The organism is Helicobacter suis, assembly GCF_902196125.1.
GTDB lineage: Bacteria > Campylobacterota > Campylobacteria > Campylobacterales > Helicobacteraceae > Helicobacter > Helicobacter suis_B.
The window spans coordinates 57,672-100,298 of the sequence record NZ_CABIKG010000006.1; the positions used below are offsets into that span (position 1 = coordinate 57,672).

Sequence of the window (42,627 nt, forward strand, 5' to 3'; positions counted from 1 at the left end):
TTAATCCTACCTTTATTACAGAATACCCGATTGAAATTAGCCCTCTAGCGCGCCGTAATGATATTAATCCAGCCATTGCCGATCGTTTTGAGCTTTTCATTGCGGGTAAAGAAATTGCCAATGGTTTTAGCGAACTTAATGATCCGCTAGATCAATACCAGCGTTTTGAAGAACAGGTAAAGGCTAAAGAAAGTGGAGATGAAGAGGCGCAGTTAATGGATACAGATTATGTTTGGGCACTTGGATTAGGCATGCCCCCTACAGCAGGTGAGGGCATTGGTATTGATCGTCTAGTGATGTTATTAACCAATTCTAAAACGATTAAAGATGTGATCTTATTTCCGGCTATGAAACCTGAAAAGGATGGACATGCCTAAAACATTTTATTTAGAACAAAGCGATCCAGAAATCTTTGATTTGTTGCAAGCAGAATTGACGCGTCAAAGTGCGCATTTAGAGATGATTGCTAGTGAAAATTACACCTTTGAGAGTGTGATGGAGGCTATGGGGAGTGTGCTAACTAATAAATACGCTGAGGGGTATCCTTTTAAGCGCTACTATGGAGGCTGTGAAGTCGTTGATGCCATTGAGACTTTAGCGATAAATCGGGCTAAGAAGCTCTTTAATTGTGCCTTTGCTAATGTGCAAGCCCATTCAGGTAGCCAAGCTAACATGGCAATTTATCACGCCCTATTAAAACCCTATGATAAAATTTTAAGCATGGAACTAAATAGCGGGGGGCATTTAAGCCATGCCTCTAAAGTCAATATCACCGGACAGCATTTTCAAGGTTTTCATTATGGGGTGAATACAGAAGGGTGGATTGATTATGAGGAGGTTTTGCGCATTGCTAAAATTGTGCGCCCTAAACTCATTGTATGCGGGTATTCTGCCTACCCTAGGGAGATTGATTTTAAACGCTTTAGAGAAATCGCTGATGAGGTGGGTGCGCTTTTAATGGGCGATATAGCCCACATTGCCGGGCTAGTGGTGGCTTCTGAACACCCTAACCCGTTTCCTTATTGCCATGTAGTCAGTAGCACCACACATAAAACGCTTAGAGGCCCTAGGGGTGGACTTATTTTAAGCAATGATGAGCAAATTGCAACTAAAATTGATCGCGCGCTTTTCCCGGGTTTACAAGGGGGGCCTTTAATGCATGTGATTGCAGCTAAGGCGGTGGGCTTTTTAGAAAATCTTAAACCAGAGTGGAAAACTTATGCAATTCAGATTAAGCGCAATTTAGCGGTGCTTGTTAAGGTGTTTTTAGAAAGAGGTTTTAATCTAGTTAGTGGGGGGAGTGATAATCATTTATTGGTGATGCGCTTTGATCAATTTAGCGGCAAAGAAGCACAAGAGGCTTTAGGCAAAGCAGGGATTATTGTGAATAAAAATACAGTACCAGCAGAGAAAAGAAGCCCATTTGTTACAAGTGGGATTCGTCTAGGATCAGCAGCGCTAAGCAGTAGAGGCATGAAAGAGGCAGAATTTAGTTTTATTGGTGGACAAATTGCAGATGTGCTAGAAAATATAGAGGATACAAAGAAGTTAAAAGCAATTTATGAGCAAATAGTGGCGTTTACGCAAAACTACCCTCTTTACCATGCTCGCATTTTTTAAAGGATTAAATGATGACAGAAATGCAATTAAAACTTATCAAACTCCAAACAGGGTTTTATTATGTTTTAAAGTCCGGTTTAGGGGCTAAGATAGAATACATGGGGCGTTGTTATTATGATAAGTTTGAAAAAGTAGATGCCCCCTTAACTTCTATGTTGATTCAAAAACATTGGAGAAAAGAGATCACCCTTGCCCATGCCTTGATTTTACAAGGCGATAAGATTGAAAATATCGTCTTTGATTACAATGGCTATAATCCGGAGCGTTTTTATCATAAAGCCCAGCTACTTTTAAGAGAAGAGGGTTTTATCAATTTTACCGCCTATGAAAGCAAAACTCCCGGGCATTTGCACCTCTATGTGCATAAGGGGCATACGGCTTTAAGTGAGGGGTGTCGTTTGGCGCGTACCCTTTCTATGAAACTTGCACAAGGCTTGCCCAATGAGTGGCGGGTATTTCCTAATAACGAACTCCCCCCTTCGTTTAATATTTTGGTTTTACCCTATGAAGTATTTGCTAAAGAGCGGGGGGCTAGCTGGGCTAAGCACTTATAAGTTTGAGATTTTATAAAGGAACAATGATGGACAATAATGAACTTAATAAAGAGCTAAATAAACGACTCAACGATCTAGTAGAAGAAGAAAAGGGCTCTGGGCTTAAGAAAATCTTATTGATTGTAGCCATTGCTTTAATCGTGCTAGTGGTGGTTTTGGTGGTGTTTTATAAAAGTACGCGTGAGCCGGCTAAAAGCGCGCTATTGCCTCCGGATAAGGGCATGCAAAAAGTGGGCAATACCCATGAGGCCGATCATAATGCTAATAATTTTGAAAGCCTCAATTTAGAACCTACGGCTAAAAAACCTGAGGAAGATAAGTTTGATCAAATTGTAAAAGATATCCAAGCCAAGCAAAAACCTAGTCCACAAGATGAGAGTAAGCTTGCAACTTTACCCGCAAGCCCGCTTGATAAACCCGCCTCTGAGCCAACACCCCCTCCAACCCCGCCATTGCAAAAACCTACACCCATGCCAGTCCCGCCTACAGGTGTGAATAACTCCCACCAGCAAAACCATGCTAAAGAGAATAACACGCATGCAAAAACTCAAATCCAAAAAACAGGGCATGAGAAAAGCCATGCTACAAATCACCACCAAGTTGTAAAAAAAGAACACCCAAAAACAGCGCATAACCAAGCCACTACCCATAAAGAAACACCCCACAAGCACCATGTAGCAGAAAAAACAGCCACAGCAACCCACCACACATCTACAACCCAAGCCCCCCATCAAGCCCCCCATAAAGAGCAAGCAAAGACAACACCGCCACCACACTTAGATAAACCTACATTGCCTAAAGGTTTTTACTTGCAAGTGGGGGTATTTAGTAAAACACCTAACCCTAAATTTTTAGAAGCCATTAAAAAATATCCCCATCAAGTACAAGATGTCAATGGGCAAAAACGCTACCTCATCGGCCCTTATAGCACTAAAGAGCAAGCAGACGCAGAGATTGCTAAGATCACAGATAACCTAGCTAAACCCGTGCATGTGCAGATCAAATAAAATATCAGCTTAAATACAGCTTGAATGGGGCAAAATGGGGCTTTTTATTTTTAAAGGATCAACATGAAAGCAATACACTCAAATCACGCCCCTAAGGCCATTGGGCCCTATTCACAGGCAATAGAAACTAAAGATTTAGTCTTTGTCTCTGGACAACTAGGGTTAAATGCCAATGGAGAATTTGCAGGCAATGATATAGAAGCACAAACTAAGCAAGCTATGGAAAATATTAAAGCTATTCTTAAAGCGGCTAATCTAGAAATGCGATCTATTGTAAAAACCACAATTCTACTGAAAAATTTAGAGGATTTTGTAGCTGTGAATAGTGTTTATGGGAGTTATTTTCAAGAACCCTATCCTGCCCGCGCTACTTACCAAGTTGCCAAACTACCTAAAGACGGTTTGGTTGAAATTGAAGCTATTGCCCAAAAATAGGAGAGTGCATGCAAAAAGATGCCGTTGTGATTGGCGGAGGCATCGTTGGTTTAAGTTGTGCCTATTCTTTGCATAAATTAGGCCGTAAAGTGAGTGTGATTGATAAAGGTGATGGGAGTAATGGAACTTCCTTTGGCAATGCCGGACTCATTTCGGCTTTTAAAAAGGCCCCCCTTTCTAACCCGGGTGTGGTGTTAGACACAATCAAGCTCATGCTAAAAAAACAAGCCCCTTTAAATATCCATTGGGGGATCAACCCTTTGTTATACCGCTGGTTGTGTAAGTTTATTAGGAGTGCTAATCCTAAATCTGCTAAACGCACTATGGCTCTTTTTGAGCGCTATGGCTGGATGAGTGTTGATATTTACCATGAAATGCTCAATGATGGCATGGATTTTTGGTATAAAGAAGATGGTCTACTCATGATCTACACCCTACAAGAAAACTTTGATAAAAAAGTTAAGCTATGCCAAGATCACTACGATAGCCAAACCTACGCTATTTTTAACCCAAGAGAGACTTTAGAATACATGCCCGTTGCTAAAGAAGAAAGCATTTGTGGGAGCGTATTACTTAAAGAAAATGCCCATATTGATGCTAGAGAGGTTATGGAGAGTCTACATAACTACCTTAAAAACGCGGGTGTGGAATTTTACTACAATGAGGAAGTACTAGACTTTGAGTTTAGCGGCTCTAAGATCAGTGGTATTATCACGCATTTAAATCGGATAGAGGCCGATACTATCGTTTTAGCCACTGGCGCAAATCCCCAACTAATTAAAAAAACCCAAAATGACTTTTTAATGATGGGGGCTAAGGGCTATAGCATTACCTTTAAAATGGAAGAAAGCCTTAAACCCAAAACTTCCTCATTATTTGCTGACATTTTCTTAGCCATGACACCTAGAAGAAACACAGTGCGTATCACTTCTAAATTAGAACTCAACACAACAGATCCGCATATCACCGCCTCTCAAATTGCCAACATGAAAAAGAATTTCACCACCTTTACAAAACCCTTTGAGATGATTGAACCGGTAGAGTGGAGCGGATTTAGGCCTCTAACACCTAATGATATTCCTTATTTAGGCTTTGATAAAACCTATAAAAATCTAATCCATGCTACCGGGCTAGGCTGGCTTGGAATGACTTTTGGACCGGCTATTGGCCGTGTTATTGCCAACTTAAGCGTGGATGGAAGCAATGAAAAAAATGCAGATACCATGCTCTTTTCTGCTTTTTTTAGAGAGTAGTTTGCACTTGTTAAAGGAGAGCCATGGGCTATCTAAACGCCCTCTTGAATACTATCAAAGAGTGGGTATGGGGACCACCCCTACTCGTTTTATTAGTGGGTACGGGTCTATTTTATACCCTTGTATTAAGGGGTTTACAATTTTCTAAAACCTACCACGCCCTTAAAGTTCTTTGCACTAGGGATAAACATTCTGGCGGTGATATTACCCAGTTTTCTGCTCTCATGCTCTCTATTGGCGCCACTGTAGGTATTGGGAGCATTATTGGGGTATCTGTTGCAATTATCTCCGGAGGACCTGGGAGCATTTTTTGGATGTGGGTAACAGGCATTGTAGGCATGGCGACTAAATATGCTGAAGGCGTGCTTTCTTTAAAGTATAGAGAAGTGGGTAAATATGGCTACAAAGGCGGCCCTATGTATTATATTAAAAATGGCTTGAACATGCCCAAGCTTGCCTTTGTTTTTGCCCTCTTTACTTTAATTGCCTCTTTTGGAATTGGGAGCATGACTCAGGCTAATGCTGTTTCCTCAATCTTGCTCCACCGCGCTTTAATCCCTACTTGGTTATCTGGTTTAATTGTAGCTGGTATTACCGGGTTTATTTTAATGGGAGGAATTAAATCTATTAGCAAGTTTAGCGATTATTTTGCTCCCTTTATGGTGCTTTTATATGTACTCACCACCTTTTATATTGTCATCACTCACTTAAGCGATGCCTTTGAGGCTATTAAACTCATTTGTGCCCATGCCTTCCACCCTAAAGAAGCCATTAGCGGAACAGCTGGGGGTGTGGCTTTATTAAGCATGATTGAAATTGGGGTGAGTAAAGGGCTTTTTTCTAATGAGGCAGGTATGGGTAGTGCAGCCATTGTAGCGGCTGCTTCTAAAAGCGCACATCCGGTTAAACAAGCCTTAATTACCATGCTTCAGCCTCTTATTATCACTATGATGGTTTGTACTTCTACGGCTTTATTAGTGTTAATGGCTCCGGTGTATAAAGAATTTCACGATGCAAGCTTACTCACCTATGAAAGTGTGCGTTATTTTTATCCACAGGCGGGTTGGGTTGTCTTTGCTTCTATTATCTTTTTTGCTTATTCTACTATTGTGGGCTGGGCTTACTATGGAGAGCGCAGTATAGAATTTACCTTTGGTGGCTCTTGTATTTTTTACTACCGCATTTTGTACTTAGTAGGAATCTTTGTAGGTTCTGTAACCAAACTTGAATTTGTCTGGAATTTCTCAGATATTGCCAATGCCTTAATGGCCATTCCTAATTTAATTGCCCTACTCTTGCTTTATAAAGTTGTGGTAGCAGAAACTAAATCGTATTTTAATACAGAACAAAAAACACTCCATGTCCATAAATCCGCCCCTCTCTCGCGCTAGCTATATTGAAATTGACACCAAAGCCCTAGCCCATAATTTTAAAGTAATATCAAAGGTAGCAGAGGGCATGGCGATCATGGCAGTTGTTAAGGCTAATGCTTATGGTGTGGGTGCACTGGAGGCTAGCCGCGTATTTATAGAGCAGGGGGCTACTTATTTAGGGGTAGCCACTTATGAAGAAGCTTTAGAAGTGCGTTTACATTTTGCCTCTATCCCTATTTTAATCTTAGGTTTTACGCCTACTCACATGGCAGAAGGACTAATTAAAAACCACATCACCCAAACCCTTTTTTCCTATGAACAGGCTTGTTATTTTTCACAAGTGGCACTATCTTTAAAACAAAAACTCAAGGTGCATATCAAAGTAGATACCGGTATGAGTCGTTTAGGTTTTTTCCCCACAGAACAAAGCGCAAATATTATTGCTAAAATCGCCCAATTAAAGGGGTTAGAAGTAGAAGGGATATTTACCCACCATAGCAATGCTGATTCGCTTTATAAGGGTTATGCCACTGTGCAAGCAGAGAGGTTTATGCAGTTTTTAGATTTATTAGATCAGCTAGGGCTTTCTTTTAAATACCGCCACATGGCAAACAGCGCGGCTACTATTTCTATGCCTAATTATGGTTTAGATATGGCCAGAGTCGGGCTAGCCCTTTATGGGCTACACCCCTCTATTTATACCCAAGATGCCCTTTTAAAAAAAGGCTTTGAGCTTAAAAATGTCCTCACTCTTAAAGCCCAAATTGTGAGCTTAAAAGAAATCCCTGCGGGTAGATTAGTAGGCTATGGGGAGGATTTTTATTGTTTAGAGCCCACTAGGGTAGGGGTTTTACCACTAGGTTATGGCGATGGTTTTTCTAAAGTTTTAGGCAATAAGGCTTGGGGATTATTGCATGGAAAGAAAATTCCCATTATTGGCGGGGTGTGTATGGATCAGTGTTTTGTTGATCTAGGCGCTATTAAAGCAAAAGAGGGCGATACTGTTATATTGCTAGGTGATTCTAAAAGTGGTGCGATGGGGGCAGGGGATATAGCCAAAATTTTAGGCATTATCAATTATGAGGCCATCACCATGCTAACTAAGCGTTTGCCAAGAGTTTATTATTAAGGTTTGTTGTATCTAAATATTTAGCAACATTATTTTGGGATTTGAAATACGCCCATTGGGGATAATGCGGGGTCATTAGTGGCAATTTTTAAGTAAGCGGGTATTGTACAAATTCCTCCCTGCTTATATTCTTAGATAAAGCTTTTTTCTCTCTGAGTGTTCTGCATGGCTTAGTTTCTTAGCTTTGGCTTTTTTATAATCTTGCTATCTTTAATTTGTAGGGGAGTAGTTTAGGGTTCTATCATAATTAAGTTCTTGACTTTTATTGACTCTTAAGGGGGGGGGGGGGTAACATAACTGCTACTTAGAGTTTGATCTAAGTTGTATTCTGTTGAGAAAGAGTACGATGCTACTGGCATCATTTTTTTTAAAAGGAGATTTTATGGCGTTTAACCCTAATAATTATGTCGTTGAAGAGAGATTTATCCCTATTTTTCTACTCTTAGACACTTCAACTTCTATGGGTACAGGTATGAAGGGAGGACAAACCCGCATTGAATGCCTCAACACTTGTGTGCAGACGATGATTGATTTACTCAAAGAGGAGGCGAAGCGGGAGAATGTTTCTAAATTAGCAGTGATCACTTTTGGAGCTGGTGGAGTGAAATTACACACCCGCCTTAGCAAGATTGAAAGCGTCCAATTTAGCCCCCTTGGCACGGGCGGTAGAACTCCGCTAGGCGCGGCTTTAAAACTTACAAGAGACTACATACAGGATAAAGACACTTTCCCGGATAAGTTTTATACCCCCTATGTTGTCATGGTTTCTGATGGCGAGCCTAAGGACAATTGGAAAGACCCCTTGTATGATTTTATCAACAATAAAAAAAATCGCAGTTCTAAGAGTGTGCGCTATAGCGTGTTTATCGGTGATAAAGGTAAAGAACCCCAAGCTATCCACGATTTTAGCGGATCGCCTAATCAGGTGTATTATGCCAATGATGTTCAAAGCCTTATTAATTGTTTTAAAGCCATCACAGCAAGCGTTACACAAGGGCGTAAGATAACCATCAAAGACGATCGCAGCGGGGGTAGTACGAATAATCAGGGCGGTCTTAGTGGACTAGATGATCCTAATAATTTCAAAATTTAAATAAGGAGTGTTCATGCCAGTAATAGCAATTACCCCCGAGGAACTTCAAGTTTTTATCGGAGCAATTCAGAGTTTCATTCAGGCTCAACATGAAGCAAGCGCAAGCCTACAAGGGGCTTTTAACGCCCTAGGCGAAACTTGGAAGGATAGTAAAAAAGATCAATTTGAAAGCAGTTTTCAAGAACTTTTAGGTATTTTGGGGAGTTTTAAGGAAGAGGCAGAGGAGCAAATTAGGTATTTGCAACATGTCATTAGTATTTTAGAGCCTTACGGGAACCTTTAATGCATATTCAGATCAATGATCTTGGTGCTTTAAGTAGGAGTGCTGGGGCAATTTATGATACCGCTAACCAAAGTGCTGAAGCGCTAAATTCTATACTTAGTTTTATCAACCTTGCTATGCTAGATGCCACGCAAGAGCAAATACACACTAGTGGATTATTAGAGCAAGCGCGAGAAGAGGAGCAAAGACGGGTACAAATTGTACAAGAGTGTAAATCTGCTTTAATAGCAGCAAACAATGCCCTTGCTACATGTAATCCAGAAGAGGATGATGTGGCAAGCTTAGAGGATGATGTCGCCTCTTGTGAGGCAAATTTACGCGTAGCTGAGGATAGTTTAGAGCGTGCTAGCCATAATTGTACCAATATGCAAAGAAGGTTAGAGTTAGTCATGCAAGCTGTGCAAATCCTTAGCCAACTACACACTGAGTTAAGTTACATAGGACATGCTTGTCAGAATAAAATTGCCATCTTTGCCCAAATGGCGTGTGCCACTTTAGCCAAAGTACAAGAAATTGTATGCGCTTATGAAAACGCCTCTTTAAGGGGTGTAGAAGTTCCTGCTAGCCGTTTGAATCTTTCTATGGATTATGCATCGCTTAATAAATGTGGCCTAAATCTCAACCACTACAACTCTGTAGAGAAGAAATTTTTACAAGAGTCGCGTATTACGGTGGTGCGGGGCAAAATTGTGGCGCAAAGAAGCCATGTTTTTGACCCTAATTTTAAAGATGGGGCGGGGCATACCAATGTAGAACGCATGCAAAGGGGAAACGCCCCCATTGCTAAAGATAGGAAGGTTTTAGAGTTGCACCATTTGCACCAAGAAGACGATGGAATCATCATTGAGCTTACCAGTAGCGAACATAGGGGTTGTTACAAGGATTTACACGATGATAAAAAATCTAGCGAGATTGACCGTAAGGCATGGAGTCAATGGCGCAGGGAATATTACAAAGAGAGAGCAAAGGATGAGGCGTGAAACTCCCTAAAGAATTTGAAGAATACTTAGAAAAATATGGGCATTTTGATCTTGAGGGGTTAGAGATTTTTGGCAAGCTTGAAAATGGGGACATAGAAAACCTCCCCTCTTATGAGGCGGCCACAAAACTTTACAAACAAGACTACCCCCTACTAGATGATGAAATTGTGATTTATTTTGATGATTATTTAAATTGTATTGTAACTCTTAATGAAAAGAATGAAGTTTTTAGGGTGGAGTTTGAGGATCGGGTTAAAATTGCAGATTCTTTTCAAGAATGGTTTAAGCAATGTTTAGAAGATTTTGGGGTTAGCGATGCAAGAGTATAGCGATTTAGTGGGGAGTTTTGGGGCAGAACAAAGGGCTTTATTAGAGAATATGAATGATGCACTCGGGCAACGCATCAATGAGGATTTTTTAGACCCCATTGCAACGCAATTAAACCAACTTGCTGACGCTCAAGAAATGGCTTTAGAGGCGTGTAAAAAAGCCCAAGCCCTACTAGAGATTGCCAGAGCTATTGCCTATGCCGACTGATATTGATTATACCCATTACAACCAACTTTTACAACAATTAGATAAGCATTTACAAGCCTATAGAAAGGCTAAAGATCAAAGCTATCAAAAAAAAGAGCAAGAAAAGCACTATGAAGCTTGTATTAAAGAATTAGGGGATTTAGTAGAGCAGATTCGCAGCAAACAGCCCAAATTTGAAACTAAAATTGCCCTACAAAAATCCCCAAAATTCCCAAGCCATGTGATCACCTCACGCCTAGTGATTGAAGAAAATGAACTACACGCTAACTTTGAAAAAAAAGACCCCCATTATTTGCATTTACAAGAAATCCCTCTAAAACAAGCCCTTTACACTACAAACCCAGCCTTGTTTTCCTATGTTAAACATTTTCTATTGCGTGTGTTGCAACTAAGCCCGCTTAATAAGCTTGAACTTACGCTGATTGATCCTAAAACTCTAGGGATCACCTTTAATTTCTTGCGCCCCATTTTAGACAACGACTTTATTTACAAACAACGCATTTTAACCTATACAAATGAGATTGAGGAGGCTTTGCGCTTACTGGCAGATTACATGGAAAATCTCTTACAAAGGCAACTTTGTGGGGTGGCAAGTTGGCGCGATTATAACGCAAAACATCCAAAACAACTCCCCTTGCGTGTTTTAGTCATCCATGGGCTAAACCTCCAATTTTTTAACGACAACAGCTTTTTGTATTTGAGTCGTTTGGTGCGCTTTGGAAGTTTAGCTGGGATCAATATTTTTATTTGGCTTGAAGAACTTAAAGATAAAGAGTCTTCTAAAGTGCCTGAAAAGTGGATAGATTTTACAACCCTTTTAAAAGAATGTGCCCAAACTATTGGAAATTTTGATCTAAACCCTACAGATTTAAAACTAAAATTTGCTTTGGAACCAGACCCTGATTCTAAGCAATTAAATGTTTTCTTAGAGGAAATTAACCACGCCTACAAAAACACAAGCACTATTAAAGCTGTTTTAGAAGAGTTGTTAAACCAAGAGGAGTTTTTAAAGAAAAGTGCAGCTGAGGGGGTGAGTGTGCCCCTAGCATGGGATTGTAAGGAAAATGAAATCCGCTTTGAAGTAGGTTTTGCTGGGAGTGAGCCACACACTCTTATAGGCGGGCGTAGTGGGAGTGGTAAGAGCAATTTATTAAATGTCCTCATCGCTACGCTGTGTTTTTATTACCCACCCGAGGAGCTATCCTTGTATTTGTTAGACTACAAAGACGGGGTGGAATTTAATCTTTATACCAATCCTCCCTTGCCCCAAGCTTGCTTGATTGCTGTGAATAGTAGTGTGTCTTATGGGGTTAATGTCTTACAACACATCTTAGAGGAAAAAGAAAGACGCGCTAAACTCTTTAAAGAGGTGGACGCAACAGATTACATCACCTACCGACAAGCAGGTAAAACTTTGCCACGCATTATTCTTGTGATTGATGAATTCCAAACCCTTTTTAATGGCAAGGAAAAAGACATGGTGGAAGCTTATTTAGGGGATATTATCCGGAAAGGACGCAGTTTTGGTATCCATCTAGTTTTAAGCACCCAAACCCTAAGCGGTGTGAAAATGGATAGTAAGGGGCAATTGCTGGGTCAAATAGGTAACCGCTTGGTTTTAGCAATGAGCGCGGAGGATTCTAAAATCTTTTTAGGCGACAGACATAAATTGCCATTTAAAGGCAAGCCCTATGGTTTCTTTAACTTCTTTGCCGGTCAAGCAGAGAGCATAGAGGGTAAAATTCCCTTAGCTAAAAGAGAAAGTATTAAAAAAATATTGCAAGACTTGGGGCAAAAATACCCCAAAACAAAAACAAAAATCTTTGATGGTTACATTTTGCCTAGCATAAAAGAGAGTCGCTTAGGGGGCGAGGGCTTGCGTCTTGTTTTGGGCAAAATAGAAAACTTTAAGAGAGATGATTTTGTGGTGGAATTTAGACCACAAAAGGGGCAAAACTTGCTTTTATGTGGCAATAATTTCAAGAAGCAACAAGCATTGATTACTTGCTTAAAAGAAAATGCTAAGGCTTGTGGCTATACATGCATAGAAAATCAAGTCCCCTCTCTAACGGGTTTAGAAAAAACATTGGTGATTTTAGACAATTTTCAAAAACTAAAAAAATGGCATCCCCCACAAAGTTACTCAACCGACAAAGACACATCAAGTAGCTTTAAAGACCTTGAAAACCTTGTAGAGCGAGGGTGTAAAAGCAATATCCACATAATTTTAATAGGGAATCTCAAAACAGCCGATCCCACATTTAAAAATTTTTTTGATACATATTTTTATTTGCGTGTGGGCTTTAATTTGCGATCCAGTGCAGCAGCAAGTTTGTTCCAGATTGATATTCCAACAACGCAAGCAATTCAAGGGGCTAATGCAGTCTTTATGAGCACAGAAGAGGGGCAACTTGTGTCTTTCACTTTTTTTAAGGAATTGGCGTGATCACTCTTATCATAGACACTTCAGGGTCTATGCTAGAGCTGGGTAAAAAAGCGGGGGTTTTGCATTTAGCTCGCACTTTAAAACAAGCTTGTAAATCTTTGGGGGTGGATTTTAAGGTACTACCCTTAAAAGAAGCTAGGGGGGCTTTTAAGGCGGGGATTTTGCTTAGCGATGGTCTGTTTAAAGAGGAGATTAGCGTGTGCACAGCAGTTGGGGTAGGGGTAGATGCAAATCGTACACAGCTAAAAAAAATCAGCCAAGCTTATTTTGAGCCTGAGGAAATCTTAAACGCTTTGGTATTTGTTTTAGGTGGGGCTTGTGCGTAAGTGGGGCTTTAGAGCTTTTGGCGCATCTATTAAGGGTCCAAGAAAGGCGCACAACCAAGATGCTTACACTATCAAGCGCTATAAAGGACAATTAGTAGCTGTGGTGTGTGATGGACTTGGGAGCAAGCTACATTCTCAAAAGGGTAGTTTTACGCTGTGTGAAAGTGTGTTAGAGGTATTAAAAGTCTTTGATTGTGAGCGCCATAATTTAAAATTTTTTGCCCCTCTTTTAGCCACACTTTGGGCATGCCGCTTACACCCCTTAAAACTAGAGGATTGTTTAAGCACCCTGCAGATTGCTATCCTTACAGAGTCTAAAATTTATTTAGGCAAGGTAGGAGATGGTGAGATCGTGATTTGTGGAGCAAGGGAGGAGATTTTAAGAGAAGTAAAGGAGGGACCCGCACACAAAACTATGCCCTTTAATCAAGATACCCCCATTTCTTGGCACACCTACAACACTAAGGACATACAGGGTATTCTCATTTATACAGACGGGGTGGGCGAGATTTTGCAAGAATCTAAAGAACTTGACTTTGCAAGGGATTTTTTAAAGGCTTGCAAACGCGATAAAAGCCCTCAAGAAATCTTTGTTCAATCCTTAAAAAATGTAAATTTGAAATCTAGCGATGATAAGACTTTGATCGCCCTTTTTAAGGAGTGAAATGCAAGTACAAGATATTTTTGGGAATTTACACAATTTAGAGAAAGAAGCTCTAGCAGCAGGCGGACAAGGGCGGGTGTATAAAACTTTAGAGGGGGATGGGGTGGTAAAAATTGCTATCAATAATGGAGAAGAAATTACCGATGAAAACGCCATAGAAGAATTTTTACAAAAAGTAGATGCCTTGATTTATAAGCCTATCCCTAGAGATATTACTCTGATCCTTCCCCAAGCCACGCTCAAGGATAAAGCGGGTTATGTGATGCCTTTTTTAGAGGGGCTAGAGCCCTTACAAGTTTTATTTAAAGGTCCTAGTGCACTCAAAAAAGATAAGAGTCTGAAAATCCCCCCTTTTTGGGCTAAGTTGTGTAAAGATAATGAGGATTTACAACGCCTCTTTGCCCACTATATCCGCACAAATGGGGCGCGTTTTAGATTAAAACTTTTGGCAAAGTTAGCCAGTGTACTATTTAGATTACACGCTAGGGGGTTGATCTATTGCGATCTTTCCTGTGCTAATGTCTTTTTTGGGAATAAAGATTTAGAAAACCCTCCTATTTGCCTCATTGATGCAGACAATGTCTGTTACATGGGTGAATCTATTTGTATTGGCACCCCTGATTATCAAGCCCCCGAGTTGTTTGAAGGGCAAAGAAATAGCATTGAGAGTGATATTTATTCTTTTGGGATTGTGGCTTATTGGTTGCTCACCACCTTGCACCCATTTAAAGATGGAGCTATGGACGACATGGAGGGAGAACCCCACACCCGCCCTTTTATTGAGAGTCAAAAAGACAAACGCAACGCTGCTAACATCTATTTTTCTTTAGACAATATTTTAGATGATAAGACCAAAGAGCTTTTTTACGTGTTGTTTGAAGCGAGCAAGGATTTAAGCAAAAGATCAAGTTTAATCCTCTTTGCTAGGGCTTTAGAGGGCGATGCTCTTATCTGTTTAGAGTGTTTAACATGTGGCATGCACTACAAGGATAGCCTAGAGCTTTGCCCCTATTGTGATGCACCTAAACCTAAAAGGTTGTGTGCTGAAAGTTATTTTTTAGATGGCTTATATGCGCGCTTTAGCGCAACGATCAAAGAAAAGGATTTTTGCCTCTCTTTGCCTACATTGTTATTTAAGGGCATGGTTTTAGACTTCCAAGCCCCCTTTCTTTATGTGCGCCCTACAGCCTTAGAATTTGAGCACTACGAGGGGATTTTTATCAATAAGAAAAAGTTAGACGATCCTAAAAAATATCTAGAATCTACAGATTTGCAACAAGGTTTAGAAATCCAATGTAAAAATTTTAGTGTGCGTCTATGGATTGAGGAGGGTAAATGTTAGAACTTAAAAATATCCAAACAGCTACATGTTTAGAAGATATAGAGGTATTGGATTGTAACATTAAAGAGCATTTAGACCCCCCTAAAAATAGCCAATACCACCCTATTTTGGGATTTTTAGAATTAAAAGAGGGTGAGGCGAATTTACATGCCCAAGATAAGTGGATTAAGGTTAAATTCCGCCATGAAGGACAAGAAAGAGAGATAAGAAGTCTTGCCGAGCGTCGCTCCGTGAGCTTAGCGCGTATTAAAAACATCTATAAGCCCAAAAACCCCAAAGAACCCCAAATCTTGATTTTAGATGTGATCTTTTTTAGCTCACCACTCAAATATGGGGATAGAGAGATCGCTATTAACGATTCTTTTAATGCAAAACTTAAAATGTACAAACCCAGCAAAGAACCGCTCAAAAAGATTTGCACTTTAGAGATCAATAAAGAATCCTATTTTATCATCAGTTCCCCAAAGATTCTTGAGGATATTAAGAGACCTTCAAAAAAGCCTAAAGACTCAGAAAAAGAGAAGGAAAAAGAGGAAACTTCTTATCTTTTATATGCCAATGATCTTGTTTTAGGCATTAAAGAGGAAGAAAAGGCATGGGCGCAAGATGTAGAACGCGTAGAGGAAGTGCGAGACGATCGCTTAATCTTAGTACAAGGGACTTTAGAATTTAAAGACCGCACTATACAGGTGATTTACAAACAACTTTTAGCCAATCAAGATACCGGCAATTATTTAAGGGTATGGGAAGATTATTTGGTTGCTGCTTGTCATGATGTTTTAGAAAAAGTACGCTCTTTTCACTACCAAGAGATCAAACAAGTAGAACACACAGGAGCTGGAAAAGTAAAGATTACCCTAGAGAACACGCAACACTTAAAAGAGGGAGATTTGTTGTGCTTGTGTGAGAAAATCCCTAAAGAGTTGGAGGAACTTCAAAAGATAAACTTAGAGGATAAACAAGCGGTTTTAGAGTTTATGACAAAGGAGGATAAAAGATCACAAGATCAAAACACTACAGGCAACAAAAACGCACAATTAGAGATCAAATATATAGAGCCTGGAAAAGTTGAGGTGCAAACAAATCAAGGATTAGAACAACTTAGGGGGCGGTTTTTATCTGTGGATTATCAAGGTGATAAATCCCAATTTAACCGCCAATATAAAGCCTTAAAAAAAGCCCAAGAGGGTAAAAGTGCTAACCCCAATCTTTTTTTAGTTTTAGACATTGAGAGTAAAAATGAAACAAGTCAAGGGGATTTAAAAAACCTTTTAGAGTCCATGCATGCCCAACCTATTTTAGCTCTAAGCCAAAAAGTCAAAGACAAAATCTTTAAAAACCCCCCAACAAAAACCCAAGAAAAAGCCATTAAAATCGCGCTTAATACTCCAGACATCGCTATTATTCAAGGACCTCCTGGTACGGGCAAAACCACAGTGATCAATGCCATTTGTGAGCGGCTTTATGAGCAAGCATCTACACAGGATTTAAAAGGATTGGTTTTAGTGTGTGCGCATGGACATGATGCTACAGAAAATGTCCAGGGGCGTATCAATATAGGGGGCTTACCCACCCAGAAATTTGGGGAGAAACAAGGCGAAGATGATGGGGGTGATCATGCCCTACAAGAATTTTTAGAAAAGATTGCTAACAACGCTAAATCTCAAATCCAAGACTTTAGCCAAAAAGAATTGATCTATAAACTAGAAAAGGCTTTAAATCAGTACAAGCAAGCCCCCTTGACCGCTTTAGCTTTCTTAGAGTGGGTGGGGCAGGAGTACCGCTTTGTGCTTGATGATGCAAAAGATGCAAAATTACAAGATAAATGGGAGGGTTTAAAAACACAATTTAGCCCTAAACCCTATGATATTTGCCAACTAGCCCCCATTTATGCTATACGCACTTTGCAAGAAAGTTTTAATGATGATGGTTTGGTGCGCCACCAAGAGTTTTTGCTCAGCCCCTTTAAAGAGGCATTAAACAAGGAAGAAAAAGAACTTTTACAAGCCACACAACCGGATTTTAAAAAACTCCAAGCATTGCGCCAACGCTTGCTTGAGCAATGCGCCCCCAAGCCGCATTTTTCTAGGGCAAAGTGCAATGAAGATGTGATAGATTTTGCTAACACCCTTTTGGATAAACTTAAAAATTTCACCACTACTGATAAAATCAGCCAAATCCTTTTAGAGTATGTCCAAAACCTTAAACCTGATATAAATATGCGCTCTTTCCTCGCCGATTATGGTTTTGTCTTTGCCAGTACCACCGGACAAGTGGAGAAAGCCCTTAATGCAAAAGCCAAACGAGCTTTTAACGATAAAGAGGATCGGCGTTACTTTGATACGGTGATTATAGATGAGGCAGCTAGGATTCTCCCTTTAGATTTGCTCTTAGTGATGGTGCGCGCTAGAAAACGCATCATCTTAGTAGGCGATCACCGCCAGTTACCCCCCATCATTGAGGATAAAATCTTAGACAAAATTAAAGGTGGAAAAGATGAGGAGGTAAGAGCAGAGATAGAAGATCAAATTAAAAATAGCATTTTTGGCAAATTAAAGGAGAGGGCAAAAGAGTTAGAAGCTATTGATGGCAAAGAGCGCCAAGTTACTTTAGATCAGCAATATAGAACCCACCCAAGTTTAGCGCAGTTGGTAAGTGCAGTGTTTTATGAGCCCTATAAAGAGGGCTATAAATCCCCCCTAGATGCCATCCATTTTAAACACCCCCTTATAGAGGGTAAACCTTGCGCTTGGGTAGATGTGTCTGGACGGGAAGAAAAAGTGGGGACATCATGGATGTGTAAAACAGAGGCAAAGCGCATTTTAGAGCTATATAAGGAGTTTTACCAACAAGCCCCCGATCTAAGTTATGGGATCATCACCTTTTATAAGGAACAAAAGAAAGTTTTGTGCGAAGAGTTTAAAAAGTTAGAAAATTTAAACACTTTAGAGAGTTGTGGGAAGTTGCGTATAGGTACAATTGATGCTTTTCAGGGCATGGAATTTGACATTGTAATTCTCTCTATGGTGCGCTCTTACTTTAGCGAGTTTCTTAAGGACCCACACCGCCTTTGTGTGGCGATGAGCCGCCAAAAAAAGGCGTTGGTTGTGGTGGGGGATTTTAAATTCTTTGACAAACCCCAAACCAAAGAGCAAGCCCCCGGAATCTATGCTTTTATAGAATTGTGCAAACAGGAGGGCAAGATTTATGAAAATTCTAAGTAGCCCAGCAGATTTAAAAGACAACAATTTAAAAGACATTTTAATGCCCTGCTATCTTTATCCCGTGTGGTTAAGGGTGCAGAGCAACAGCTTTGCTTTAAACCTTATAGAGCGTACTGCCTTGAGATTAAAAGAGGCTAAAGTCTCTAATGATAAATTGGCAAAAATGCTAGGTTTAGTGGGCAATGGGCTTGATTTAAGCGAAATATTGCCCAAAATCTTAGAAAAGATCACCCAAAATAACCCGGGTTTGCAAGAGACAAAAGAGATAGAGGAGACTAAACTTGTCTATTTTTTACAAGATTCTTTGAGTGGAAAGGTTTTAGAGAAAGTCTTTGCTACAGAGCCACAAACAATTTTACCTACAATTTTACCTAGCTACATAGATAAACAAGTCTTTTTTAAATCAGGACAAAAGGAAGTAAGGGCTTATTATATTAAATGCAAACCTCAAGAAAAACCACTAGACAAACCTCAAGAAAAACCACGCAATCCAACACCCCAACAGCTTAAAATAGCCCTTAAGCGTCATAATGAATACCACCCACAAGAACGCTTAAATGGCGAACCTAAGGAGGTTTCAAATGGGGAATTTATTTATTTGCATTGCAAGCTTAGTGTGCTTAATAATGGAGAATTTAACATGAGTGATGGGTTTGGGGGGTCTTCTTATGTGCTGTATAAAAGTTTTGAAGAGAATGCCCCTGATAATTTACAAGAAGAGCTACGCAACCAATCTAAAACAGAGATCAAAGCCCATCAACAAATCCAAGAAACCCCTTTTGTAAAGCCCACAAAATACGACAGTACGATTAAAAGTATTGAAAGTAAATTTAAAAACAATCCAAAAACAGTCTGTGCGGATTTATTTAGTCTGTGTGAGAACATATTAAAAGATTTTGCAAAAGTACAAGGAGATATCCGCATAGAAATAGTGGAGCAAAACGCCCAAAAAATGGGGTTTGAGTTGGGAGATGAGGTGCTTTCTTGGCTTGGCAAAGAGGAGTTAAATATCCAATTACATTTAAAATATTTATTGCAAGAACAGGATCAAAAACTTGTTAAGATAGCTAGCAAATACCCTTACTTTATCCATAGCCTTAGGGAACTAAATTTATACAGGAATCTAACAAGCCATGGGGGTAAAGCAGGGCAAGATGATCGCCTTAAAACCTTAGATCCTGCCAAAATCATGGAGTGGAGAGATCAAGTTTATACCCTAGTGGAAGTATTTTTAGACAACCTTAGAAAAGAAGATATACCAGAGACCCATGAGACAGAATATCACCAACAAAACGCCGCCATTGAAGCACGCAACCAATTTAGCCGGCTGTGGGATCGTTTAGAAAAGGAGGCTAAAAATGAACTTATAAATGTGTATTTTTACCTAAGTGTAGACATGCAAAGTTATCAAGGTATAGCACATAAAGAAGTCGTGGGTAACCTTTATATGCTTTTTGAAAGGGTTTTTAGCAAACTAAATGGAGAAAATAGCCCCACAAAATGCTCTAAAGCCACACTCACCGCTAAATTACCTACCGGATGCAAGGCTTTAAAAGAGGTGAGGCAAGATTATTTAACAAAGGCTTTTTCGGGCCGTTTAGCAAGTTTGGGGGCGTATTTTTTAGTATTTTTAAGCTATGCAAAACCCACAGAAGAGCAAATATGGCTTATCAACAATCTTGTAGATTATAGAGGGCATGGCAATGAGATTAATCCCGCCCTAGCCCGTCTAAGCCCTGAGGATTTAACAGATTTGGCACAAGAAGCTTTAGACTATCTTAAAAATTTAATTGGAGAAATGGCATGACAGAAGCAGAGATTAAACAAAAAATAGCAGAAGCTAACGAAAAGATAGAAGAAGCTAGGCAAGAGCTACTTGCCCAAAGAAATGCCCTAGAGGAAGAAAAAAAGGTTTTTTCAAAGAAAGAACAAAAACTACATGAAGAAACCCAAAAGTTCCAAGACTTTAAAGAGTTTTTACAAGAGAGCGAAAGATACAAGGCAGAACGCAAAACAAGTATCGAACTAGAACTCAGGCAGTATTCTAGCGAGCGCAAAGAGGAAATTGAGCAGGAATTGCAAAAAGAATTAGAACAACAAAGTATAAAGGGTATGCAGGATTTTAAAACGCAGTGCAATCAAATCTTACAAAACTTTAATGAGAACACCAATAAAGCCATGCAGGAATTAAAGGCTAAAGGAGATGCGCTTGCTGAGCAACAAACCCAAATCCTTACAAAAGAATCAGAACTCAATCTTAGAGAACAACAAGTACAGGCTAAGGAACAAGCCCTAGACAACTTTGAAACTAAAATGAAAGATGAGGCAAGAGAAGAGGTAAGAGAAGAGATTGAATTATATCAAAGACAAATTGAGGAACAAAAGAAGTGTAATGAGCGTTTGCACGATGAAGTAAGCGAAATTTACACACTCAAAGATGAGTTGCGCCAATGCAAACAAGAGGAACGCTACAAACAACTAGAGAGTTTAGAAAAAGAAAATAAAAGATTAGAGCAGGATTTAAAAAAGCAACAAGAGGAACATAACGATCTTAAATTAGCTTATGAAAACCTCACAAAGGAAGAAAACGACACTCTTAGATATCTCCAAGCAGAAAATAAGACGCTTAGAGATAGAGCCGGGGATCTTGAGAGTACAGAGGGTGAACTGAGGCATTTAAAGGAGGACAAAGAGAGACTAAAGCGAGAAGTGGATATTTTAAACCAAGAAATTTTGGCAAGAGATGAAAAAATCCAGAACTTGCTCTCTCAGTATAAAAGCACGGCTAAGCAAACAGAGGGGCGCATTAACAGCGTACTAGATCAAATTCAAAGACACACCCACCCAAATCTCAACCACGAACGGCTAGAACTTACCAATGAAATAGAGTACCTAACCCATATCCAAACCGGGATTGCAAATTTAGGCATTATTTATTCTACCCGCCTCCTTTATGCTTTCCACACCGCCTTAAAATCTGCCACCTACTCTCCTCTTAGTGTACTCTTGGGAGTCTCTGGTACGGGTAAATCTGAATTACCTAAACTCTACGCTCATTTTGGAGGCTTTAACTTCTTAGCCCAGCCCGTTCAGCCTACTTGGGACAGCCCAGAATCAATGATGGGGTATTTCAACATGGTGGAGGATAAATTTGACTCCACAGAAATTTTGCGCTTTTTTGTGCAGACCACTTATAGTAGCCGTTTTGTAACAAACAATGCGGAGGATAAAGATTTTGGTCTTCAAGAGGGAATGAACTTAATTTTGCTTGATGAGATGAATTTGGCGCATATTGAGCAATATTTTGCGGAGTTTTTAAGCAAGTTAGAGCAAAAGCGCACAGGCACAGGTGTAGTTAATATTGGAATCAAGCTGGGTACTGGTATTTTTTGGGAACGCCCTTTAGGGGATAATTTATTATGGGTGGGAACAATGAATGAAGATGAAAGTACAAAAGCACTCTCAGATAAAGTTTTAGATCGAGCTTTTTGTTTAAACTTCCCAAGACCAAAAAAACTACAAGGGCTAAAACTCCAACAAGAAAATCAGAAAAACCCCTACACTTTTAAATATCTCCCTAAAGAAATTTGGGAAAAATGGCAAAAAGAACGCTTTTTAGGGGATTTGGAGCGCTATAACAAGCTTGCAAGCCAGATCAATAAAGAGTTAACAAAGACCGGGCGAGCAATTGGGCATCGGGTGTGGCAGGGTATAGAATTTTACATGCGCTCCCATCCTCTAGTTTTGCACTACCAAAACGAGGATAAGAAACGCGATTTAGCTTTAAAATTTGCCTTTGAAGAACAAGTGGTGCAAAAGATTGTACCTAAATTGCGTGGGTTAGAGATGGAGGATACGGGAAAAACCACTTTGACTGCTATTAAGGATTTATTAGAACAAGAAGGGCTAGGTTTGGGAGCAGATTTTGAAAACGCTATCAAGAATGATTATCGCCAATTTATTTGGAATAGCGCAGACTATCTAAGTAATGCAGAATGGGAAACTTTATTGCCTAAAAATGTTAATTAAGGAATTGTATTTACCAGAAAATATAGAGCGTTTAAAAATCCTTAGTTGGTTACGCCAAAATAGCGGGTTTGACTTGGGTACGGGTAAATTTAAAACCCCCGATCTCTTTAGTTTTTTAGAAAATTTATTAGACTTTTCTTACACGCAAACCCTCTACAAAGATGATTTTTATTATCTTTTGTGTTATGTCAAAAAACCCCTAGAGGTTTTACTCACTAACCCCCACACCAACACCAAGCGCACCCACATTAAAAAACCTATTTCTCTAGCAAAAGAATTTGATGTGCGCTGTGCACTATGGCTTGCCAAACAACCCGGCTACACTATAAAAGATAGGTTGAAAGATAATAAAATCCTAGCGGTGCAAGGATACCAAGAGGTGGACACTACAGAAAATAAGCTTTTGAAACGCTTTGTCAAACAGGTTTTATACACCGCCTTGTTGCGCCAAGACTTAAAAGAGTTTGCCCCTCTCTTTGCTAAAATGCGCCATTGGCTAAGAAGTCAAGAGGCAAGCCAAATCCAAGAAGACCAGCACATTACACCTAATAACATTCTATTACACCACCCCCACTACAGCAAAATTTTTAAGGCACACCAACAACTCAACCGTCCACTAGAACTCCCAAAGCTCTCTTTAAAGAATCTTTTAAACCTAGAAATGCTGATGATCTTGCATTTTTGGAGTGATGTTAAAATCTTACCCTGTGTCTTAGAGATAGAAAACTTTAATCTAGCTGATTGTCTTTTAGATTGGAGCTTGCCCACTGCTAACCTCTACTCTTTTGAGAATATTAGAAAAACAGCGCTACAGATTTTAAAAGAACTGAGTATTTTAGACTCCAAAAAAACTGCCTTTTATCTAAGAAAACCCATAAAATCTATTTGTATAGACCTTTTTCAAGATAGCCCACCTGCGCTCTTAGACGGTGTGTTTAAAACCCTACCCCCACTCACTAAACAAAAACTCAATGGTGTATGGATCAACGCTAACAATGCTAGGATTTTGAATTTAGGCGGGTGTTTTACCCTGCCCAGAGCTTTAAAGGATTACAAAGATCAAAGCCTAGAGGCTTTCAAGGCATTTTTACAGGATTTTAAAGAGCGCTTTAAATTTGCCAGTTTAAATTATTTGATTCCAGATCATGTGGATCTTCTAGATTTTAGACCCCTAAAAGCAGCTATTGCTGCACATTTTTACGCCTCTAGGGGTTTGCCTAAAAGCGTGGTTAGTGCTTTTAAATATTTAAAAATATCCAAACCGGGCGATACCCTCTTTATTATCATTAAAGAGTCCTCAGACTTTTGGGTTACGCCCTTGTTAGTAGAGACTACCCCTGAGGGCTTAAGATTTGTGCGCTACCCCACGCATTTAGTAGATATTAACAATCAAACAGATAAAGAAGCATTAGAAGAAGCATTAAAGAAGTCTTACCGTAAATACACCAAAATTTTTAAAGATAAGATTTTGTATATCCCCCCTCCAGAACCTAAAGAACTTTTAGAAAATATGCAAGCTGTGCTTACACTAATAGAGGCGGGCAAATCCCTCTATAGAGATCACTTGCCTAATCTCTCTATTGAGTTTTTTGATGGGAAGTATTTTAAAAACTTCACACTAGTAGATGAATCTAGCGAATTGGAAGGAAGTCTTATTAACATTAAAGAACTCTTCATACTAGAGGCACACACAGACACACATATTTTTAACTTAAATATCGCTGACAAATCAAGTCCCTACCAACTCCGCCTAATAACTAAACCTCAAGATCAAGGCATTAAGTGTAAAGTGGAACTAGAATACCGCTATGAAGATGAAAACCCCTATCATATCCGCTTTATCCCTATAAAAAATCCTGACCTTAGCATTACCGCTAACATTAAAGAAAAATGCTTTAACAAAGAAGTGTATCCCAAGTTCCCTCAAATACAACAGCTAGAAGAGCACTTTGTTAGAAAAATCGCCAATCTTCTTAATTATGTGTTAGTACATGTGCCACAAGAGGCGAAGAAGGGAGTAGATAGAAAAACAGGTGATTACTATATAGACTTAGAATGCCCTTCACATAATCCCTCTGTAGTCCGCCTTTGGTATGGTTATACACAAAATGGGCAAATAGAATATTTTTCTCAATGTAATGCAAAAATGTTAGAGCCAAACACCACTCTAATGGCTCAGGTTAAAATCACACCAAACAATAACACCGTAGTCGCAGGCTACACCACTAAAGAGGGACAACGCATCCGCTTCATAGAAACTTTGGAAGATTACTTTAAAAAATTAGGAAATAGTTTTTCATCTATTTTTAAAAACAAACGCCCCTTAGATCAGGTTTCTAAAGAGTTGCAAGAAGCAATCCATGCATGCTTAAATAAACCTCAATCAAATGTACCCATAAAAGAATGGATAAAATGCGTTGCTCCCCTAGGGCATTTACTAAACTCTAAACAACAAGCTTCACTCACCCCTTACTTTAAAGAGGTTTTTAGCATTGAGAACCGCGATATTGCTACTTTTAAATTCTTAGGCTACTACCTAGCTAGCACACAATCACAGGAGATTTTAGAATATACATTGAGTTTACAACTACCACACTTGCAAACATTTGTGATACAAATAGCCCTATGGCATGTGGAGGATTTTTACAAACTCCTAAAACAAGAAACTTGTCAGAAACTTTTAGAGAGTACTTTAAAAAACATGCAGAAGAGCTTTGAAAAACTAAAGGGTGGGGATGATAAAAACCTAAATCATTTAAGCAATTCTCTAATTACTCTTCTAGGTCTTTTACGCACTATAAGATTAAATGGTTATAATTTGCTCATGCTCCAAGACAAATTGACAGGGGATTTTGTCAATCTTATCGATGACATTGCCCACTATTGTCTAAATAATGGGCTAGAAATTAGGTGTGAGTACAAATTAAATTTAAACAATTTGGGGATTAATATTCCATCAGAAGAAAGTATACAAATTTGCTACATCGCGCATTTATTTTTAAACAATGATGAAAAGGTTGCCAAACTCAGTATTGGTTAAAAAAGACCTTATACGCTCCAAGACGCTAAATCTTTACGACTGAAAACTTCATCAAAAAATCCAAAAAAGGTATGAAGGAGTATAGATATGAAGAGTGATTACATTAAAAAGGAAATTTCTTATATTTCCTCAAGCGTGCTCAGTAGTAGCGTAGATAACTATGTAAATCCTCTTCCATGCAGATTTACAAAATAAAAATTATTTTGATTAATAGCGGTGATTCTACCCCATTACCCACGCGCCATAAAGCCCCTAGCTTTAGCTAAGCAGATTAAAGCCCCATGCTAAAGATTTTGTGCTATAACCGCCAGAGTAAGGGTTTCACTTTTGGAGGAGAAACTGGTAGACTACTTGGCATGCAGGTTTTAATAATCCCGTCAATCCCCTAGCTTTCTATGGGGAGTATGTCAATGCCATGCTTTCCACATCTTATTAGTAAGCAGGTAAGCAAGCTCTTTGATGTGTTTTCTCAGGCGATCGAGTAATACCACTGTAATGGGGCATTCAAGGCATTTTCTCTCTCAAGGTAAAACATGCTCTATTTTGTGCTTTCTTTAGTGGAGATTTCTAAGTAGTTTAAGGGGTGCTATGGTTTAGAGGTAGGTAGCAAAGGCTGAAATCATTTTAGCGATGATCTATATTCAAGAGAGTCCGCCTATTGCAGTGGCTTTCAAAATAACCAGATGATCGAGCTGGGCTTTATCGCTACTAGTATGGGCACGGACATCACTCTAACCATTGAGAGACTCAATAATCTTAAGACTATCTTAGAAGTAGGCGGGACTGGGAGTAGTAAACTCTGCCCCAAAATTGGTATTTTGGGTGCGCTTACACAGCTTAGGAGTGGATATGTGGGCTAAGAGCAGGGCATTTATGTTAAATTTGGCCTAGCTAGCACAGAGCTTTTAGAGATTATGCGATGGTCTCACTGCACAATTACGCATGACACACTTTCATAAAAGCTAGACCTTTTTTTCAAGTAGATTTTTTTAAGTGGGATTTAAACTCTGCTAAAATCTTGATTCTATTAACCAAAAGCCACAGAGTTTAGATTTTACTTTTAGAGTGGCTCCAGATGTAGGATTCGAACCTACGACCAAGCGGTTAACAGCCGCCTACTCTACCGCTGAGCTAATCTGGAACAAAAACTTAACTATAGCACTTTTTAAAAATCTTGTCAAGCTTAAAGCCCTCAAGCCTCACTTTGCTTGCAAAAGACATTTCCAGCGCCATTCTATGTATTTTTTTAACCATAGGCTTAATTTGCCCTCAAGATTAATGCCACCAACACTACCAATGCCATAGCCCATACCAATGGAACAAATACTCCCCTTTGGTTTAAAAATAAAGGGTTGTTTAGGCCGCTGTTTAGCAATTACATGGATAAATTGTTCTCCTAAATACGCCCCCATTTGGCTAGCTAGTTGGGCTGTTGGAGCATAGGGTCTATTGGTTTTGTCTTTAAAAAGGGCACAATCACCCAGTACAAAAATCCCTCGATCCTCTAATCCTAAAGGTTGTAAAAAGCTATTGACCTCCACCCTGCTACGCACACTTTTAAAAAGAGAAGAATTTTCTATCACTAAATTTCCCCGCACCCCACAAGTCCAAATAATAAAATCTGCTTTAATTTCTCTTTTTATATGGTTTTGCTCCACAACCACGCAATCATGCCGGCACTCTAAAATCCTAGCCCCCACTTCTAACTCTACGCCTAAATGCTGCAAATAAGCCACTCCCTTTTGTACTAACTTAGCTTTAAACATGGGTAAAATACCGGGCAAAGCCTCTATACAGGTGAGTTTGAAGGGTTGAGAAGCGCATAAATTAGGGAGTGTGTGGCTTAGCGCGCCTAAAAGTTCTATGCCGCTAAATCCCCCCCCACACACCACCAAAGAAAAAGGGCGCGCTTGATCACAAGTTTTAATCGCTTGGAGTAGAGCTTGGTGTGTGGCCTGTGCGCCTATTAAATTAACTAGGCTATGGGCGTGTGATTCTACGCCCGGTATTTTAAAACTATCGCTATGAAAACCTAGCCCTACAATTAGTTTATCATAGGTATAACTAGCGCGCTCTCCTAGCACTTTTCCCTCTTGGATTTGCAAAACACAATCTTGGATAAACTCCACCTCAGGGGGAAGAATGGCGCTAAGCTCTAAAGTGTATTGCCCCTTAATCCCTGCTAGCACCTCATGCAAAAGCACGCTAAAGTAATGCACAGGGCTTTGAGAAATAAGTGTAAAATGACAAGTTTTTAAAAGCCTCTTGGGCAAAGCCTTAATAAATGCTAGCGATGCATACCCCGCCCCTAAAATAAGTACCTTTACCATTTAAGATTCACAACAGGTTTAATAAAATTTTTGGGCTTATCTTTCATCCATGCTAGAGCTTGGGCGATAGCCTCAAATTTGCCCTCTAATTTATGCGTGATAATGGGCTTAACATCTAATTTTTGTGTTTGTAAAAGCCGTGCGAGTTTTTCCATGCGATAGCGCCCCCCGGGAGTTAAACTGCCCTTAATGGTTTTATGCCCCATGCCTACATTCCAGTTTAAACGAGAGAGGCGTAAATAATCCCCGCTCCCAAAATAATTAACATTAGAAATAATACCCCCGCCCACCACACATGCGCATGCATCGCTTAAAATATCCACCCCTCCTCCTGCGATTAACACCTTATCTGCCCCTACGCCCTTTGTAATTTCTAAAATTTGCTCTTGTAAAGGGGCTTTTGTAAAGTCAATAAAATGGGTTGCGCCGTAATGTTTATGCGCCACTTCATAGCGAAAAGGTACACAATCTATTGCATAAATTTCACTCGCTCCCATTAAATTTGCCCCTGCTAGTGCCATTAACCCTACTGGACCCAGCCCAATTACCGCTACTCTATCCCCGGGCATAATCTTTGCCTCTTCAGCGCAATGAAACCCTGTAGTTACCATATCACTTAACATCACCGCATCAATAGCCTCTACCCCTTCTGGTAAATGCCCTAAGTTTGCATCGGCATCGTTGATATGAATCTTTTCAGCAAACACACCGTCTTTAAAATTAGAAAATTTCCACCCTGAAAGCGGGGCGTTTTCATGTTGGGGATAACCCCTTTGAGCCCCTAAAGAACCCCAGTTGGGTGTGATTGCTGGAATGATCACCTTATCACCCTCTTTAAAATCTCTAACTAAATGCCCCACCTCTAGCACTTCGCCCACACCTTCATGCCCTAAAAACATGTTATGGCGCTCCCCAATGCCGCCTTCATAACAGGTGTGTAAATCTGAAGTACAGGGCGCAACTGCAATCGGGCGCACCAGCGCATCTAGGGGGCCACATTCTAATTTTTTGCGCTCTGGCATCACCGTTTCTAAGTATTCTTTTTCAATAATATCTACTTTTCCAATACTTAGCATAGCAAAACCCTTAATCATAAAAACCTCCCGCTTTTAAACTAAACAAAATTATAACGACCCATTGTAAACACGGCTAACCCTATTTGTATGCTTAAAAACGCACACATTTTAACGCTTTTTCTAAAGTATCATACTCCCCAACTACGCATAGTTCCTCCCCATTTTTTAAAGAAAGCTCTTTAGCATAAAACCACCACTTGCATAGCAAAACCCCGCTTTTATCCTCTAAAATAAAACTAATGTGTTTTTGATCTTGGCCTAAATAGCGCCAGCTTTTTAGTCTCGCGCAGACTTCAAAAAGAGGTACAGGATTGCCCACCCCATAAGGCTCGCCTTCTTGATAAAGGGCAAGAAATTCAGAATCTTGGAAAATGGCTAACTGGGGTACTTTAAAGAGCATCTAAACCTCCTAGATATTCTAAAGCCCTGTTAAAATCTGCATTGTTATTAAAAACCATTCCGCAAGCCTGTTTATGCCCCCCGCCTAAAACCTCTATCCCCATTTCTTTAAAACGCGTGAAAAGTACGATCAAATCCCCCTCTTTAGCCCGTAAAGATACCTCTACACTTTCTCCTTGATAGCGCCAACATAGCGCAATACAAACCCCCTTGTTTTCTAAAAGCTGGTTGGCTAAAACCCCTAAAACCCCGCGTGGGACTTCCCCACCCGCATAAATTAGCTTATTTTTTTGCGTGGTTTCTAGGCTTTTTTTAAGCGATTGGACGCAGATTTTACGCTTTTCATTGGTTAGTACTAGAAGTGCAGCATAAGCAGGGTTAGCCTGTTGTGTGGCTAGAAGATCGACTACTAAATTACAATGACAAAACCCAGAAATTCCATCAAAGCGCCCTACAGCGTTGATTAAAGGAATTATATCCCAAGCCAGAGTAGAAAGTCTATAAGGGTTTTTATACTTCTGGGCATTGTAGATTGCCTGTAAAGAGGCGGGCATGTGGGTTTTAAGGGTTTTATCCATGCGCTTTAAAAGTTGGCGGTTATAAGGCGCGCTTACATCCATCATATCGCCTATAGTAGAAATCCCTGCTAAAACCTGCATGTACTGGAGGTGATCTAGGCGCATTTTGATTTTATATTGTTTGGCATAAGCAAGCATGAATAAATACCCCACACAAGCCCCGCTAATGCCCTTAAAGGGGTGGTTATCACTTAAAAGAGGGTGGATAAAGGCATCACATTTAGGGATATGATCTTCTAAAAAGTGGTGGTGATCGCTTAAAATAAGTTTGGTGTTTCTAGCGTGTAAAAAATCACAGACAGAGTCAGGGATTGTTGCGCCATTATCAATGGTGATAAAAAGGCTGTTATTAAGATCAAGAGAAGCCCCCCCGCTTTGTAGCCCCTCTTTGTAATGTGTACGCACTAAACGGTGTTTGTTTTCATATTCCTCTAAAAGCTCTACACTCATGCCATAACAATCGGTATTTCTCTGCGGAATAATGTAGTTAATGCGTGGGTAGTGCAAAACCTCTTTAAAGAAGTAGAGTACTAAAGCCGTCCCGCTCATTCCATCACAATCATAATCCCCCCCGATAATGATTTGTTTTTGCGCATTGAGCGCATCGCGCAATAATTCTATAGCTTGCCACCCCTGCCCCATTTCTAAAACACTATCTAAGCTAAATTGGTGTTTGCCATCCTCTTGGCTAATGGTTTGAATATAAGTACGAAATGCCTCCAACATCAAACACCCGGCTTGTTGCCCCAAAGTAAAATATGTAAGCGTTGGCTTAAAAGATAACCATGTTGTAAACACAGGGGGGCGAGGTTTTTTAACCCTTCTAAAATTTCTTGTGCCTGCACGCCTAAGGGCATCAGATAAATAGGGGGCGATTTTTTAAAACATAGGGGTTTTAAGAGCGCTTTAATTTGGGCAATACAAACTTCAAAAGGGGGTTTTACTACAAATTTAAACACGATCTCTTTAGCGTGATCTAAAATATTTTGTAAAGGTTTAGAGTAATCTTTAAAAGTTTGTACAAAGCCAAGTTTAGGGCTTAGCGTAAAATGCAAAGCATGTAAAGGCGCTTTAAACTCAAAAAGTACACTCCCATTACTCTCTACCCAAATGGTGTACCCTTTTGTGTGTAAAACTTGTAATGTTTCTAATAAAATGGGGTTATTAAAGTGTAGACTAGGTTCGCCACCGGTAAGTACGATATGGGGCAATGTAAAAGTTTGCATGAGAGGTTCTAAACGCGCTAAAAGTTCTTGGCTACTTTTAAGATAACTCCACTGCGCATTAGGATAGACCGCATAAGCGCTATCACAGCCCACTACTTCTTTTGAATCAATAACACTCTTTATTCCAAACCCCACACATTTAAAATTACAGCCCCCCAAACGGATAAAGATACTAGGTTGGCCTACACAAGAACCCTCGCCTTGTAAACTATAAAAGGTTTCTACTAGCGGGAGGGACATATTTGCTCCAAAGGAAGAGGACTTGAAAAGGGCTTTTTAGACGCTGGATTTGCTATATTTTTATAATAATCTTTAAGCTGACTAAGTAAATGCGGGTTAGCCATTTGCTCTAAAATCCCTTCGGAAAATTCTACACTCTCTAGGGAAATAAAGCGCATTAAATGGGGGTTTTTTAAATCCTCTTGAAAGCTCTGGGCATAGCCATAATCAGTTTCATGGACTCGCACAGAGCAAATACACACGGATTCCTCATTGTGTAATTCTGTGGCCTGTAAAAGCGCGTCTAAAAAGAAGTGAAACATTAAGGCGTAATTTTCCGCACTAGGATTAAAGCTAAGCTTAACATAGCGCTTACTCATTTGCTTAATTGATTCTTGAAAGTCTAAAGGCTCTTGATTCCAAAAGTGGTGGGCGTGATCAAAGGCATCAATAAAGCTAGCGATCTCATTTTTAAAAATCCCAAAATCTAAAGCCATGCCCGCCCTATCAAGTTTATGCGCCTGTACAAAAACTTCTACTTGGTAATTGTGCCCATGAATGCTGGTTGCACAGCGCCTAGAGGTACAATTCCTCACAATATGGCTAGCACAAAAAGAGAAGAGTCTACGGATTTGCATTAGCGCTTGTAACAGGGTTGATAAAGGGGGAGTTTTTGGTAGTAGCGGTAGTGCTCAGAGCGGGTAAAATCAATGCGCCAAATTGTATCTTGGATAAGATCTTCATAAAGTCTATTATACCCGCAAGTATTGCCAGTTACACTCCCATCAATGTAAAGCACCCGTTTATTTAGGATATTATCCCACCAATCTAAAATAAAATGCGATCCCACTAACATTTTGCTATAAGTAGAAAAACCATTGATCGCATAGTAATCCGTGGGCACTTGGCTACAATAAAACTGCCCTCCATGCCAATAACAGCGATCAGGTCTAGCGCGATCAATTAGGGTATAGTGGTAAGCATAAACAGGCAAAGCAGAGATATTGCGCACCACATGGACATAGATCACATTTTTAGCCCTACTAGCCGGGTATTCTTGCATGGAAAAAACATTATAAAACCCCATTTGTTGTAAATTATAGATAATTAGGGGCAAATAAAAGGAGCTAATCATATCTTGCGGGCTATAAACCACCACTATAGGCGCGCTGACATTGAAAATATAGCCCCCCCGTACCTCTGAAAAATAGCCCATATTTAAGCGATGACAACCGCTAAAGCCAAGCAAGGGCAATAACAATAATAAAAGGCGTGAAGCGAGTTTCATAACCCCCATTTTACTATAAGTTTTAGCATGTGTGCTAGGGTTATGGATAAATACATCAAATCCAGCCTTCTAAAGTCTTTATATCTGCATAGCTAGTCATGTTAAGCGTAATAGGGGTGATAGAAACATAGTTTTGTTCAATGGCTTTAAAATCATTCAAGAGTACTTGATCGCGCTCTTCCCAGTATAAAGAATTAGGCCCTAACCAACAATATTGTCTGCCCTTTGGATCTTGCTTAGAATGGATATTGTTTTTATAAAGCCGCATTCCTTTTTGGGTGATTTTAATCCCCTTGCACTCTGTGGGCTGTATGTAGGGGATATTCACATTGAGAAATTTACGCTCTTTAAAGGGAAAACCTTGTGTGAGACAAAGGTGTAAAAGTTTACAGGCTATCTGTTTGGCTAGAGCAAAGTCATGGGTTGAAAAGTGTTTATAATCTTTGATGTATTGTGAAATAGCAATAGAGGGGATATTATGAATTGTACCCTCAATGGCTCCAGCTACAGTGCCTGAATAAAGTACATCTTCGCCCATATTAGAGCCATGGTTAATCCCTGAGATAACTAAATCAAAGGGGCGTTTGCTTAAAAAAAGGGCTAAACAAACACAATCACTAGGTGTGCCATCATCTACCCGGTAATACTGCGGCCCTACTTGTTCCATGCGCAAAGGTAACATAGTGGTGATTCCATGCCCGCAGGCAGATTTTTCATTTTTAGGGGCAACCACCATCACTTCTGCCACTTCTTCTAAGGCATCTTTTAATGCTAAAAGCCCCCTAGCTTCATACCCATCATCGTTGGTAAGTAAAACAAGAGGTTTCATGCTAAGCTCTCTAAAAGGGTTTGTAAATGCAATGCTAGCAAAGGTGGAAGAGTATTAAGGGTGATCTTTAATTCTGTTTGTAAAGTTTTAAGATAATCTTGTGCCCCTTTAAGCCCTAATAAATTGACATAATTATTTTTAAAAGTATCTAGTTGGGTGCTTTTACCCGATTCTTCAGGGCTTTTTGTGCGATCAATGATGTCATCGCGTACTTGAAAAAATAGCCCAAGTTTAAGCCCAAAATTAAAAAGAGTGGTGGGTAAATTAGCGGGTGTGTAAGCGTATTTTTTAGCAATAAGCGCGCCCATTTTAAGACTAGCGGCAATGAGTTTAGCCGTTTTTAGGGTGTGTAGTGTTTCTAGTTGTTCTCTTACAAGGGCTTTATGCTCAAAATAACAATCTATAGCCTGACCTAGAACCATACCAAAAACCCCGCCACAATGGGCTAAAGTGTTGATTAAAGAGATTTTTAGCGTACTTGGCAATTTTGCGCTAGAGAGAAGTTCAAAGGCATAAGTATTAAGCCCATCGCCTACTAAAGTTGCTACCGTTATACCATAGCTTACATGTAAGGTGGGGTGGTGGCGGCGTAAGGGTGCATTATCCATACAGGGTAAATCGTCATGGATAAGCGAATAGGTGTGTAAAACCTCTAAAGCTAGGGCGATAGGGAAGGCGTTTTTAATCATCAGATGAGAACGCATAAAAGAACTAAGCACCGCTAAAAGTAATTTTGGTCTAAAACGCTTGCCCCCATTTAAAAGCATTTCCCAAAAGGCTTGTTCAAAAGTGGGGTGAAAACTTTTTAGCTTAGGTTTTGCATGTCTTAAATACGCCTCAAAGTCTTGGCAAAGATTTTCATAAGCGCGTAATTTAGAGGCGGACATAGAATTCAAAACCCTTTCTTAAAACCAACATTTCAATCCGCCCTTGCATGTAGGCATGGCTAAAAGCTTGGCGCAAAGCGCGTAGTTTTTGGGTGAAATTAGCGCTAGAGGCGGCGATGGGTTTGCGGTTGATCCAAAGGATTTGATCGCCTAGATGTAAATTTTTAAGGGCTTGTGGTCTGTTTTTATGTAGAGCCGTGATCACAAAATGCTCATTAATTTTAACAAAACGCTCTAAAAAGCTATCCGGGAGTAAAAAGCCCCCATAGCGTTTATCTACTTGTACAGCTAGGGTTTGTAAGCGCCCCTTGCGGCGGATTTGAACGCTAATTACCCGTTTAAAGGGAAGATTACTCACTAGCCATTCAAAATGGCCGGTACTAGTGATAGGCTGGTTATTAATTTTTATGATCACATCTTTTTCTAAAAAAGGGTTATTAGTAAAAAAAGGATCCACACTCTCCACCATAACCCCCCCTTGCTCTTTTACCCGCACGCCAATATCTCCATAATAAGGGCTATTTTGGGATAAAAAGCGTTTGATATAGCCACTCTCTATAAAAGCGTTTTCTCTATTCCCCACCCCTATTCCATAAATTTGATAGCAGATATTACTCACCACAGCATTAGCTGGCATGGGAGCAGAAAATCTAGCATAGGTTAAAAAACCCCGTTGGCGCGCTAGGATACTCCCGGGTCTTGCATCATTGCCCCCTATACTAGCTAGTGGGTGTTTATAAGCTTGCTCATTAATATCTAAGAGATTGTAGGCAAATTTAGTAGGGGGGGCTTTAATGAGATAAAAACCAACAAAGGGATCGGCTTTAAGAATTTTAACCCCTTTTGGTACACTGCCATGTACAAAGGCCACTTGTTTTCCCTCCCAGAATAAAGACACACTACCCGGACGGCTAGCTAGTTTATAGTATTCTTTACAATGAGAGAAATTATAGGCATAAAGAGAACTAGCCCATAGGAATAAGAAAAAATACTTACTTAGCAAAGGGGTTTAAACCGCCTAGCATACCAAAAGTTGCGTTTTTGCGCCCCTCTTCCATATTTTTATACGCCTCATTAATCGCGCTCATCAGATAAATCTGCAAGGCCTCTTTATCCTCTAATAGGCTATCATCAATCTGAATATCTAATAATTCACCCGCTCCATTAAGTTTAACTTTTACAAGCCCTCCCCCGCTTTTGGCGCTAAATTCTGTATTTTTATTCTTCTCCTCCATGTCTTTAATCTGTTCTTGTAAACTAGAGAGAAGTCCGCCAAACTGGCTAAAATCTAACATGGATTTTCCTTAGGGATATTATTAGCCCCGAGATACACAATATGGGGCTTGTGGGTGTTAAGGCGCTCAAAAGGGATAGAAATATAGGCAATGATGATCACTAAATCCTCTATTTGAACCAAACGGCTAGCCGCTCCATTGATACAAACTTCATAATCCTTTTCCCCAACAATCACATAGGTACTAAAGCGCGCCCCATTATTGACATTGAGTACATCTACTTTCATCCAAGGGGCTAATTTAGCTAGCTCCACCAAGCGCTTGCCAATGGTAATAGACCCTTGATAGTTAAGATTAGCATCTGTAACCACGGCGCGGTGGATTTTGCTATACAAGACTTCTACCATCCCTTTCCTTAAGGTGTTGGGGTGATCTTTTTGCGAACCTTGCGTGAAGCAGGGGTGGATACAACTTGGATATTTTGGTTGCGCAAGATAACCTTAGCACTCCCTCCCTCTTTGAGTTCGCCAAATAAAATCGCATCGCTAAGCGGAACTTTAATATGGGTGTGTACTAATTTTTCCACCACCCGGGCACCCAATGGGTCTTTTAAACACAAGTTAGCTAAGTGGGTGACAGCCTGTTTTTCTAAAGACAAACTGACATTTCTAGGGGCTAAAAGCGCCTCTAATTTTTTACATTCTTTTTGCACAATGCTTTCTAAATTCTCTAAACTAAGGGGGTTAAAGGTTAAAATGGCATCTAATCTGGAGCGCAACTCTGGACTGAGTAATTCTTTAAGAGCTTTTTGGTATTTGTGGGTGCGATCTTCTAAAAAGCCCATTTGCCCTAGTGCATCACTGCCTGCATTGGAAGTTAAAATTAAAATAGCATGGCTAAAATCTCCCTTTTTGCCGCTATTATCCGTGAGGCTAGCATTATCTGTAATTTGCAAGAGTAAATCATAAATATTAAAGTGGGCCTTTTCAATTTCATCAAGTAAAAGCACACAACGGGGGTGTTTTCTAATCGCATTGATCAAAAGCCCGCCTTGCTCAAAACCCACATAACCCGAAGGCGCGCCAATGAGTTTAGAAATGCTATGCGCTTCTTTATATTCACTCATGTCAAAGCGCTCTAAATGCAAATGCATGTGCTTAGCTAGGGCTTTGGCTAATTCTGTTTTACCCACCCCACTAGGCCCTACAAATAAAAAGCTAGCCACAGGTTTTTTGGTAGCAATTAGGCCGGAGGCATGGATTTTAATAGCACTAACTAGTTTAGAAATGGCTATATCTTGGGCAAAAACTTCTTTTTTAAGCTGTTCTTCTAGGTTTTTCAAATGGTTTTTCTTCTCAAGGCTGATATGAGATTTTGGAATGTCAATTTTAAAAGAAAGCACATTTTCAATATCATTTTTAGAGATAGTGGGGGTATTACTACCCGGGGCATAAATCTTTTTAAAAGAGCCTGCCATGTCCATTAAATCAATGGCCTTATCCGGGAGAAAATTTTCATGCAAATAACGCACAGAAAGATCCACACATGCCTTTAGCGCCTCTTTGGTGTAGTGTACCTTGTGGTGTTTTTCATAATGGCCAGAGAGATCCCCTAAAATAGCGTAACAATCTTGTTTGGAGGGCTCTAAAATATCAATCTTACTAAAACGGCGGCAAAAGGCTTTGTCTTTTTCAAACACCGCTCTAAATTCATCAAAGGTAGTCGCTCCAATGCAACTTAAACTCCCATCAGCTAGCATGGGCTTTAAAATATTAGCCCCATCTAGCGATCCAGCACTAGATGCCCCAGAGCCTAAAACCGTGTGGATTTCATCAATAAAAAGAATGTTTTTAGGATTCTTCTGTAATTCTTTTAGGGTTTTTTTAAGGCGCTTTTCAAATTCCCCGCGGTATTTTGTCCCAGCCACCATGCCACTTAAATCTAGCGCATAAATACGATAATCGTATAAAAATTTAGGTACATCGCGCTCCACAATCTTAAGAGCTAACCCTTCAGCAATAGCGGTTTTTCCCACACCGGGTTCACCCACCAATAGGGGATTATTTTTTTTACGCCGACCTAAAACCTCAATTACCTTTTGGATTTCTGCATCGCGGTGAGATACCGGATCAATAGCGTGATCTGCGGCTAAGGCATTTAAATTTCTAGCAAATTTTTTAAGCGCAGAGGTTTTTTCTTTGGAAAAGGCAAGGGGGGGTTGTTCTAAAACTTTAGGGCCATCTACCCCGTAAGATTTAATAATATCGGTGGCATAGCATGGGATTTTTTCTACCATAAGCCAAAGCAAATCTTGTACATCTAAAACCTTGTAAGGCATTTCTTTAGCATAACGGCTTAGACTCTGAAAAAGCTTAGCAAGTTGTTCATCATTAGTTGGAATCTTGCCATGCCCTTCTAAAGCATTTTCATAAGTAGAAACATGCTCAACTAGATAATTTTGGGCTAATTGTTTGGCTTCTGTGATGTCAATATCTAAATGCCTTAAAAACCCCTGTATCTCTTTGTCATTAAGCATGATAAAAAGGACATGTTCGGGGGTGATGTAGCGATGGGATAACTTAGTAGCCAAAGCTAAAGCCGCATTAAGCAGACGATTAAGTCTAGTTGTAATGGGTGGCATTACTTGGCCACCAAAACAGGAATGGGCGAATTATCAATAAAACTATTCTGGTGCGATCCAAAAAGCTTATAAAACATGGAAGATTCGCTAGCCCCAATCACTAAGAGATCAAAACTAGGGGCCATTTCTAACACCACATCTACCGGATTGCCCATTTTTAAAACCGCCTCACAAGCAATTTGTTGTTGGGTAAAGAGTTGAGTAAATTCCTCAATGAGTTTACTAGATTGCTCATTGGCTACGACTTCTGTTTGGCTATAGTTCATGATTCCACTCTCCGGATAAATTAACACCTCTGGACTTACATGCACTAGCGTAAAGTGCACGCCCTTGATTCTAGAAAATAATCTAATCGCCGCATCTACACCGCTTCTACACTCCTGTGTATCGCTGATTCCAAAAAGCACTCTAAGCATGGCCAATCCTTACAGCATTTTATGCGCGTTAATTATAAAAAAGTTAAACTTAAAAGTATCGTTATTGGAGTTCGTGGTTTATAATAATGCCTACACCACTGCAAGGATTAAGCCATGTATCGTTCTATTTTTGTGAGCGCAACTAATACGGGAGTGGGAAAAACAACTCTAGCTAGGCAAATGGCTAAGCTTTATAATGAAAAGGGGATTAAAACACTTTTAGCAAAGCCTATTGAAAGCGGCGTGCAACAAGGGGATTTAGGAGATGGAGGGTTATTTTTGGAGGAAAATCTCCAAGTAGATGAAAATTTGCGCATGGAGGATATTAGTTTTTATCGCTATGTTTTACCAGCTAGCCCTTTTGTGGCCGCGCGCTTTGAGCCACACCTCCCACCCATTGATTTTAAACAGATTGAAAAGAAATTAAAAGCTTTACAAGAGCGTTGCGATCTTTTAATTGTTGAGGGAGTGGGGGGGTTATTAGTGCCCTTAGATGAAAAGGTAAAAATCATTGATTTAGCCCTTACTTTACGGTCTAAGATTTTGCTTATTAGTCCGAGTAAATTAGGCATGATCAATGATTTATTACTCAACCAGCACTATCTTAGCACCCATAAACTAGATTATCAGATTGCTATTAACATGCCTGATGCTCGCTCTTACTACCAAACCAGTAAGCCCTACATTGATTATTTAAATTCCACTCTTAAAGACCCTATTTTAATTTTTCAAGAACAAACTTCTCTTTTACTTGATAAGCTTTTAGAGTCTTGATCCTATTTATCAAAAATGTAGCTAAAGTGATTATAATAACTTTCCATTTTTGAATAAGGAGTATGCATGTTTGTTTTAAGAGATTTGCCCTACAGCAAGGATAGCATGGGAGATTTTTTAAGCCCTGTGGCCTTTGATTTCCACCATGGCAAACACCATCAAGGCTATGTCAATAACCTTAACAACCTCACTAAAGAGGGGGAATTTAAAGATAGCGATCTCTTTAGCATCATTAATAAGGCTAGCGGAGGCGTCTTTAACAACGCAGCCCAAATCTACAACCACGATTTTTACTGGGATTGCTTAAGCCCTAAAGCTACAGAAATGACAGATGAACTTAAAAGCGCGTTAGAACATGATTATGGCTCTTTAGAAGCCTTTAAAGAAGCCTTTATTAAAAGCGCGACCACTCTTTTTGGCTCTGGTTGGAACTGGGCGGTTTATAACCCTACTAATGGCAAGGTTGAAATTGTACAAACCAGCAACGCTAACACCCCAGTAACGGATAAAAAAGTCCCTTTACTGGTCGTAGATGTATGGGAACATGCCTACTACATTGATCATAAAAACGCCCGCCCGGTTTATCTGGATAAATTCTACCACCATGTTAACTGGGCTTTTGTTTCTCAGTGTTTAGAATGGGCTAAAAAAGAGGGAATGGGTTCTGTAGATTATTACATTAATCAAATTGTACATAAGAAAGCCTAGTGATGCACGATCCGCTCATCATCGGTTCTAAAACCTTTTACTCTCGCCTCATTGTGGGCAGTGGCAAGTATAAAGACTTTGCCACCACTAAAGAGGCCACTTTAGCTAGCGGGGCAGAAATGCTAACTGTGGCAGTTAGACGGGTTAATATCACCGATTCAAGTAGTGAGAATTTATTAGACACTTTCAAAGACACTAACATTAGCTTTTTACCTAATTCTGCTGGTTGCCACAGCGCTAAAGAGGCTCTTGCCCTTTTTCGCCTTGTTAAAGAAGCTACAGGCATCAGTTTTATTAAGCTTGAAATTATTGGCGATGAGAGAACGCTTTACCCTGATGTGGTTGAAACTTTAAGCGCCTGTGAAATTCTAGCCAAAGAGGGTTTTTGTGTGCTGGCTTATACCAATGATGATCCAATCATGGCTAAGAAATTAGAGATAGCCGGTGCTAGTGCGATCATGCCTTTAGCCTCGCCTATTGGAAGTGGTTTAGGGATACAAAATCGCTATAACATCGGTTTTATTAAAGAGGCCGTTAGCGTACCTGTAATTGTTGATGCGGGGGTGGGCTGTGCCTCAGATGCAAGCATTGCTATGGAACTTGGAGCTGATGGGGTATTAACTAACTCAGCTATTGCACTAGCCCAAAATCCGGTTTTAATGGCTGAGAGCATGAAATATGCTGTACTGGCTGGGCGTAAAAGTTATTTAGCGGGCCGTATCCCTAAAAAAGCCTATGCAAGCCCTAGCTCCCCTGTTTTTGGTTTAGCTAAACTTTGAAAGATACCCTTTTTAGCACCGCTCTACCTAAGCGCTTTGAATTTGATGCAGAGGTGGCCTCTATCTTTGATGACATGTTAGAGCGCTCTATCCCCTATTATGAAGAAACCCTTAAACTAGCCAGCCACTTTGTAGCCCAAGATTTAAACGGGGCTGTTTACGATCTAGGCTGTGCTACGGGTAATTTTTTAGCCACCCTTGCGCCTAAAGTGGACCCACAAACCCCCTTAGTAGGTGTGGACAACGCACAGGCCATGCTTAAAAAGGCCCAAGAAAAATGCATGCATTTTTGCATCTCTTGGCGCTGTGAGGATATTTTGCAGACAAATTTAAAGGAAGCGGGGGCAATAGCGCTACTTTATACTTTACAATTTATTAGACCCTTGCAGCGCCAGAACTTAATGAGTCGTATTTTTGAAAACCTCAAACCCGGGGGCGTGGTTGTAGTGGCTGAAAAGATGATGAGTTTAGATCGCATCTTAGATAAACAAATGATCGCGCTGTACTACCTTTATAAACAAGCGCAAGGTTATAGCCTCAATGAAATTAGCTTTAAACGCGAAGCCCTAGAAAATGTACTTGTACCCTACAGCTTGCAAGAAAACATAGCCTTGCTTGAGCAGGCTGGCTTTAAAACTGTAGAAGTTCTCTTTAAATGGGTTAATTTTGGACTCTTAATTGCGCGCAAAATCTAATTGGTTAAATCACCCACTCCAAAACCACGCCTAATCTTCGCTCTGTGTAGATCAACAACTGAAATCTAAATGCGCGGGTGCTCTTTCTGGTTTTGTGATTTGGCATTTAGTAGGGATATAAACCTTTTGATAGACTATATGGGGGGGTGCAGGCGGTGAGTAACAAAGTGGTTAGGGGAAGGGTTAGGGGGGTGGGTGTTATTTTCTAAACTCTTTTAGTAATTTTGTTTGTTTAGGCGCTTTAGCGTTTAAATATATCAATGAGTGGTTTTTATTCTCTATTGCTTTTTTTACAGCTGAAAAATCTGTAATGCCTGTTTTGATTAGCTTGATTGGCTTATCACGCTCACCATTAAGATTTATAAAAGAGTAGCTGTGTTTCTCACCTGCTAATTCTTGATCGGGGATATTCTCTCTTAGGAATATATAGCCGTTTTCATTGTGTATAAGAATGTGTGGTGTTTCTAAAATTTCTTTGATACTCTTTACTTGTGTATAGTAGTGTTTTGCTTCCTTTTGCTTTTTCAAGAAGTTTAGCACTTCTTGATATTTTAATTCTATTCTGCGGGGCTTGTGGTATGGAAAAATAAGAATATCAAGTAGTCTTTCAAACCCCTTTGTGTGGTACTTAGGCGTCCACACATCGCTATTTGTGAATAGGTGTTCTCTTAATTGTTCCTCTAAAGTTTTAGCGTATTCGGGTTTAGACGTGGTGTTTAAATCACTATTAAGCGGTTTATCTGTAGTATCTACCCGGTCGTTAGGGTGTAGATTAGTCCCATCACCCTTAGTAATCCGATTACTTGGTAGGAAATCTGAATCGGGCGACTTTTCTAACTTGTAAGCTGTAATGATCCAATGATTATCACCTTGAGCATTCCACCCTTTAGATAGCCCTATTCTGTAAGTTTGTTGGTTATATTTACCAATAATCGTATTTATCCCATGCTCGCTAATAAGCTCCCCGTTTTTCACCAAATGATCTAACCCATTGCCTAATTTCTCATAAGCATTATTCCCCTCAAATGGGCTAAAGTCATTTAGGTGTTTTTCTACAATCTTACTTAGCCCATAACCTTGTAAATTACCTTTTGATCTCTAATTTCCCCCCATACCAAATCTATATCGCCTAAATCCTCTCTATAAAACGCTCCGGCTACTTGTCCCTCTTTAGCCTCTAGTAGTTGAGCAATTGCGCCTTTTGGATCATGG

41 protein-coding genes, 1 tRNA gene and 1 pseudogene (1 of these 43 cut by a window edge) are annotated in these 42,627 nt (G+C 39.9%); 26 read left to right on the forward strand and 17 right to left on the reverse strand.

The annotated features are described in order from the left end of the window. From lysS to G6Q00_RS08445, 22 genes are all read left to right on the forward strand, one after another. Positions 1 to 377 carry the end of a lysine--tRNA ligase gene (lysS, locus tag G6Q00_RS03240; protein WP_205426475.1) on the forward strand. The gene continues 1,117 nt to the left of window position 1, outside the view, so only the last 377 of its 1,494 coding nucleotides appear in the window; its start codon lies off the left edge, out of view; it ends in the stop codon at positions 375 to 377. Further along, positions 370 to 1,620: a serine hydroxymethyltransferase gene (locus G6Q00_RS03245; RefSeq protein ID WP_163531988.1), complete on the forward strand. Its 1,251-nt coding sequence runs from the start codon at positions 370 to 372 to the stop codon at positions 1,618 to 1,620. Before lysS ends, G6Q00_RS03245 begins: the two co-directional genes overlap by 8 nt. A gap of 11 nt (positions 1,621 to 1,631) precedes the next feature. Beyond that, a complete protein-coding gene (locus G6Q00_RS03250) occupies positions 1,632 to 2,174 on the forward strand; it encodes a DUF1882 domain-containing protein (protein ID WP_163499040.1) in 543 nt (180 codons plus the stop codon). Positions 2,175 to 2,200: 26 nt separating this feature from the next. Continuing rightward, positions 2,201 to 3,181 (forward strand): SPOR domain-containing protein, encoded by a 981-nt coding sequence (locus tag G6Q00_RS03255; RefSeq protein WP_240330955.1) that lies wholly within the window; start codon positions 2,201 to 2,203, stop codon positions 3,179 to 3,181. 63 nt (positions 3,182 to 3,244) lie between these two features. Continuing rightward, complete coding sequence (locus G6Q00_RS03260; RefSeq protein WP_163531989.1) at positions 3,245 to 3,616, forward strand: RidA family protein; 372 nt, start codon at positions 3,245 to 3,247, stop codon at positions 3,614 to 3,616. Positions 3,617 to 3,624: 8 nt separating this feature from the next. Next, a complete protein-coding gene (locus G6Q00_RS03265) occupies positions 3,625 to 4,869 on the forward strand; it encodes an NAD(P)/FAD-dependent oxidoreductase (RefSeq protein WP_163531990.1) in 1,245 nt (414 codons plus the stop codon). 23 nt (positions 4,870 to 4,892) lie between these two features. After that, positions 4,893 to 6,260: an alanine/glycine:cation symporter family protein gene (locus tag G6Q00_RS03270; protein ID WP_163531991.1), complete on the forward strand. Its 1,368-nt coding sequence runs from the start codon at positions 4,893 to 4,895 to the stop codon at positions 6,258 to 6,260. Next, the gene (alr, locus tag G6Q00_RS03275; RefSeq protein WP_205426476.1) at positions 6,229 to 7,371 is read left to right on the forward strand and encodes an alanine racemase; all 1,143 of its coding nucleotides are present in this window, start codon (positions 6,229 to 6,231) and stop codon (positions 7,369 to 7,371) included. Before G6Q00_RS03270 ends, alr begins: the two co-directional genes overlap by 32 nt. A gap of 382 nt (positions 7,372 to 7,753) precedes the next feature. After that, the gene (locus tag G6Q00_RS03280; RefSeq protein ID WP_163531992.1) at positions 7,754 to 8,464 is read left to right on the forward strand and encodes a vWA domain-containing protein; all 711 of its coding nucleotides are present in this window, start codon (positions 7,754 to 7,756) and stop codon (positions 8,462 to 8,464) included. Between the two features lie 13 nt (positions 8,465 to 8,477). Continuing rightward, entirely contained in the window at positions 8,478 to 8,747 is a 270-nt protein-coding gene (locus G6Q00_RS03285; protein WP_163531993.1) for a WXG100 family type VII secretion target, read from the forward strand. Then, positions 8,747 to 9,727 carry an HNH/ENDO VII family nuclease gene (locus tag G6Q00_RS08525; RefSeq protein ID WP_240330956.1) on the forward strand — a complete coding sequence of 327 codons (981 nt, stop codon included), beginning with the start codon at positions 8,747 to 8,749 and terminating at the stop codon, positions 9,725 to 9,727. The genes G6Q00_RS03285 and G6Q00_RS08525 overlap by 1 nt, the downstream gene beginning before the upstream one ends. Further along, positions 9,724 to 10,056 (forward strand): SMI1/KNR4 family protein, encoded by a 333-nt coding sequence (locus G6Q00_RS03295; RefSeq protein WP_163531994.1) that lies wholly within the window; start codon positions 9,724 to 9,726, stop codon positions 10,054 to 10,056. Before G6Q00_RS08525 ends, G6Q00_RS03295 begins: the two co-directional genes overlap by 4 nt. After that, positions 10,043 to 10,264, forward strand: a complete 222-nt coding sequence (locus G6Q00_RS03300; RefSeq protein ID WP_163499046.1) for a hypothetical protein — start codon at positions 10,043 to 10,045, stop codon at positions 10,262 to 10,264. The genes G6Q00_RS03295 and G6Q00_RS03300 overlap by 14 nt, the downstream gene beginning before the upstream one ends. Continuing rightward, positions 10,254 to 12,710, forward strand: a complete 2,457-nt coding sequence (locus G6Q00_RS03305; RefSeq protein ID WP_163531995.1) for an FtsK/SpoIIIE domain-containing protein — start codon at positions 10,254 to 10,256, stop codon at positions 12,708 to 12,710. The genes G6Q00_RS03300 and G6Q00_RS03305 overlap by 11 nt, the downstream gene beginning before the upstream one ends. Continuing rightward, positions 12,707 to 13,036 carry a hypothetical protein gene (locus G6Q00_RS03310; RefSeq protein ID WP_163531996.1) on the forward strand — a complete coding sequence of 110 codons (330 nt, stop codon included), beginning with the start codon at positions 12,707 to 12,709 and terminating at the stop codon, positions 13,034 to 13,036. Before G6Q00_RS03305 ends, G6Q00_RS03310 begins: the two co-directional genes overlap by 4 nt. Beyond that, positions 13,029 to 13,700, forward strand: coding sequence for a protein phosphatase 2C domain-containing protein (locus G6Q00_RS03315; RefSeq protein ID WP_163531997.1), 672 nt, complete (start codon positions 13,029 to 13,031; stop codon positions 13,698 to 13,700). The genes G6Q00_RS03310 and G6Q00_RS03315 overlap by 8 nt, the downstream gene beginning before the upstream one ends. Before the next feature lies 1 nt (position 13,701). Then, complete coding sequence (locus G6Q00_RS03320; RefSeq protein WP_163531998.1) at positions 13,702 to 15,042, forward strand: protein kinase domain-containing protein; 1,341 nt, start codon at positions 13,702 to 13,704, stop codon at positions 15,040 to 15,042. Further along, positions 15,036 to 18,266 carry a DEAD/DEAH box helicase gene (locus G6Q00_RS03325; protein ID WP_163531999.1) on the forward strand — a complete coding sequence of 1,077 codons (3,231 nt, stop codon included), beginning with the start codon at positions 15,036 to 15,038 and terminating at the stop codon, positions 18,264 to 18,266. The genes G6Q00_RS03320 and G6Q00_RS03325 overlap by 7 nt, the downstream gene beginning before the upstream one ends. Then, positions 18,250 to 20,073 carry a hypothetical protein gene (locus G6Q00_RS03330; protein WP_163532000.1) on the forward strand — a complete coding sequence of 608 codons (1,824 nt, stop codon included), beginning with the start codon at positions 18,250 to 18,252 and terminating at the stop codon, positions 20,071 to 20,073. Before G6Q00_RS03325 ends, G6Q00_RS03330 begins: the two co-directional genes overlap by 17 nt. Next, positions 20,070 to 22,295, forward strand: a complete 2,226-nt coding sequence (locus G6Q00_RS03335) for a restriction endonuclease (protein WP_240330957.1) — start codon at positions 20,070 to 20,072, stop codon at positions 22,293 to 22,295. The genes G6Q00_RS03330 and G6Q00_RS03335 overlap by 4 nt, the downstream gene beginning before the upstream one ends. A 4-nt stretch (positions 22,296 to 22,299) precedes the next feature. Beyond that, complete coding sequence (locus tag G6Q00_RS03340; protein ID WP_163532001.1) at positions 22,300 to 25,335, forward strand: hypothetical protein; 3,036 nt, start codon at positions 22,300 to 22,302, stop codon at positions 25,333 to 25,335. Positions 25,336 to 26,018: 683 nt separating this feature from the next. Further along, entirely contained in the window at positions 26,019 to 26,195 is a 177-nt protein-coding gene (locus tag G6Q00_RS08445; RefSeq protein WP_205426477.1) for a hypothetical protein, read from the forward strand. A 206-nt stretch (positions 26,196 to 26,401) separates the two neighbouring features. Here the strand turns inward: G6Q00_RS08445 and G6Q00_RS03350 are convergent. From G6Q00_RS03350 to G6Q00_RS03420, 15 genes are all read right to left on the reverse strand, one after another. Continuing rightward, positions 26,402 to 26,476, reverse strand: a tRNA-Asn gene (locus tag G6Q00_RS03350). 58 nt (positions 26,477 to 26,534) lie between these two features. Then, on the reverse strand, positions 26,535 to 27,665 hold the full coding sequence (locus tag G6Q00_RS03355) for an NAD(P)/FAD-dependent oxidoreductase (RefSeq protein WP_163532002.1): 1,131 nt from the start codon (positions 27,663 to 27,665) through the stop codon (positions 26,535 to 26,537). Next, on the reverse strand, positions 27,659 to 28,741 hold the full coding sequence (locus tag G6Q00_RS03360) for a zinc-binding dehydrogenase (protein ID WP_275896763.1): 1,083 nt from the start codon (positions 28,739 to 28,741) through the stop codon (positions 27,659 to 27,661). Before G6Q00_RS03360 ends, G6Q00_RS03355 begins: the two co-directional genes overlap by 7 nt. Before the next feature lie 91 nt (positions 28,742 to 28,832). Further along, positions 28,833 to 29,141 (reverse strand): single-stranded-DNA-specific exonuclease, encoded by a 309-nt coding sequence (locus G6Q00_RS03365; protein ID WP_163499059.1) that lies wholly within the window; start codon positions 29,139 to 29,141, stop codon positions 28,833 to 28,835. Beyond that, positions 29,131 to 30,444, reverse strand: coding sequence for a DHH family phosphoesterase (locus G6Q00_RS03370; RefSeq protein WP_240330958.1), 1,314 nt, complete (start codon positions 30,442 to 30,444; stop codon positions 29,131 to 29,133). The genes G6Q00_RS03365 and G6Q00_RS03370 overlap by 11 nt, the downstream gene beginning before the upstream one ends. Then, positions 30,444 to 31,184, reverse strand: coding sequence for a 7-carboxy-7-deazaguanine synthase QueE (locus G6Q00_RS03375; RefSeq protein ID WP_163532003.1), 741 nt, complete (start codon positions 31,182 to 31,184; stop codon positions 30,444 to 30,446). The genes G6Q00_RS03370 and G6Q00_RS03375 overlap by 1 nt, the downstream gene beginning before the upstream one ends. Next, positions 31,169 to 31,801 (reverse strand): 6-pyruvoyl trahydropterin synthase family protein, encoded by a 633-nt coding sequence (locus G6Q00_RS03380; protein WP_205426478.1) that lies wholly within the window; start codon positions 31,799 to 31,801, stop codon positions 31,169 to 31,171. Before G6Q00_RS03380 ends, G6Q00_RS03375 begins: the two co-directional genes overlap by 16 nt. After that, positions 31,801 to 32,460 (reverse strand): hypothetical protein, encoded by a 660-nt coding sequence (locus G6Q00_RS03385; RefSeq protein WP_163499087.1) that lies wholly within the window; start codon positions 32,458 to 32,460, stop codon positions 31,801 to 31,803. Before G6Q00_RS03385 ends, G6Q00_RS03380 begins: the two co-directional genes overlap by 1 nt. Positions 32,461 to 32,506: 46 nt before the next feature. Continuing rightward, positions 32,507 to 33,280, reverse strand: coding sequence for a 5'/3'-nucleotidase SurE (gene surE, locus G6Q00_RS03390; protein WP_163499061.1), 774 nt, complete (start codon positions 33,278 to 33,280; stop codon positions 32,507 to 32,509). After that, entirely contained in the window at positions 33,277 to 34,167 is an 891-nt protein-coding gene (locus G6Q00_RS03395; protein ID WP_163532004.1) for a polyprenyl synthetase family protein, read from the reverse strand. Before G6Q00_RS03395 ends, surE begins: the two co-directional genes overlap by 4 nt. Continuing rightward, positions 34,154 to 35,170 (reverse strand): DUF7488 domain-containing protein, encoded by a 1,017-nt coding sequence (locus G6Q00_RS03400; protein WP_240330959.1) that lies wholly within the window; start codon positions 35,168 to 35,170, stop codon positions 34,154 to 34,156. Before G6Q00_RS03400 ends, G6Q00_RS03395 begins: the two co-directional genes overlap by 14 nt. Continuing rightward, complete coding sequence (locus G6Q00_RS03405) at positions 35,160 to 35,462, reverse strand: YbaB/EbfC family nucleoid-associated protein (protein WP_163499063.1); 303 nt, start codon at positions 35,460 to 35,462, stop codon at positions 35,160 to 35,162. The genes G6Q00_RS03400 and G6Q00_RS03405 overlap by 11 nt, the downstream gene beginning before the upstream one ends. After that, positions 35,456 to 35,809, reverse strand: a complete 354-nt coding sequence (gene panD, locus G6Q00_RS03410; protein WP_205426479.1) for an aspartate 1-decarboxylase — start codon at positions 35,807 to 35,809, stop codon at positions 35,456 to 35,458. Before panD ends, G6Q00_RS03405 begins: the two co-directional genes overlap by 7 nt. An 8-nt stretch (positions 35,810 to 35,817) precedes the next feature. Continuing rightward, positions 35,818 to 38,043, reverse strand: a complete 2,226-nt coding sequence (locus tag G6Q00_RS03415) for an AAA family ATPase (RefSeq protein ID WP_163532005.1) — start codon at positions 38,041 to 38,043, stop codon at positions 35,818 to 35,820. After that, positions 38,043 to 38,459 (reverse strand): universal stress protein, encoded by a 417-nt coding sequence (locus G6Q00_RS03420; protein WP_163532006.1) that lies wholly within the window; start codon positions 38,457 to 38,459, stop codon positions 38,043 to 38,045. The genes G6Q00_RS03415 and G6Q00_RS03420 overlap by 1 nt, the downstream gene beginning before the upstream one ends. A 114-nt stretch (positions 38,460 to 38,573) precedes the next feature. Between G6Q00_RS03420 and bioD the strand changes: the two genes are divergently transcribed. From bioD to cmoA, 4 genes are all read left to right on the forward strand, one after another. Beyond that, complete coding sequence (gene bioD, locus G6Q00_RS03425) at positions 38,574 to 39,233, forward strand: dethiobiotin synthase (protein WP_163532007.1); 660 nt, start codon at positions 38,574 to 38,576, stop codon at positions 39,231 to 39,233. Between the two features lie 66 nt (positions 39,234 to 39,299). After that, positions 39,300 to 39,941, forward strand: coding sequence for a superoxide dismutase [Fe] (gene sodB, locus G6Q00_RS03430; RefSeq protein ID WP_163532008.1), 642 nt, complete (start codon positions 39,300 to 39,302; stop codon positions 39,939 to 39,941). A 2-nt stretch (positions 39,942 to 39,943) separates the two neighbouring features. After that, positions 39,944 to 40,720, forward strand: coding sequence for a thiazole synthase (locus G6Q00_RS03435; protein WP_163532009.1), 777 nt, complete (start codon positions 39,944 to 39,946; stop codon positions 40,718 to 40,720). Continuing rightward, entirely contained in the window at positions 40,717 to 41,415 is a 699-nt protein-coding gene (gene cmoA, locus G6Q00_RS03440) for a carboxy-S-adenosyl-L-methionine synthase CmoA (RefSeq protein ID WP_163532010.1), read from the forward strand. Before G6Q00_RS03435 ends, cmoA begins: the two co-directional genes overlap by 4 nt. A gap of 198 nt (positions 41,416 to 41,613) precedes the next feature. On the opposite strand, the gene G6Q00_RS03445 is transcribed toward cmoA, so the two are convergent. Next, positions 41,614 to 42,474 (reverse strand): hypothetical protein, encoded by an 861-nt coding sequence (locus G6Q00_RS03445; RefSeq protein WP_163532029.1) that lies wholly within the window; start codon positions 42,472 to 42,474, stop codon positions 41,614 to 41,616. 47 nt (positions 42,475 to 42,521) lie between these two features. Beyond that, positions 42,522 to 42,627 (reverse strand): annotated as a pseudogene (locus G6Q00_RS08810) (DUF3519 domain-containing protein); the annotation flags it as partial.

Bases quoted from the DNA above. Each gene is read 5' to 3' on its own strand.
- G6Q00_RS03355 (WP_163532002.1), bottom strand. From the start codon at position 27,665: ATGGTAAAGGTACTTATTTTAGGGGCGGGGTATGCATCGCTAGCATTT.
- G6Q00_RS03325 (WP_163531999.1), top strand. From the start codon at position 15,036: ATGTTAGAACTTAAAAATATCCAAACAGCTACATGTTTAGAAGATATA.
- G6Q00_RS08525 (WP_240330956.1), top strand. From the start codon at position 8,747: ATGCATATTCAGATCAATGATCTTGGTGCTTTAAGTAGGAGTGCTGGG.
- G6Q00_RS03270 (WP_163531991.1), top strand. From the start codon at position 4,893: ATGGGCTATCTAAACGCCCTCTTGAATACTATCAAAGAGTGGGTATGG.
- G6Q00_RS08445 (WP_205426477.1), top strand. From the start codon at position 26,019: ATGATCGAGCTGGGCTTTATCGCTACTAGTATGGGCACGGACATCACT.
- G6Q00_RS03335 (WP_240330957.1), top strand. From the start codon at position 20,070: ATGACAGAAGCAGAGATTAAACAAAAAATAGCAGAAGCTAACGAAAAG.
- G6Q00_RS03380 (WP_205426478.1), bottom strand. From the start codon at position 31,801: ATGCAAATCCGTAGACTCTTCTCTTTTTGTGCTAGCCATATTGTGAGG.
- G6Q00_RS03285 (WP_163531993.1), top strand. From the start codon at position 8,478: ATGCCAGTAATAGCAATTACCCCCGAGGAACTTCAAGTTTTTATCGGA.
- bioD (WP_163532007.1), top strand. From the start codon at position 38,574: ATGTATCGTTCTATTTTTGTGAGCGCAACTAATACGGGAGTGGGAAAA.
- G6Q00_RS03280 (WP_163531992.1), top strand. From the start codon at position 7,754: ATGGCGTTTAACCCTAATAATTATGTCGTTGAAGAGAGATTTATCCCT.
- sodB (WP_163532008.1), top strand. From the start codon at position 39,300: ATGTTTGTTTTAAGAGATTTGCCCTACAGCAAGGATAGCATGGGAGAT.
- G6Q00_RS03255 (WP_240330955.1), top strand. From the start codon at position 2,201: ATGGACAATAATGAACTTAATAAAGAGCTAAATAAACGACTCAACGAT.
- G6Q00_RS03260 (WP_163531989.1), top strand. From the start codon at position 3,245: ATGAAAGCAATACACTCAAATCACGCCCCTAAGGCCATTGGGCCCTAT.
- G6Q00_RS03385 (WP_163499087.1), bottom strand. From the start codon at position 32,460: ATGGGGGTTATGAAACTCGCTTCACGCCTTTTATTATTGTTATTGCCC.
- G6Q00_RS03420 (WP_163532006.1), bottom strand. From the start codon at position 38,459: ATGCTTAGAGTGCTTTTTGGAATCAGCGATACACAGGAGTGTAGAAGC.
- G6Q00_RS03375 (WP_163532003.1), bottom strand. From the start codon at position 31,184: ATGTCCCTCCCGCTAGTAGAAACCTTTTATAGTTTACAAGGCGAGGGT.
- panD (WP_205426479.1), bottom strand. From the start codon at position 35,809: ATGGTAGAAGTCTTGTATAGCAAAATCCACCGCGCCGTGGTTACAGAT.
- G6Q00_RS03395 (WP_163532004.1), bottom strand. From the start codon at position 34,167: ATGTCCGCCTCTAAATTACGCGCTTATGAAAATCTTTGCCAAGACTTT.
- G6Q00_RS03360 (WP_275896763.1), bottom strand. From the start codon at position 28,741: ATGCTAAGTATTGGAAAAGTAGATATTATTGAAAAAGAATACTTAGAA.
- G6Q00_RS03245 (WP_163531988.1), top strand. From the start codon at position 370: ATGCCTAAAACATTTTATTTAGAACAAAGCGATCCAGAAATCTTTGAT.
- G6Q00_RS03250 (WP_163499040.1), top strand. From the start codon at position 1,632: ATGACAGAAATGCAATTAAAACTTATCAAACTCCAAACAGGGTTTTAT.
- G6Q00_RS03300 (WP_163499046.1), top strand. From the start codon at position 10,043: ATGCAAGAGTATAGCGATTTAGTGGGGAGTTTTGGGGCAGAACAAAGG.
- surE (WP_163499061.1), bottom strand. From the start codon at position 33,280: ATGAAACCTCTTGTTTTACTTACCAACGATGATGGGTATGAAGCTAGG.
- G6Q00_RS03435 (WP_163532009.1), top strand. From the start codon at position 39,944: ATGCACGATCCGCTCATCATCGGTTCTAAAACCTTTTACTCTCGCCTC.
- alr (WP_205426476.1), top strand. From the start codon at position 6,229: ATGTCCATAAATCCGCCCCTCTCTCGCGCTAGCTATATTGAAATTGAC.
- G6Q00_RS03320 (WP_163531998.1), top strand. From the start codon at position 13,702: ATGCAAGTACAAGATATTTTTGGGAATTTACACAATTTAGAGAAAGAA.
- G6Q00_RS03370 (WP_240330958.1), bottom strand. From the start codon at position 30,444: ATGTTGGAGGCATTTCGTACTTATATTCAAACCATTAGCCAAGAGGAT.
- G6Q00_RS03330 (WP_163532000.1), top strand. From the start codon at position 18,250: ATGAAAATTCTAAGTAGCCCAGCAGATTTAAAAGACAACAATTTAAAA.
- G6Q00_RS03305 (WP_163531995.1), top strand. From the start codon at position 10,254: ATGCCGACTGATATTGATTATACCCATTACAACCAACTTTTACAACAA.
- G6Q00_RS03415 (WP_163532005.1), bottom strand. From the start codon at position 38,043: ATGCCACCCATTACAACTAGACTTAATCGTCTGCTTAATGCGGCTTTA.
- G6Q00_RS03265 (WP_163531990.1), top strand. From the start codon at position 3,625: ATGCAAAAAGATGCCGTTGTGATTGGCGGAGGCATCGTTGGTTTAAGT.
- G6Q00_RS03405 (WP_163499063.1), bottom strand. From the start codon at position 35,462: ATGTTAGATTTTAGCCAGTTTGGCGGACTTCTCTCTAGTTTACAAGAA.
- G6Q00_RS03365 (WP_163499059.1), bottom strand. From the start codon at position 29,141: ATGCTCTTTAAAGTACCCCAGTTAGCCATTTTCCAAGATTCTGAATTT.